Origin of the sequence: Chitinophaga nivalis (assembly GCF_025989125.1) — a bacterium.
Classification (GTDB): Bacteria; Bacteroidota; Bacteroidia; order Chitinophagales; family Chitinophagaceae; genus Chitinophaga; species Chitinophaga nivalis.
The window spans coordinates 7,237,634-7,295,304 of record NZ_JAPDNR010000001.1 but is presented as its reverse complement, the minus strand read 5'-3'; the positions used below and the strand labels follow the sequence as shown (position 1 = coordinate 7,295,304).

At 45.0% G+C, this 57,671-nt stretch carries 53 protein-coding genes (1 of these 53 cut by a window edge); 37 read left to right on the top strand and 16 right to left on the bottom strand.

From position 1 onward, the window contains the following. On the top strand, positions 1-42 hold the 3' end of the coding sequence (locus OL444_RS26715; protein ID WP_264728379.1) for a hypothetical protein. It extends 909 nt beyond the left edge of the window; the window shows 42 of its 951 coding nt (coding positions 910-951); its start codon lies off the left edge, out of view; its stop codon occupies positions 40-42. Between the two features lie 21 nt (positions 43-63). Here OL444_RS26715 and OL444_RS26710 read toward each other — a convergent pair whose 3' ends face one another. Next, complete coding sequence (locus OL444_RS26710; RefSeq protein ID WP_264728381.1) at positions 64-810, bottom strand: class I SAM-dependent methyltransferase; 747 nt, start codon at positions 808-810, stop codon at positions 64-66. Between the two features lie 266 nt (positions 811-1,076). Here OL444_RS26710 and OL444_RS26705 point away from each other — a divergent pair, with 266 nt between their 5' ends. Then, positions 1,077-1,430: a ubiquitin-like domain-containing protein gene (locus OL444_RS26705; RefSeq protein ID WP_264728383.1), complete on the top strand. Its 354-nt coding sequence runs from the start codon at positions 1,077-1,079 to the stop codon at positions 1,428-1,430. A gap of 96 nt (positions 1,431-1,526) precedes the next feature. Here OL444_RS26705 and OL444_RS26700 read toward each other — a convergent pair whose 3' ends face one another. The 3 genes from OL444_RS26700 to OL444_RS26690 form a co-directional block, all read right to left on the bottom strand. Then, complete coding sequence (locus tag OL444_RS26700; protein ID WP_264728385.1) at positions 1,527-2,450, bottom strand: EthD domain-containing protein; 924 nt, start codon at positions 2,448-2,450, stop codon at positions 1,527-1,529. A gap of 62 nt (positions 2,451-2,512) precedes the next feature. Continuing rightward, positions 2,513-3,436 (bottom strand): helix-turn-helix domain-containing protein, encoded by a 924-nt coding sequence (locus tag OL444_RS26695; protein ID WP_264728387.1) that lies wholly within the window; start codon positions 3,434-3,436, stop codon positions 2,513-2,515. Positions 3,437-3,536: 100 nt separating this feature from the next. After that, entirely contained in the window at positions 3,537-4,598 is a 1,062-nt protein-coding gene (locus OL444_RS26690) for an alpha/beta fold hydrolase (protein ID WP_264728389.1), read from the bottom strand. Between the two features lie 62 nt (positions 4,599-4,660). On the opposite strand from OL444_RS26690, the gene OL444_RS26685 reads away from it, so the two are divergent. Together OL444_RS26685 and OL444_RS26680 are read left to right on the top strand one after the other, a co-directional pair. Continuing rightward, complete coding sequence (locus OL444_RS26685; RefSeq protein WP_264728391.1) at positions 4,661-5,689, top strand: sensor histidine kinase; 1,029 nt, start codon at positions 4,661-4,663, stop codon at positions 5,687-5,689. After that, on the top strand, positions 5,686-6,393 hold the full coding sequence (locus tag OL444_RS26680) for a LytR/AlgR family response regulator transcription factor (protein ID WP_264728392.1): 708 nt from the start codon (positions 5,686-5,688) through the stop codon (positions 6,391-6,393). Before OL444_RS26685 ends, OL444_RS26680 begins: the two co-directional genes overlap by 4 nt. Positions 6,394-6,410: 17 nt before the next feature. Here OL444_RS26680 and OL444_RS26675 read toward each other — a convergent pair whose 3' ends face one another. Then, a complete protein-coding gene (locus OL444_RS26675; RefSeq protein ID WP_264728394.1) occupies positions 6,411-6,932 on the bottom strand; it encodes an RNA polymerase sigma-70 factor in 522 nt (173 codons plus the stop codon). A gap of 298 nt (positions 6,933-7,230) precedes the next feature. On the opposite strand from OL444_RS26675, the gene OL444_RS26670 reads away from it, so the two are divergent. From OL444_RS26670 to OL444_RS26640, 7 genes are all read left to right on the top strand, one after another. After that, positions 7,231-7,908 (top strand): hypothetical protein, encoded by a 678-nt coding sequence (locus OL444_RS26670; protein WP_264728396.1) that lies wholly within the window; start codon positions 7,231-7,233, stop codon positions 7,906-7,908. A gap of 52 nt (positions 7,909-7,960) precedes the next feature. Beyond that, entirely contained in the window at positions 7,961-10,372 is a 2,412-nt protein-coding gene (locus OL444_RS26665; protein WP_264728398.1) for a TonB-dependent receptor, read from the top strand. A 20-nt stretch (positions 10,373-10,392) separates the two neighbouring features. After that, on the top strand, positions 10,393-11,646 hold the full coding sequence (locus tag OL444_RS26660) for a DUF4374 domain-containing protein (RefSeq protein WP_264728400.1): 1,254 nt from the start codon (positions 10,393-10,395) through the stop codon (positions 11,644-11,646). A 164-nt stretch (positions 11,647-11,810) separates the two neighbouring features. Further along, positions 11,811-13,184 carry a serine hydrolase domain-containing protein gene (locus tag OL444_RS26655; protein ID WP_264728402.1) on the top strand — a complete coding sequence of 458 codons (1,374 nt, stop codon included), beginning with the start codon at positions 11,811-11,813 and terminating at the stop codon, positions 13,182-13,184. Positions 13,185-13,251: 67 nt separating this feature from the next. Then, the gene (locus tag OL444_RS26650; protein ID WP_264728404.1) at positions 13,252-13,602 is read left to right on the top strand and encodes a YciI family protein; all 351 of its coding nucleotides are present in this window, start codon (positions 13,252-13,254) and stop codon (positions 13,600-13,602) included. Beyond that, positions 13,602-14,849, top strand: a complete 1,248-nt coding sequence (locus OL444_RS26645; protein WP_264728406.1) for an RNA polymerase sigma factor — start codon at positions 13,602-13,604, stop codon at positions 14,847-14,849. Before OL444_RS26650 ends, OL444_RS26645 begins: the two co-directional genes overlap by 1 nt. A 159-nt stretch (positions 14,850-15,008) precedes the next feature. Then, complete coding sequence (locus OL444_RS26640; RefSeq protein ID WP_264728408.1) at positions 15,009-15,494, top strand: hypothetical protein; 486 nt, start codon at positions 15,009-15,011, stop codon at positions 15,492-15,494. Positions 15,495-15,499: 5 nt separating this feature from the next. Here the strand turns inward: OL444_RS26640 and OL444_RS26635 are convergent, their stop codons facing one another. Next, on the bottom strand, positions 15,500-16,702 hold the full coding sequence (locus OL444_RS26635) for an HNH endonuclease (RefSeq protein WP_264728410.1): 1,203 nt from the start codon (positions 16,700-16,702) through the stop codon (positions 15,500-15,502). Between the two features lie 137 nt (positions 16,703-16,839). Beyond that, positions 16,840-17,691, bottom strand: a complete 852-nt coding sequence (locus tag OL444_RS26630) for an ester cyclase (RefSeq protein ID WP_264728413.1) — start codon at positions 17,689-17,691, stop codon at positions 16,840-16,842. A gap of 214 nt (positions 17,692-17,905) precedes the next feature. Here OL444_RS26630 and OL444_RS26625 point away from each other — a divergent pair, with 214 nt between their 5' ends. The 3 genes from OL444_RS26625 (at position 17,906) to OL444_RS26615 (ending at position 21,054) form a co-directional block, all read left to right on the top strand. Further along, complete coding sequence (locus OL444_RS26625) at positions 17,906-18,517, top strand: beta-class carbonic anhydrase (RefSeq protein WP_264728415.1); 612 nt, start codon at positions 17,906-17,908, stop codon at positions 18,515-18,517. Between the two features lie 912 nt (positions 18,518-19,429). Next, positions 19,430-20,494 carry a ribosome small subunit-dependent GTPase A gene (gene rsgA / locus OL444_RS26620; protein ID WP_264728417.1) on the top strand — a complete coding sequence of 355 codons (1,065 nt, stop codon included), beginning with the start codon at positions 19,430-19,432 and terminating at the stop codon, positions 20,492-20,494. Positions 20,495-20,535: 41 nt separating this feature from the next. Next, entirely contained in the window at positions 20,536-21,054 is a 519-nt protein-coding gene (locus tag OL444_RS26615; protein WP_264728419.1) for a GNAT family N-acetyltransferase, read from the top strand. Positions 21,055-21,075: 21 nt separating this feature from the next. Here the strand turns inward: OL444_RS26615 and OL444_RS26610 are convergent, their stop codons facing one another. After that, positions 21,076-21,483: a winged helix-turn-helix transcriptional regulator gene (locus OL444_RS26610; protein WP_264728421.1), complete on the bottom strand. Its 408-nt coding sequence runs from the start codon at positions 21,481-21,483 to the stop codon at positions 21,076-21,078. Between the two features lie 96 nt (positions 21,484-21,579). Between OL444_RS26610 and OL444_RS26605 the strand changes: the two genes are divergently transcribed. Both OL444_RS26605 and OL444_RS26600 read left to right on the top strand, forming a co-directional pair. Next, entirely contained in the window at positions 21,580-22,047 is a 468-nt protein-coding gene (locus OL444_RS26605; protein ID WP_264728423.1) for a putative quinol monooxygenase, read from the top strand. 173 nt (positions 22,048-22,220) lie between these two features. Then, positions 22,221-22,388: a class I lanthipeptide gene (locus OL444_RS26600; RefSeq protein WP_264728424.1), complete on the top strand. Its 168-nt coding sequence runs from the start codon at positions 22,221-22,223 to the stop codon at positions 22,386-22,388. Between the two features lie 858 nt (positions 22,389-23,246). Here the strand turns inward: OL444_RS26600 and OL444_RS26595 are convergent. The 4 genes from OL444_RS26595 to OL444_RS32050 form a co-directional block, all read right to left on the bottom strand. Then, positions 23,247-23,759, bottom strand: coding sequence for a methylated-DNA--[protein]-cysteine S-methyltransferase (locus OL444_RS26595; RefSeq protein ID WP_264728426.1), 513 nt, complete (start codon positions 23,757-23,759; stop codon positions 23,247-23,249). Between the two features lie 110 nt (positions 23,760-23,869). Further along, positions 23,870-24,763 (bottom strand): alpha/beta hydrolase fold domain-containing protein, encoded by an 894-nt coding sequence (locus OL444_RS26590; RefSeq protein WP_264728428.1) that lies wholly within the window; start codon positions 24,761-24,763, stop codon positions 23,870-23,872. A 191-nt stretch (positions 24,764-24,954) separates the two neighbouring features. Then, positions 24,955-25,254 carry a putative quinol monooxygenase gene (locus tag OL444_RS26585; RefSeq protein ID WP_264728430.1) on the bottom strand — a complete coding sequence of 100 codons (300 nt, stop codon included), beginning with the start codon at positions 25,252-25,254 and terminating at the stop codon, positions 24,955-24,957. A 123-nt stretch (positions 25,255-25,377) separates the two neighbouring features. Continuing rightward, positions 25,378-25,629 carry an RHS repeat-associated core domain-containing protein gene (locus OL444_RS32050; RefSeq protein ID WP_371878101.1) on the bottom strand — a complete coding sequence of 84 codons (252 nt, stop codon included), beginning with the start codon at positions 25,627-25,629 and terminating at the stop codon, positions 25,378-25,380. Positions 25,630-25,847: 218 nt separating this feature from the next. Between OL444_RS32050 and OL444_RS26580 the strand changes: the two genes are divergently transcribed. Both OL444_RS26580 and OL444_RS26575 read left to right on the top strand, forming a co-directional pair. Further along, a complete protein-coding gene (locus tag OL444_RS26580; RefSeq protein ID WP_264728431.1) occupies positions 25,848-26,411 on the top strand; it encodes a hypothetical protein in 564 nt (187 codons plus the stop codon). Positions 26,412-26,450: 39 nt separating this feature from the next. Beyond that, positions 26,451-26,786, top strand: coding sequence for a DUF6984 family protein (locus OL444_RS26575; protein ID WP_264728433.1), 336 nt, complete (start codon positions 26,451-26,453; stop codon positions 26,784-26,786). A gap of 12 nt (positions 26,787-26,798) precedes the next feature. Here the strand turns inward: OL444_RS26575 and OL444_RS26570 are convergent, their stop codons facing one another. Together OL444_RS26570 and OL444_RS26565 are read right to left on the bottom strand one after the other, a co-directional pair. Then, complete coding sequence (locus OL444_RS26570; RefSeq protein WP_264728435.1) at positions 26,799-27,143, bottom strand: hypothetical protein; 345 nt, start codon at positions 27,141-27,143, stop codon at positions 26,799-26,801. 98 nt (positions 27,144-27,241) lie between these two features. Then, a complete protein-coding gene (locus tag OL444_RS26565) occupies positions 27,242-28,006 on the bottom strand; it encodes a hypothetical protein (protein WP_264728437.1) in 765 nt (254 codons plus the stop codon). A gap of 589 nt (positions 28,007-28,595) precedes the next feature. Here OL444_RS26565 and OL444_RS26560 point away from each other — a divergent pair. The 12 genes from OL444_RS26560 (at position 28,596) to OL444_RS26505 (ending at position 45,374) form a co-directional block, all read left to right on the top strand. Further along, a complete protein-coding gene (locus OL444_RS26560; RefSeq protein ID WP_264728439.1) occupies positions 28,596-29,960 on the top strand; it encodes an MBOAT family O-acyltransferase in 1,365 nt (454 codons plus the stop codon). Positions 29,961-29,963: 3 nt separating this feature from the next. Next, positions 29,964-30,908 (top strand): LB_356 family protein, encoded by a 945-nt coding sequence (locus OL444_RS26555; RefSeq protein ID WP_264728441.1) that lies wholly within the window; start codon positions 29,964-29,966, stop codon positions 30,906-30,908. 392 nt (positions 30,909-31,300) lie between these two features. Further along, on the top strand, positions 31,301-31,918 hold the full coding sequence (locus tag OL444_RS26550; protein ID WP_264728443.1) for an RNA polymerase sigma-70 factor: 618 nt from the start codon (positions 31,301-31,303) through the stop codon (positions 31,916-31,918). Then, on the top strand, positions 31,905-33,020 hold the full coding sequence (locus OL444_RS26545) for a FecR family protein (RefSeq protein WP_264728445.1): 1,116 nt from the start codon (positions 31,905-31,907) through the stop codon (positions 33,018-33,020). The genes OL444_RS26550 and OL444_RS26545 overlap by 14 nt, the downstream gene beginning before the upstream one ends. A 133-nt stretch (positions 33,021-33,153) precedes the next feature. Continuing rightward, complete coding sequence (locus tag OL444_RS26540) at positions 33,154-36,732, top strand: SusC/RagA family TonB-linked outer membrane protein (protein WP_264728447.1); 3,579 nt, start codon at positions 33,154-33,156, stop codon at positions 36,730-36,732. Positions 36,733-36,794: 62 nt separating this feature from the next. Next, positions 36,795-38,246 carry a RagB/SusD family nutrient uptake outer membrane protein gene (locus tag OL444_RS26535; protein ID WP_264728449.1) on the top strand — a complete coding sequence of 484 codons (1,452 nt, stop codon included), beginning with the start codon at positions 36,795-36,797 and terminating at the stop codon, positions 38,244-38,246. 30 nt (positions 38,247-38,276) lie between these two features. Continuing rightward, entirely contained in the window at positions 38,277-39,098 is an 822-nt protein-coding gene (locus OL444_RS26530; protein ID WP_264728452.1) for a hypothetical protein, read from the top strand. A 105-nt stretch (positions 39,099-39,203) separates the two neighbouring features. Continuing rightward, positions 39,204-41,342, top strand: a complete 2,139-nt coding sequence (locus OL444_RS26525; RefSeq protein WP_264728453.1) for a carboxy terminal-processing peptidase — start codon at positions 39,204-39,206, stop codon at positions 41,340-41,342. Between the two features lie 77 nt (positions 41,343-41,419). Beyond that, positions 41,420-42,574 carry an AhpC/TSA family protein gene (locus tag OL444_RS26520; protein ID WP_264728455.1) on the top strand — a complete coding sequence of 385 codons (1,155 nt, stop codon included), beginning with the start codon at positions 41,420-41,422 and terminating at the stop codon, positions 42,572-42,574. Positions 42,575-42,644: 70 nt separating this feature from the next. Further along, a complete protein-coding gene (locus tag OL444_RS26515; RefSeq protein WP_264728457.1) occupies positions 42,645-43,622 on the top strand; it encodes a TlpA disulfide reductase family protein in 978 nt (325 codons plus the stop codon). Positions 43,623-43,807: 185 nt separating this feature from the next. After that, complete coding sequence (locus OL444_RS26510) at positions 43,808-44,656, top strand: AraC family transcriptional regulator (RefSeq protein WP_264728459.1); 849 nt, start codon at positions 43,808-43,810, stop codon at positions 44,654-44,656. 103 nt (positions 44,657-44,759) lie between these two features. Then, positions 44,760-45,374: a class I SAM-dependent methyltransferase gene (locus OL444_RS26505; protein WP_264728461.1), complete on the top strand. Its 615-nt coding sequence runs from the start codon at positions 44,760-44,762 to the stop codon at positions 45,372-45,374. Positions 45,375-45,493: 119 nt separating this feature from the next. On the opposite strand, the gene OL444_RS26500 is transcribed toward OL444_RS26505, so the two are convergent. Then, positions 45,494-45,718 (bottom strand): class I lanthipeptide, encoded by a 225-nt coding sequence (locus OL444_RS26500; protein ID WP_264728463.1) that lies wholly within the window; start codon positions 45,716-45,718, stop codon positions 45,494-45,496. Positions 45,719-46,050: 332 nt separating this feature from the next. Between OL444_RS26500 and OL444_RS26495 the strand changes: the two genes are divergently transcribed. After that, positions 46,051-47,025, top strand: coding sequence for a gliding motility protein GldB-related protein (locus tag OL444_RS26495; protein ID WP_264728465.1), 975 nt, complete (start codon positions 46,051-46,053; stop codon positions 47,023-47,025). Positions 47,026-47,086: 61 nt separating this feature from the next. Here the strand turns inward: OL444_RS26495 and OL444_RS32045 are convergent, their stop codons facing one another. Next, positions 47,087-47,188: a DUF3892 domain-containing protein gene (locus OL444_RS32045; protein WP_371878102.1), complete on the bottom strand. Its 102-nt coding sequence runs from the start codon at positions 47,186-47,188 to the stop codon at positions 47,087-47,089. A 472-nt stretch (positions 47,189-47,660) separates the two neighbouring features. Between OL444_RS32045 and OL444_RS26490 the strand changes: the two genes are divergently transcribed. From OL444_RS26490 to OL444_RS26465, 6 genes are all read left to right on the top strand, one after another. After that, positions 47,661-49,076 carry an FAD-dependent oxidoreductase gene (locus OL444_RS26490; RefSeq protein WP_264728467.1) on the top strand — a complete coding sequence of 472 codons (1,416 nt, stop codon included), beginning with the start codon at positions 47,661-47,663 and terminating at the stop codon, positions 49,074-49,076. Between the two features lie 1,283 nt (positions 49,077-50,359). Beyond that, positions 50,360-50,881 carry a sigma-70 family RNA polymerase sigma factor gene (locus OL444_RS26485; protein ID WP_264728469.1) on the top strand — a complete coding sequence of 174 codons (522 nt, stop codon included), beginning with the start codon at positions 50,360-50,362 and terminating at the stop codon, positions 50,879-50,881. A 113-nt stretch (positions 50,882-50,994) separates the two neighbouring features. Beyond that, a complete protein-coding gene (locus OL444_RS26480; protein WP_264728471.1) occupies positions 50,995-51,975 on the top strand; it encodes a FecR family protein in 981 nt (326 codons plus the stop codon). 26 nt (positions 51,976-52,001) lie between these two features. Next, positions 52,002-54,701, top strand: coding sequence for a TonB-dependent receptor (locus OL444_RS26475; RefSeq protein WP_264728473.1), 2,700 nt, complete (start codon positions 52,002-52,004; stop codon positions 54,699-54,701). 27 nt (positions 54,702-54,728) lie between these two features. Then, positions 54,729-56,261, top strand: coding sequence for a hypothetical protein (locus OL444_RS26470; RefSeq protein WP_264728475.1), 1,533 nt, complete (start codon positions 54,729-54,731; stop codon positions 56,259-56,261). 63 nt (positions 56,262-56,324) lie between these two features. Beyond that, a complete protein-coding gene (locus OL444_RS26465) occupies positions 56,325-57,587 on the top strand; it encodes an HmuY family protein (RefSeq protein ID WP_264728477.1) in 1,263 nt (420 codons plus the stop codon). Positions 57,588-57,671 lie beyond the last annotated feature (84 nt).

Genomic DNA, 57,671 nt, shown 5'->3' with positions numbered 1-57,671 from the left:
GATCTTTTGCTGGAAATGAATAACATCACGACTGCACATTAATCTATCTCTGACATTTATGGGCTATACCAGCGGTTTGTGGCAGATAAACTGAATCACCCAGGGGGCGGCATAATAGGGCGCCCAGAAACCGGGTGGGTATTTGTTGATTTCTTCTTCCGGTATCAGATAGGGAACGATAGCACAGTTGGTAAATCCTGCGTCGCGAAAAACGGTCTGATAGGTTTGCCAGCTATACCACCAGGCCTTAAAGGTGATTTGTTGCCCGTCGTGCAGGAGGGTGCCATCCATGGGGAGGCCATCTGCCAATAGGTTGGAGGTAAGCCGGTAATGCAGTTTGTGTTCCGGGAGATCCAGCTCCGGCAGGGGCGGCGCCAGCGGATTGAGGTTGCTGGTGATAAACTGTTTGCCCGGTTTCAGGTTATCGTAGGCCGATTGTGCCATTTGTTGCAGTTCTGTAAGGCTGCTGGCGTAATGTAACAGATAGGAAGCGGTTACCACATCAAAGGTGCCGATAGGTTGCATGGTAGTTACATCAGCGTGGTTGTATTCGATGCCCATGGGATTGTGGGATTCTGTCAGCTGCGCCAGTTTAATCATCTCTTCAGAAACATCCACGCCGGTTACCTGCGCGGCGCCCCATGATTTTAGCCGCCGGCTGCTCATACCATCTCCGCAGCCTAAATCCAGGACGGAGCAACCGGTGAGATCGCCCAGTCTTACGTGCAGGGAATACCATTCAGGGCCGCGGTAGGGAATGGCTTCGGCAACTGCCCGATAGCCATATGCAAGAGGATCATATTGTGCCATAAGAGAAAGGATGAGGGAATTAAAAACAAAAATGTGAACAGTTACTAAGATAAATCAAAACAGCCTGTTTTTGATAGCTATCATTAAAAGTGGGTAGTACCTGCGAAATGGTAGCATCCTATCGATATGATGGTAAAATATAGCAGGCAGATAGGGTATTTGGTCACTGGTGAAAAATCTTTGAACAAAGCGCTGTACAGGGGTGTATATCACAGTAATCAAATGTTGATATTTTCATTTTTGTTCCACTCTTAAACCAATCTTTTATGAAAAAATCCACGATGATGTTGTCCGCGCTTTTTTGTGCCCTGTTTGCGGTGGGAGTAACTATTGGCACCAACGCTTCAGATCAGGCTTCCACTAACCTGTTGCAGGAGCCAGCCGGGAAATTTGAAGTAGCGGTAGGGTATCATGAAAACAAAGCCATACACTTTGTCAAGGTAGAAGTAAATGGTGATAATACAGCTGGTGAACTCAAAGAAAAGGTCATTGCACAAACCAGTATACCTTGCCGGAAGGGTAGTATTGTATACAAAAAGAAAAGACTGAAAGATGATGAAAAACTACAGCAGGCAGACGTACATGCGGGAGATAGCTTGTTTCTGGCCTGTTTAAAATAATAGTATTGCTTGAATACCGGATGAGCCGCCTTAAAAGAAATGATCCGCTTTTAAAGCGGATCATTTCTTTTAAGGCGGTTCCGTATGGAGTCGCTTTTAAGCATGATGATAACTACCAGTCAGTAATAAAGAGCGGACATCTTCCCTGATTTGATTTTCCGCCCCAATGGCTGTTATCAGTGCGGCGTTGGTAGCACCTCTTAATCCTATATTGGTGATTTGCCCGTTATAGGCCATGGTGTACCTGTCAGCACTTTCAAAAGGATGTATGTGGCTGAAATGTTGCGCTATACCTGGCAGCAGTTGTTGAAATGCCGGTGACGCATATACGCTTTTTAACTCCAGCAGATCGGCAGCTGCCAATTCTATCACATACCGGTGTTGGTGCTCCGATGCCAGGTAGTGCTGCACATTAGGTGCTGGTGGCTGAGGTGTGGTGTTGTCGTGCGGCGCCAGCATATGGTATCGTAAACGACTGATGGCAGGATGTTGCTGGAATGCCGGCAGAAAAGCATCCCGGAAGAAATGATCTGCTGCATCCAATGTTACGGTTGTTTTCGGATGGATAAAGAGATAAAAGAATTTTCTGCCATCATTGCCATTGGTGATCAGCGATTCCCGGATATCTTTATGTGTAGCGGAATTATTGTCGCCATAATAAGCAACGGTGGTATCAAATACGTTCTGTTCATCATCAAACAGGATGGCAGTAGTGGGCAACCATTGCTGCAGATCTGCATCGGAAAAGAAACCTATTTCCGCAAACCCATCCCAGGCATTTTCCGGCGACACCAGGTTGTCGACGCCCGCAATGACCGGAAATAAATCCGGATTGGAAGGGTGCATGTGATGCTGCACATATATGCCAAGATGTGGTAGCCGTGCACAGACCGGGCCGTGAATATCTTTCCAGTATTGCTGAAACTGTGTACGGGAGATGTTTTTTCTTTTTTTCAGTGGCGTAATGGACAAGGTTTTGATCCGGTTATCCAGGAACATGGTGGTAGTTGGCGTATGCATATTGAAAATATTTACGCAAAGCTAGACCGGTATAAGAAGATATCTTTGTACAGATGATTGTATTACTTGTACATAAAAGCAGCTCTATAGGCAGTCGGTGACTGCTGTTGTATTTTCCGGAACCAGTGCGAAAAATGAGCGGCATCATAAAAACAAAGCCGGTAGGCAATTTCGCTGATGGATAAAGTAGTGCCCGATAGTAGCAGCCTGGCTTCGGCGGCTACTTTTTCCTTGATGATGGCCCCCGCACTTTTGCCGGTAATGGCTTTACAAAGGGTATTCAGATAGTTATCATCCAGCTTTAATGCGTGGGCATAGGTTTTAACAGAGAAGAGATCCGCATGATCCATGTCGGAAATATGCGACAGTCTGGTGTCGATTAACAGCTGGAAATCCTTGATAGTTGCTTCACTGCGTGTTTGATAAGTATGTGCCTGATTGTCGTTCAGCTGATTGATGGCGGCAACCAGTAAACGAAGATAGTGCCGGGCGAATGCCGGTTGGTGACGATGACGATGCAGTTGTTGAAAGAGATCGGAAAGTAAATCCCGGGTATCGGGCGTTGTTTGATAATACCAGCAGCCAGTAGTTGTTTGTAACGCATTTGCTATCCGGTATAGGGGTAGTAGCCCCACATCATAAAAATCGGCAGCAAACAATACATAGAAGCCGGTTTGTACCGCATCGGTCAGCTCCCAACGCAGCGCTGCTGCGGGCTTGGTAACAACGATCATGCCTGGCGCTATATCAAAGTGATGATCTGCAGTATGAAAAGTACCACTTCCTGCGGCGATGTAGGATATTTTATAATATCCGCTTCTATGTAGCTCCGTTATTAACCGGCATTGGGTATGTTCTTCTTCTCTTTTGAAAACAGCTATTTGTTGTGTACGTTCTGTTGCAACACGAAAATCATTATCCGGATTAAGCTGATGCAGGTAATCCTCCATGGAGGTGTAGTGTCCTGGTTTGCGCTTGTTATGCATATTGCAAAGATAAATAAACCTGCTTGTTCCGGATGATAGCGCCAACCGGTATGCTATCGCTAAAGATCATACCCGTTGGCGTAATAGAGGGCATACGCTGTTACGGGCGCAGAAAACTATCTACCTGATGAAAGAACCACACCGGCTGGTCCAGCATGATAAAGTGTTTGGCCTGATCATTCATGGCAATAATGGTCTGAGGTGCCTGCTTATATTGGAGCTGATAATTTTCCAGTACGCTGGTACGGGTAGCGCCATAATCTTTATAACCAGCCCAATCGGCCAGTACCAGGATAGGGCATCGGATCAGGTGAATAAGATCGCGCAGATCAGTGGTATATAATTCATACATCACCGTGCCTTGTGTAGGACCATCAGCGGTAGCGGCCATATCGGCCACCTTTTTAATATTACGGGCATCGGTGATCATACTTGCCAGCATGCGCTGCTGGCCGGATTTTACGTGGGCCGGTGTTGGTGCCGACATTTGTTTTTTCATCTCCAGTGCCATCGCCCGGGTACTGTCGGGGGTAACATGGGCGCCCATAAAAAATGCCGGCAGAAAAGGCCCCGAACTTACACATATCAGTTTTCCTGGCAGGTCGGGATAGCGGATGCCCAGTTGCAGTGCCAGCCAGCCTCCCAGGCTATGGCCCACAATGACTGGCTTTTGCAGTTTGTTTTCCCGGATGAAATCAGCCAGTTCGTGTACAACGGTATTAAGCAGGCTATCAGACTGAATGGGCGGCTGTCCGCCAAAACCGGGCAGGGTAATCTGGTAACAGGTATAGTTTTTTTTGTAGTGCGCCACGGTTTCATCCCATACGGCGCCGGAACAATAGGCGCCAGGTAAAAAGATCAGTGGAGTACCCCGGCCTTCTTTTTTAACGGCAAAAGAATAGTGGTTGGCCGCTGCGGCATCCATATGCCGGATGCCAAAAAACAAACAAAGCAGTAATAGTAAGCGGGGCGATACCATAGCAAAAAACTGTTTCATAAAAGGTAGTTTAGTGATGAGGAATGTTACCTGCAAAGTGACCGTTTGCTGCCGGAGATGAAAAATCGTTTTGATAAGCCGCCGGGAATAACGGATGAAACCATAGTTACCGCTATATTTGTGGTGTTCCGCGTTGTATACGACTGCTATTTGGTATTTGATCAACCGGCAGGTATATTTCGTCCATTAAGATTGTTGCTTTACTACGGTAGACCTACCTTGTAGCTATGATGCACACCTTCTTTACCAAATACAAAGGGATTCATATCCTGTTCTGGACCATCGATCTGATGTTCTGGACCTACATGACGCATCTGAACTACGGTACACCATTGCCCGGTGCGGTTATATCTACTGCCATCTGGCTGTTTTTTCAGGCTATCCTCGTGTATACCATCATTTATTACCTGTTGCCGAAGTACTTCTATGTTAAAAAATACCTGCAGTTTATACTCGCATTTTGTGTATCACTGGTCGTATCGGCGTTGGTGATTGCCTGGCTGGAAATCTATTTCCTCCGTCATCAGCCGCCTGCATCTTTGGCAATGGTCCTGAATTTTTCCCTGTATACCGGGATGACGAATTTTTATACGTCCTTTCTTTTCTTTGCCGCAAAACTGGTGAAGGATAAATTAGCTGCAGACCGGCATCAGCGAACGATAGAAAAAGAACAGACAGAAAATGAATTACGTTTCCTCAAATCACAGATGAATCCGCACTTTCTGTTTAATGCCATCAATAGTATTTATGTACTCATCAGAAAAGATCAGGACCTGGCTGCCAATACACTGGCTACGTTTGCAGATATGCTGCGTTATCAGCTGTATGAATGTAATACCCCTGTAATACCTATCGAGCGGGAAGTGCTTTACCTGGACAATTACATACAACTGGAAACCCTGCGTAAAGGCCCTGCGTTGCAGCTGGATTACCAGGTAGGAGCGGAAGTCCGTAACTTTGCCATTGCGCCGTTATTGCTGATCCCTTTCGTGGAAAATGCCTTTAAATATGTATCGGCCTATACGAATCAGGCCAACCATATCCGGCTGCAGCTGGGCTATAAAAAGGATACCTTTATGCTGGAGGTAGAAAACACTGTGGAAACGGTGGCTATGCCGGTAGCAAACAAAACCGGCGGGATCGGACTGGAAAACGTAAAGCGCCGGCTGGAACTTATTTATAAAGGAAATTATCATTTACAGATCACACCTGGTCCTGCAAACTACCGGGTGCTGCTCACTATCAGGATCATATGAACATAACATGCATGATTGTAGATGATGAACCGCTGGCCCGTGAAGGCCTGCAGCTGCTGATACAGGATGCCGGTATACTCAGACTGGCTGCTGTGTGCAGTAATGTGATGGAAGCCAGTCAGGTACTCGGACAGCAGAAAATAGACCTGATGTTCCTGGATATTGAAATGCCGAAAATACGTGGTATCGACTTTCTGCGGGGACTGACCATCAAACCGCTGGTAGTGATCACAACAGCCTATCCCAACTTTGCCCTGGAAGGCTTTGAATTGAATGTACTGGATTACCTGGTGAAGCCTATTACGCCGGAACGCTTTCTGCGGGCGGTAAATCGCGCCCGGGAATGGCTGCAGTCAAAAGAAGAAACACAGCCAGCCGCCACAGAATTTTTCTTTATTAAGTGTAGTCATGGTTATGAGAAGATCACCTATCAGGACATTTTATTTATTGAAGGCAGTCAGAATTATGTGACTATCTATACGCGGCATCAGAAATTTCTGACGCTGACTACCATGAAATCGATCGAAGAACAGTTGCCGGCAGGGAAATTCCTGCGTATACAGAAATCTTTTATTGTAGCTGTTGATAAAATACAATCCTTCTCCGGCAATGAAATTACCATTGATACCCATAAAATTCCGGTAAGCAGAAATTATAAAGATGAGCTGATGCTGTTGATTGATAAACATCTCATCAAACGATGAATGGGGCTGGTGATGGGCTATTCCCGGAAACGTTTCAGCCTTTTTTTTATATAACTGAGCGCGCGGGTAATATTGCCTTCCACTGCTTTTTCTGTAATGACCAGGGCCGCTGCAATAGATTTATTATCCATTCCTTTTTCGCGGCTTAGCCGGTATACCTGCTGGCATCTGTCGGGCAAACTGGCAATAGCCAATCCCAGTGCCTGTTGCAGGTCTTTATATAATACGGCTTCTTCTGTGAGATGTTTCCCTTCCGGAAAGGGCGTTTGCTGCAGGTAGTTATTCCGGACGCTTTGTTTGCGGTAGTATTCAAATATTTTCAACTTTAATGCACTAAACAGGTATTGTTTAAGTGAAGTCTGAATCTCAATAACGGCTCTTCTTTCCCAGATGCTGATAAACAAGTCCTGTACAATTTCCTGCGCGGCTTCCGTATCGTTCACATATTTGCAGCAGGTCATATAAAGTGCTTTCCAGCATGCTTCATAAGCCTTTACAAACGTTTCCTCGTCTATCCGTATAGTGTTTTTATCACGCATGATTCAGGTGGCCATACTACCAGATTTACCAGGCATGGCCGATCGTATATTTTTTATAATAACACAGTGCAGGTTACAGCCCTAAAGCATGCAGCAGTACTAAAGTTGAACATGGGGCGCAAATTTAGGGATTGGGGTGAATAAGTATTTACGCGATTGGGAATTTTATTTTAGTATTCGGTAAAATGTAGTGTTATCCGGTGTTTTACGGTGATATAGCCATTTATGTAAGAATTTTTTTTTGCTGATGTAGGGTTTTGCGATCGGGAAGCAACTTTATAGGTAGGAAACGAATGACATGAAAATTTCTCCGGCATTATTACAACAATATCATGTGGGTACCTGTTCCCCGGCGGAACGGGCTGCCGTGGAGCAGTGGTTGCTGGATACCGAAGAAGAGATGCCGTTGCAGGAATGGACAGATGTGGCTACTGTAGCTGTTAAAGAGCAGATGTGGCAGGTAATAGACAACACCAGAACAGTCGCCAGGAACCGGCAGCGCAAAGCCCGTATCCGGCGACTGGTATACTATCCGGTAGCCGCCTGCTTATTAATGGTATTGGGAATGGTATTCAAAAACAGTCCCTGGCTGACCCGATCGCTGATCATCGATAACCGGGCCTACACAACGGCCAGGACGATCACTGTCGGCAACCTGGAATTCAAAATAGAAGCCAACAGCGTTTGTAAAATAGATATTCAGTTAACCGGCGACGCCGGCAATATAGCTTTCTGCGGAGCGGTATCTGTAGTGAATAAGGCTGCAGGCAGCCGGGATATTCAGTTCAATACCGGATTGTCCGGTTGTGGAGAAATGCCTTGCAACGATCAGGTACACCTGCATCAGGGCCAGACCTACATGGCCATGACAGATGATGATTATCATCTTATCTCTGCTACAAAAGATGAAATCGCGGATGGTCTCCCGCGTTCATTCAGTACCCGGTTAATACAACGTTTTAATCTGGCTATATAGTTTTAAAATCAGGCGGATAGTACTTCGGTACCCGCTATCATCTATTCAGACTATGCGATCAGGAAATATTTTCCTGATGGTGCTTGCCATGCTTTTTTTTACCGGTGTATATGCACAACAGCCGGGTAAGGAAACCATCAGCGGTATCATCACCAACACCAATGCCAGCCCGGTTAAGGGCGCTACTGTTCAGCTGAAGGGTGGCACTTTCAGTGCAGTAGCCGCCGATAACGGCACTTTTTATATTCATCGTATTGCACCAGGCACCTACATTTTATTGGTCACTGCTGTCGGTTATGAAGCACAGGAGAAAAGCGTCACCGTGCAGCCAGGACATATATCACAGGTATCCGTGCAGCTGCAACCGGCCGTTAGCCAGATCAATGCTGTGGAAGTCCGGGAACAGTCGGCTACTGCCGCCTTGCCCAATAAAGCTTTTACGGCCACTGTGGTGGATGTGAAAAAAATACGGGACAGAGATGTGGATATGAACCGCTTACTGGACGCCGTCAGCGGCGTAAGGGTGCGGGAAACAGGTGGCCTCGGCTCTGAGTTTAACTATAGCATCAATGGCTTATCCGGCAAAGCCGTAAAGTTTTTTATAGACGGCATACCGATGGATAATTTTGGTACGGCTTTCAGTATTAATAATCTGCCGGTAAATATGGTAGACCGCGTAGAGGTATACAAAGGTGTTACACCGATTGAACTGGGTGGCGATGCCTTGGGGGGAGCCGTCAACATCATCACGCGAAAGGATAAACGTAGCTACCTGGATGCATCGTATACCATGGGTTCCTTTCAGACCCATAAACTGGCGGTATCCGGTAAGTGGCAGCAACCCAAAGGTTTTGTAATATCCACCCAGGCTTTTTACAATTATTCCAAAAACAATTATCAGGTATGGGGGCGAACCATTGAGCTGGTTGATGAATATAGCCGGCCATTGCCGGGCGAGCCCAGACTGAGACGTTTCAATGATGATTATACGGCATTGAATATTACCACAGAAGCCGGCGTAACCAACAAGCGCTGGGCAGACCAGCTGTTGCTGGGCATAACGCTGGCGGATCTGCGAAAAGGTATCCAAACCGGTCGTACCATGGCTTTTGTATACGGTGATGTCCGATATAATGAAAAGTTATGGATGCCCCACCTGAAGTTTTCCAAAAAAGATTTATTCACCAAAGGTTTGCAGGCAGACATCTTTGCTTCTTACAGCCAGCTGGAAGGCACCACTGTCGATACAGGTACCCGGAAATATAACTGGGCCGGAGCCGTAATATCAGATAAGGTAAAAGGAGAGCTGGGGGGAATCAAAGCACGGCAATCTATTTATACTTTCAACGATCATAACCTGTTGGCAAGAGGTAATATGACCTACCGGCTGTCAGAGCAGCATATCTTTCGTTTCAACTATGTATTGAATCACCTTCGGCGTACGGGTACGGATAAAATAGGCGTGGCAGCGTGGACGATTCCATTCCGGGAACCGCAGCAACTGCAAAAGCAGGTAGCCGGACTTTCCTATGAAATATTGTGTTTTGATCAACGATGGTCCAACACTTTTTTTGCCAAACATTTTTCCTATCAGGCGGGCGCCAACACATATGGCTACAACGATCATAATGAACAGGTAGTGACCCACCTGCAAATGAATGACCAGGCCTGGGGGGGCGGCTATGCTTCCCGATTGCAGCTGAAACGTAACCTGTTATTGAAGCTGTCGATGGAATATGCTACCAGACTGCCGGAAGCGGTAGAATTATTGGGGGATGGTAATACTATCCTGAATGCCCCTACGCTGAAACCGGAACGGAGTATGAATATCAATGCCGGTGTGCAGCAACAGTGGGAAGGTAAAAAATATCGTATAGGCGTTAACACGGGTGTATTTTACCGGAATACCAATAACCTGATATGGTTGGGAGAAGGGGATCATTTTGGTACGGCCCGATATGAAAATATTAGCAAGATCGCGAGCCGCGGAGTAGAAGCAGAGTTCAGCTACAGCAATAAAAAATGGCTGGAAGCCACGGCCAACGTTACCTGGCAGGACATCCGGAATAAAGAGGCATTTACGAATACCGGCGCTCCCAATATTGTATACAACGACAGGCTGCGTAATATGCCCTGGCTGATGGCGAATGGAGAAGTACGGTTTAATAAGGAAAAGCTCTTTGGGCTACCACATCATCTTTCCTGTTATGTCAGTACACATTATGTACAGGAGTATTTCCTGGGCTGGCCCAGCATGGGAGAACGTCCCGGTAAAAAAATCATACCCGGACAATTTGTGCAGGACGCAGGCGTTACGCTTCGTTTGAAAGATAACCGTTACAGTATCAGCCTGGAATGCAGAAATATTTTTGATCAGCAGGTATATGATAATTATCTCTTACAAAAACCCGGCAGATACAACAGTATTAAGCTGAGATATTTTTTAAGCAACTCATCACATTAACATAAATAATCGAAGGAAACATGAACAAATTTTCCCAACGCACCTCATTATTTGCCACAGCAGCTTTGGGGCTCTTTATGATGGCGTGCACGACGGCCTGTAAGAAAAACGATGACAACAGTACGCCGCCTGTTACAACACCAGGGCAGCAGCATTTTACCATTGCCAGCTGGACACAGGATCAGCAATATGTAGCAGCGGTACCTTCCCTGAGCAGCGGCGCCCTGTCGTTCAAGGGAAAAGGGCTGGAAGCCAACGGCTCCCGGTACATCTGGCATAAACAATATGTTTACCTGATGAACCTGCCGGAGAAAAAATTTATCCGGTATGAAATGAAATCGGATGGTACACTCAAACAGGTAGATTATCTGTTAACAGACGGCGTAGTACCGAATTATTTCCAGTCTATTAATGTGATTGATGATAACAATATCCTGGTATTAGGTGCATTGGATGCCGGTAACAATGGTGTGATTGGCTGGGCGCGTATCGCTATTCCTGAGTTCAAGGTAGTGGCCAAAGGAAATTTACAGGTGCCTTTTGATGCGGCGAATCCGGATGTAGAATATTTTGTCGGAAAAGGTTTTGTCGACAATGGTAAGTTTATTGTAGGCGGCTATTTTTATGACAACAAAAAGAAAACCTATGTAGTGGATGGGGTACGGGCACTGGTATACGATTATCCGGCCATGAACAATATGAAGGTGATTCAAACCAATGTGACAGCAGGTGGCATCGGATACGATTATTTGTCAACTGTAGACAAGGATGAAGAAGGGAACCATTATTTTGTGGTAAGTGCCGGTAAATATTGGACCGGATTAGGTGGTCGCTCCGGTGTTGTGCGGATTAAAAAAGGAACGGCTGATTTTGATAAAGACTATTTCTTTGATGTAACCAGCCAGGTAGGCCAGCAAGGCTGTCTGATGGGCATGACCTATGTTAGCAATGGTATTGCATTTGGTGCCGTACAATTCGAAGACCTGATGACCTCCCTGCGTGATCGGTATAAAAATATCGCCCAGGTAGTAAAGCTGGATCTTAAAAATAAAAAGGCCACTTTAATGAATACGCCTTTAAGTCCGGTAGGCATGGTACGTTCTCCGTTGGTATTCAAAGAGAAGTATTATACGGGCATTGCACCGGTAGGACAGGAAGCAGCTATCTATGAATTTGATCCGAAAGGCGATGCCAATGCCTTTAAGAAAGGTATCAGTCTCGATGGCGGCGGATCCGTACAGGTGCAGTTAATTGCGCCTCACCCAGTGAACTAAGTTGCTTTTGCATAGTTATAATTTAATGGTGTGAAGCCGGAGAACATGGTTCTCCGGCTTTTTTTTGTTTAGCTGGGATATAAAGGCGCTTTCGAAGCCGGTAATTATTGTGTATTTTCGGTTTATTCACATCATGTCATCATCTCCGGATAATCCTTGTCAACATGTTACGAACTTTGTTATGTAGCCTGTATTGCTTTATCGTTACGGGTGTTCTTTATGGCCAGGAAAAGCCGGATACTTCTCTGGCCGGCCGCCTTGATCAGTTAATCGCCGCCAGGCTGGAACAGGTAGCGCCTGGCGCCGTAGTGCTGGTGGCCCAACAGGGTAAAGTCAGTTATCGGAAAGCATTTGGCTGGGCAAACAAAAAACAGCAGCTGCCCATGCAGCCGGAAATGATTTTCCGGATAGGTTCTGTGACCAAACCATTTACAGCCACTGCTATATTACAACTGGTAGAACAGGGGAAGCTCTCCCTGCAGGATAGTATACAACGATACGTTCCGGAGTATCCTTCCAAAGGAGCGGTTATTACGATCCAACACCTGCTGACCCATACATCGGGCATAAAGAATTATGCGGCTATATATAATCCCGCAAAGGCACGGAAAACATATACCCTCGCGCAGGGGATAGACTATATCCGGGAGGAACCACTGGAGTTCACACCCGGTAGCAATTATGCCTACAGTAATTCCAACTATTATCTTTTGGGGTATATCCTGGAAAAGATCACGGGTTTGTCTTATGAAAGCTACCTGCAGCAGCATATTTTTGATAAAGCCGGTTTACTGCATACCCGTTACAGCAACCCTGGAAATACGGATGGAGGGCTTGTTACCGGCTATATGCGGTCCAAAGGCGTTTTTAAACAGGTGCCATTGGAGGAAATAACTACCATGTATGCTGCAGGGGGCCTGGAAGCCAATGTAGATGACCTGTTGCATTTTCAGCAAGCATTGTACAAAGGCGTGTTGCTAAACAATACCTCGCTGTTGGCGGCTACTACACCCTACCGCTTCCCGGATGGCACGGCCTCGCAGTATGGCTATGGTTGGTTTATACAGGATATAGGGGGCAGCAAAGCCATCACACATAGTGGTAGCACCGACGGGTTTCAAAGTGATATCATCTATTTGCCGGAGCAGGATGTATTTGTGGCCGCTTTATTTAACGGCTATGAAGCGGATATGGATTGGACGGTGCTGACAACAGATATCGCCCGGCTGGCAATCGGGAAACCGTTGGAAGATAGCATCCTGTCGCCGACGGTGTTGGAATCGTATGTAGGGGTATACCAATATACCACGGAACACCAGCTGATCATTACCCGAGAGGCCGATAAGCTGTTCGTGAAAGCATCCAATCCTGCAGCCCGGCTGCCATTGGTACAGTTGCATGCTGCTGCAAAGGACAGTTTTTATATAAAAGAGGCGCCGTTGCGGTTTGTATTTGTGCGGGAAGCACCGGATAAACCGCTTAAGCTGGTGACGTATAATACCCGGGGGAAGGATGCCGAATGGGTGAAAATAAAATAAATTAACTTAGTTGTCCCCCTTCGGTGTTTTCAATCGTTATTCATCAGGAAACATAAAATGCGAGACCATGCAGGAGTTTGTATTAATTTTCAGGAACAGCGTGAATCCTCACGCCAATCCGTCGCCGGAAGAATTGCAGGAAAGGATGCAGTGGCTGGAACAAATCGTGGCCAGACAGCAGCTGGTGGATAAGGGTAATGCCTTGTCGGTAGGCACCGCCAAAACTGTGAAGCCGGGTAATGTTGTGACCGATGGTCCCTTTACAGAAATCAGGGAATTCATCAGTGGCTATGTAATCATAAAGGCAGCTACCATAGATGAGGCAGTGGAGTGGGCCCAGGCCAATCCCAGTCTGAAAGCCGGAGGTACCATTGAAGTACGGGCCCTGTTAAAACCGGAAGATAAAAGTACGTATTGATGGCAGCGGAAAACAGGTTTCAGCAGGAGCTTTTGCCGCAGCTGTTCAGAGGAGAGTATGCGAAAATGACGGCAGTATTATGCCGCCATTTCGGGCTGGCACATATGGCTATTGCAGAAGATATTGTCAGCGAAACCTTTTTGAAGGCAACGGAAACGTGGCGTGTCCGGGGAATTCCGGAAAACCCGACCGCCTGGTTATATACCGTCGCTAAAAATAAAACCAAAGATTACCTGAAGCGGATCGATCTTTTTGAAAACCGGATCAAAGACGCGATTAAACCCGACGCCGCGGATCCTGCCCCGGAAATTGAATTTACCCCACAAATCATTACTGACAGCCAGCTGGCGATGATATTTGCAGTATGCAATCCCGCGAATGCCGCGACAGCCCAGATATGCCTGGCATTACAAATACTTTGTGGTTTCAGTGTAGAAGAGATTGCGGATGCTTTTCTGACGAATACCGCCACTATCAAAAAGCGACTTTTCCGGGCCAGGGCTATGCTGCGGGAAGATCATTTCCAGCTGCAGCAGCCGGATGAATCGGCCATTCAGTCGCGGTTGGACGTAGTGCTGAAAACGGTTTACCTTTTGTTTAATGAAGGCTATTATTCTAAATCCAATAACCATATTATCCGGAAAGACCTTTGTTCAGAAGCCTTGCGACTGGGATTGCTGCTAACAGAAAATCCACTGACCAATACTACCCAGGCGAACGCTTTGCTGGCCCTGATGTGTTTTCAAAGTTCCCGGTTGGAAGCCCGGGAAGATGCTGCCGGCGAAACGATTCTGTTTGAACAGCAGGATAAAAGCCGCTGGAGCCGGGAGCTGATTGAAAAAGGGAACTACTACCTGGTGAATGCCTGCTCCGGTAACGAGGTGTCCAGGTATCACCTGGAAGCAGGTATTGCTTATTGGCATACAACCCCTACAGATACTGATAAGTGGAAACATATCTTACAACTGTATAATCAGCTGATCCTGCTGGCCTATTCTCCGATGACGGCATTAAACAGAACCTTTGCTTTTGCGAAGGTATATGGAGCGGAGGAGGGGATAAAAGAGGCCCTGCAGCTGAATCTGGCGGAGATGAGCGAGTATCATTCGCTGTTAGGATATTTATATACAGCGATAGATACAGAGAAGGCCATCGCGTATTACCATACCGCGATTCAGCTCACCAGATCTGCAGCCGTCAGGAAAACCCTGCAAAAGGAAGCAGATCGCCTGCGCACCCTGCGATGATATCCCCGTTTTTATAAATTGATCAGGATTTTTTTTTCTGCCGGATAGATGGTCTGGTGGCGAATTTGCTGTGGTAACCGGAAGGCCGGTGAAGATTTTTATTCAAAATGTTGTAACGTTTTTGATTAGCTGCCTACTAATTCAATAAATCAACAACATATGAAAACATATCAGGTAAAATCCACCAAACAAAACTGTCAGTTATCAGAAAACAACAACCCATTAGGACACATCAGTTATCCCAAATGGTATTCTTACCAGGCTGTCATGGAAACGGGAGAAGAAACACTGCAAATCAGGCCAATGGGTATCTGGGGCAATAAAATCCTGTTGGAGCAATCGGATACAGTTGTTGGCGAGTCAAAAATTAACTGGAATCTGAGTATCGCGATGACGATCAACAAAAAGGAATATTTGTTGAAAGTGAAACACCTGCTGAACCTGGAGTTTGTGTTACTGGATGCAGCGCGGGAAGTGGTAATGTCTATTGATGCAACTATGGACTGGTGTAATTGCCGGGTAGATTATGAGATGAACACCGGCGAAACGTTTAATGCAAAGGAGATATTATTCATTGTCCACAACTGCAACTATATGATGGCCATGAATGGTACTGGTATGGAAGCGGTGGGAGCATCTGCCTGATAGATTCAGGAGGATGTTTTAGGGGCGAAGAGGTGCCAGCGGGCAGTGAGGGCAGCAGGATCGGGATTTTGTTGGTCTCGTCGGATGGCTAATTGTTTTTTTGCTAAGCTGGCATAAGCCGTATTTTTGAGAACATCTTTAATATGTATTTCCAAGGTCTGCGGATGAATGCCAATGAGATGGACGTCCCATAGGTCATGTATATCAGAACGTAGTAACAATGCATTTTGAGAATTATTCAATCCTTTCACAGCATGTGGTTCAATGTGACAAGCATTCAATACTTCTTTCACATCACATCCCGTGATACAACACTTTCCATCATATTGTTGGAGTAAAAAATTCCTGAGTTTATTTTGTCCTCTGCGCAACCGTTTTAAAGTGGTGACCAAGGTTACGGTTTGATCATCCTGGGCTTCTACAGTAAGCATCGTCGTATTGCTAGGATCGTTATTGTCTACTTTGTCGATAACAGGCCGGAGTGCGTCATCCCAATCCAAGGTAGGTATTAGCCATACAATGGCCGCTTCGATAGCTTCTTGTCGATTATTATTGTTTTTACGCCGCTTGCCAGTATTCGTTTGTATGGTGGTTATGACCTGTTGGAAATCTTTATAAGTAATAGGAATGGGAGATGAGTGCCTAGAAAGTGTAGCTGCATTTACAATCTGCACTTGGGTAGCGGTGACATTTACGACACGGTAGGTGGCTGTTTGTTGTGCAGTTGTAAAAGTGTGCTGGTCTAATAGTGCTTTTTGAGCATTCGCTAAAAATAATGCCCAGCTCTTTTCTGTATCTATGAAGGAAGTAGCCGATGTCTGTTGTGCAGCAGCGATGATGCGCCAGGTAATCTTTACAGGTCGGGTATCTTCATAGGCGATACTTTGTCCTATGCCATGATAGATGAAGGGCGCTCGATCGGCCTCTCTTGTGAAAATGTAAACAGGTGTGGTGTTGTTAATCATTTCCTGCATAAGCTGTTGCCCAATATGCGAAGCTGTTTTGGCATACCATACCAAATGAGGGCCTTCCCAGGTATTATTGTAATCGTGACCTGTTCTACCAGGAATACCAATATTGGCAAACAGATAAATACCATTATTGTATTTGACATACCCGGTATTCCATGGTCCTCTTTGTTTTTCTGTAGGAACTTGTAAGATGGAATACAATGTTTCTTTGGAATAGCTTTCGCCAACAACTAGCATTACAACGGATTTAATGCTAATGTACTATTTATATTGAGATAGATAGTATCAGATTGATGATGAATGATACACGCACTCTTGTTATCCAAAATGCCGAAAACGGCTGTAGATGAATACTACAGCCGTCAAATAATCCCTTAATTTTCCATTACCTGGTATACGCCCCTGTCGGCCACAATATGCAGTTGTTCCAACATGGCTGCGAGGTCAAATCCCTGTTTCCGGTATTCTGCCTGTACGGCTTCTTTTGCCTGGGTCAGACTGGTGATATTATCCCAGCTGGCGACGGTAATACACGTGAAGTTTCCTTGTTCATCTGTATAGGAATAGGCGGCATCTTCAATAAAGCCGGGCAATGTTTTGATGAAGTGGCGGTTGAAATGAAGTCGTTGTAAAAAGGCCGTTTTGCCAGCGGCGGGAACAAAGAACTTATCGATGAATTTTACGCCTGTCTGTTGTAGTGGGTGTTTACGGAGTGTGGTGAGATCTGCCGGTAATGCTTCCAGTTGCTGCAAAAAGCCGAGCCGGTCTGTGAGTAAGTCGAGGTGGATGATTTTACCGGCTTTCAGCTGATAGTGGATGGTGCCAGTGGCAGTTACCTTTTTGCCGGTGGGCGGTATGTGTTGGAAGGCCCCCAGGTGGGTACCTGTCCATATCCATTGTACAGCTACCTGGTCGCCGTCTGCCAGCAGTGATTTTACCTGCCATTGAATATCCGGAAAGGAGCGGAACAGATCGGACATGGCGGCACCAAATCCGGCTGCACCTTTGATGCCATTCGCACCGGTATATTCGTCGGATATAATAGCTGGTAATCCGGTGAGATCGTGTTTGTTCAGGGTGTTGCTATACAGTTCACGGATGATGCTTTTGTTATCTGGTGTGGTATGCATGATGGTATTTTTTTTAGTGTGATGAGATTGTGAGGCGGCTATGCCTGGTACGAGTAAAGCAGCTATGCTGGCTATGATGATATGTTTAGATGGCATCGTGTGTATTGATTTTTAGCAAAGGTAGCTGTGTGGACAGGCGTGGAATTGTAAAAAATCATTGATTTTAGTAAAGGAAGAAAGGAGCTTGTTGGATGACCATTAAACTGTTATTTGCAACGGAGTTGCACTAATATTTGTCCATTTTAAATTTGGGTTGCTGTTTTTTAAATATATTTACTCTATAGGTTTAATATACTAAACAATTCACTTTATGAGTCACTCAACCATTCTGCAGCAGGAAAACAGCCAGGTGCACCAGGAGGTGCTGGCTGCAAACGATGCATATGCCAAGGGATTCGGAGAAAAAAGCGAACTACCGTTGCCCCCCGGAAGAAAGTTTGCGATTCTCACCTGTATGGACGCCCGGCTGGACCCTGCTAAATATGCCGGGTTAAGCGAAGGAGACGCCCATGTAATCCGCAATGCGGGTGGGAGGGCCAGTGATGATGCCATCCGCTCCCTGATTATTTCACATAAACTACTAGGTACCCGGGAGTGGTTTGTGATTCATCACACCGACTGCGGGATGCAGCTTTTTACGGACGATGTGATCCGTGACCTGCTGGCCACCAGCCTGAAAACAGCTACCGTAGATGAAAAAGGATGGCGCAATATAGAAACCGCTGGCGGCTCGGATGAAGCCCGGTTCATTTCTTTTCTGACCTTTAAAGATCTTGCCGGCAGCGTGATCGATGATGTGAAAAGGATCCGTAATCACCCACTCGTACCTGGCGATATTCCGGTGTATGGTTATATCTACGATGTAAAGAGTGGCCGGTTGGTGGAAGTACCGGAAGCTACTATTGCAGGAAGAGCCGCCTAGAAAAATTATCTGACACGTCAGACTACCCTGAAAAATAATACCATAGCGCTCACAGCAACCTACCCGAAACATAGGGTAGCAGCTTTTGTAGGAGCGCACTTTGTTGAAAACCAGAAAACCTGAAAGCAGTATGTCATTTAACCCATTGACGACTGCCCCAGCATCCAACCAGCAAAACAACTGACCCCGCGGCTGACACATAGCTGCTCCCGCGTGAAAACAGCTGTTGTAAATAACTGTCACTTTAATATCACCGTTTATACATCAGGTAACTGTATGGGCTATACGTAATCAGTATAGCCGATAACAATTCCTGAGCAGGAAGTGTGATCAAGAGGCCGGATAAATGCACCGGCCTCTTATCCTTATTTAGTAATCGTCGCGGCTATTTATCAGGCGATATCATACCGGCTTCTTTATGGTCTTTGGCGTCTCCAGATCGTACCTTTATTAATAGCGACTTTCCTTTCCTTTAGCAACAGACCCGTTATAGCATTAGGACATCATTGATGATCAGATTGGCCGGAAACGGTATATTTATTTTCGTTAGGCCACTGTTATCATTCATCAGTCAGATCGGTGTGGCCATCTATAGCAGACAGGACTTTATTGTGCTGTGTAGTGCCGCTATCGGTATGGCTGATACGGCATCCTGGTGTCAAGGCATGCAGGGGTGCTTTGGCAGATAGCGAAGAAATGTTTACCTTTGCGCCTCATGACATTACATCTTTCTACATATCGCCCATTTGCTGCGGATATAATTGTAGCGTAACGCAGTCGCTCATTTAAAGTTTTTATTTGCTTTAAGTGAATAACTGTGTGCATTCCCCAACTTTTCGTTTTATTTATTTTGTGAATAACTGTTGCTAAAGACGCGTGTCTTTTGCACACAGTGCTATAATTATATCAATAATGTCATTATTGCATCAATATGGATGGAATTCCCATCTTGAAAATCATTTATCTTCCCGTTCAGATAAAACACTGACACCCGCAAGAGTAACCGCTCTTCAGGGACAACAATATGAACTGATTACTACCACCGGTATCAAAGACGCGATGCTGGCAGGTGCGCTGTTATACAACAATGCGCCGCATGAACTACCTAAGGTGGGCGATTGGGTATTGGTAACCCTGTACGAAGAACAGGCCATCATACTGGAGGTATTGCCCCGGCAGCATGTATTAAGCCGGAAGCAACCCGGAAAAAGTAACGATATACAGGTGATCGCCACCCACGTGGATGTGGCCTTGATTGTACAGGCGCTTGATCACGATTTTAACCTGATGCGCCTGCAGCGTTATTTGCAACAGGTAAAGGAATGTATGATACAGCCAGTCGTGTTGCTGAATAAACAAGACCTGGTAGCGCATCCGGAAGATTATCGGCAACAGGTGACAGCATTAGGCTATGAATGCCCGGTACTGTTGATCAGTGCAGCGGATAAAAATACCTTAACCGTGTTAACAGAACAATACCTCACAGCCGGGAAAACCTACGCATTGCTAGGGTCTTCCGGTGTGGGAAAAAGTACCCTGATGAATACTTTACTGGGCCAAACCCGGCAACAGGCAGGAGGCATCAGTGAAATAACCGGTAAAGGAAAACATACCACCACCACACGGAACTTGTTGCTATTACCCAATGGCAGCCTGTTGATTGATTCACCAGGTATGCGTGAACTGGGACTCACCATCGCTGATGGAGATATGATCACCTCCCATCATCCGCAAATCAATGAACTGGCGGCTTATTGCCGGTTCAGCGATTGCACCCATCATCATGAGCCGGGGTGCGGAGTAATAGCAGGCGTAGAAAGTGGAGAGATACCAATGCTGGTATACCAAAGCTATTTGAAATTATACCGGGAACAGGCGAAATTTCAGCAAAGTATATTCGAAAAAAGAACCGCTGCACGTCGCTTTGGTAAAATGAGCAGAGAAGCGAATCATCTGCGTAAAAAAAATAAATATTAATACCACAGTTTGTTGTAACAACAAGCATAAAATAAAGGATTATGAATAGTAACCACCTCATCATAAGAGCCGCAACACCGCAGGACTACGAAGCGGTATTTAATGTCAATAAACAGGCCTTCCAACGGGAAGACGAAGCATTGCTGGTTAATGAGCTGAGAAGCAGCCAGTCGTTTATTCCGGCCCTGTCACTCGTAGCAGTAACCAATGGTATCATTACCGGTTATATTTTATTTACAGCGATGACAATAGCACAGACAACACATCAGGTAGTAGGTCTGGCGCCGGTAGCGGTATTGCCAGCTTATCAGGGACTGGGAATTGGCGGTGCCTTAATTCGCAAGGGGTTGGAAATAGCATCTACACTAGGATATGAAGCAGCTATCGTATTGGGGCATGAACACTATTATCCTAAGTTTGGATTTGCGCCTGCCATCCAATGGGGTATTTTACCGCCAGTGGAGCTGCCCGCTAATAACTTTATGGCGGTGGCCCTGCAGCCTGGCGCGTTGGAACATATTTCAGGAGTGGCGCAATATGCACCTGAATTTAAACTATAGTAAAATAAGACCGGGCTACTATTATAGTAGTCCGGTTTGTTTTTGATATCGCAAACCTTTTTTATTCCGGTGTCTGATTTTATTCCGGTGTTCTTGTCCCCATGCAGCCAGCTGTTTTATAATAGGTCTTAGCGCTTGCCCGCTGTCAGTCAATTCATATTCTACCCGTAAAGGTACGGTGGGATATACTGTGCGTGTGACCAGTTTATCCGCCTCCATTTTACGTAACTGCAACGTCAGCATACGTTCTGTAATATTGGGAATAAGTTCCTTTAATTCTCCGAAGCGTAGCTTCCCGTTGGCCAGGTGACAACAAATGGCTAACGTCCATTGGCCTCCGATGAGGCTAGCCGCATAGATCTCGGCGCATACTGTCCCGAGTATTTGTTTATTGGCAAAGTTGGTGGAGCTTTCTTTTATTTTACTCATACTTACATTTCTGTGCGTACCATACAATTAGTCGCTAATATACAAAATTGCAGATTGCGTCTTTACATTTGTGCCGTATCTAAAATAAATTGAAAAATGTACAAATTAATAGTAGCACTGCTGGTTTGTCTGACAAGCGTAGGAAGTATAGCAGCTAAATCTGTCATCGTTCCGTCCTCCTTTTTCTGTAAAATTCCGGTAGCTACAGGTCCGGAAATGATGCAGATAAATGCCGAAAAAAAGATAGACACTATTGCAGGTAAAATCGTGAGCATCTATGGTTTTCTGCGGCCTAAAAAAGAACAGGCTGCAGCCCTGCGTGAGGCCTTGTTATTATTAGTGAATCCAACGCGCGAAGAGCCCGGTAATCTGGTATATAATATTCATGAAGAAAAAGATGGTTCCTTCTTTTTGTATGAAGTGTGGCGATCTCAGGAAGATCTGGACCTGCATTTTCAAAAGCCCTATCTGCAAGCATTTATGGGTAAGATAAACGATTGGCTGGCGGGTAATATTGAAGCTCATTCCGGCAAACTCATTGCGCCGTGGCCGCAAATAAAATAGCCTGCAATATTGTATAAAAAAAGAGACCGTGATGGTCTCTTTTTTTATGCATACCAGGAAAGATAATATGGATGTCTGGACATTGCAGCCATCCTGGGTTAAATTTATACTTCCTGTAATAGGATTTTTAACGCGATAGTATTGATTGTATCATATAACCCAAACAACCAGTTATGAAGAAAAAAAATGTAACCAAATTAAAACTGGGCAGAATTGCCATCAGTGTATTGAATGACCGGCAAACCATGAAGGTACGTGGTGGTAATGCCGTAGTACCGATCGATAACCGTCGGTACCACATTACCCAGGCTCCTTGTTTACCCACTCGTTTGGAGTGTTAAGATGAGGATGTAGTATTATTCCCTGGGAAGCCCCCTTCCAGGGAATTTCAGTCAGCGTACGTAGACCGGAACGCTTTTTTGTAGCCCACCGCCACGTTTTGAGCAGGAAGACCTGCATCCGCAATTATCTTAAAATAGTCATGTGAAAGGTAAAGAAAGAAGGAGTTGATAAGATTCCTGTTTTTACTTCATTAGCTGCCCCCAACAATCATCCCGATGCCGCGATATTGCAGTTGGTATGAATTAATTTTATAGGAACGTGGAGCGCCCGCACCACTATTTTAAACCTGTATTATACTGATCTCTTATACCCAAAAAAAATCCTGTTATGAAGAAAAAAAATGCGACCAGATTAAGACTTGGCAGAATTACCATCAGCGTATTAAATGAGCAGCAGACGATGCTGGCGCAAGGGGGAAATGTGGAAACGGGTTTGACATGTCGTGCCACCTGCTTTCGTTCCTGTAACCTGAGCGATTGTACCTTCTGCGTGCCAAGTAAGGCGCCGTGTATCCCTACTCAATTGGAATGTTAATGTAATAGCTTGCCTCGTGTCTGTAGCTGCAGACAAGGCAGGGCTGCTTTTAATCGGTAGCAGATAGATCTCTTTACCTGAAAACGTTTGTTATGAAGAAAAAAAATGCACCAAAATTAAAGCTGGGCAGAATTGCCATCAGTGTATTGAACAACCAGCAGGCCATGCAGGCGCAGGGCGGAATAGAGGAAACGGTTTTTACTTGCCGTTTTACCTGTTTTCGTACGTGTTATCTGAGTGATTGTGGCCAGTGTCCGCCTAACACCATACCTTGCCCACCCACTGATTTTAATTGTTGAAGTAATGGCTGACAGGCAGATCTCTTACCAGGGGATTTCGATCTGATTAGTGGAGCTGCCAATACCTTCCAGCGAGAGCAGTTGTGCTTTAGCTGCTAGTCCGCCTGCAAAACCGGTAAGTGATCCGGAGGAGCCGATAACTCGGTGGCAGGGCACAATAATGGAAATCGGATTTTTGCCATTGGCAGCGCCAACGGCGCGTACAGCTTTGGGATTACCCAACTGCAGGGCTATCTGCATATAGGTGCGGGTTTCTCCAAAAGGAATGGTCTGCAGCGCTTTCCAGACGGCTTGCTGGAAGGTAGTACCTATCGGATCCAACGCAATCGTAAAGGAGCTGCGGCTGCCTGCAAAATATTCATTTAACTGTTGTTCGGTTTCCACCAGCACGGGATGGGTATCCTGTTGCTCATCAGCGGTTGCATGTACCCGGTCCGGTTTGTCATTCTCCCAAAGAATGGCCGCGAGTCCTTTGTCGCTGGCAATCAGCGTCAGCTGGCCAACGGGAGAGGACATATATTTATAAGCGAATGCCATGATGCTCAATTTTATAAATGAACAGCAAGTTAATTTACTTTGACCGGTTACAGAAAGATATTCCGGTGAGAGGTATTTAAAAATGATCCGATAACTACTTCAAACGGTCACTATTTTTCCTGCAATACGGCAAAGATTTGTTTGGCTGCCTGTTTCGCTTCCGGCACCTTCAACGACAAAAATACATGCACCATTTCCGGGTATTCCACATACCGGAGCGGAATGCCAGCAGCGGTTGCCAATATCCTGAATTTCCGGGCATCTGCTACCAGGATGTCGTAGGTGCCAATAAACAGGCTGATAGGCGCTAATCCGGCGAGCGGACCATTGATGGGGCTTACCAGGTAATGTTGGGTGCCTTTCTGCCCGGCATAAGCCTTTCCTGCCAGTTGCAGTCCGGCTACACTGAGGTAAGGGTCTAATGGATCAATGTCGCGGATAGCAGGATTTTCCAGGGCAACATCTAACCAGGGCGATAATAAAACCAGCTGGTCGGGTTGTGGTAGTTGAGCGTTGAGTGCATATTGGGCAAGTGCGAGCGAGAAGCCGCCACCGGCTGAATCCCCCAGGAGTGTTACACGCGTGATGTTGCTGTTTTGGCGTAGCTTTTTATAGATAGGTACTACCATGTCGAAGGCATCCTGATAGGTATGATCCGGTGCCAAAGGATAGTCAGGTACGATGATGGTGGTATAGGGGGTATGCAGCAGCAGCTGGTCGAGGAACTGCCAGTGTTGCTTCACCAGGTTATGTATATAGGCGCCACCGTGCAGGTATAAAATAGCGCGTTGGGGTTGGGTGTCTCTTTTTTGAATGCTCCAGACTTTTCGTCCGTTCGGCGCTATATCCTGCTGTATGTCGTATCTGGAGAACATATCACCCGGTGGTGCTGCCGCATTTGCCCGTTTGCTGAAATCATTTTTTTTAAACTCCTTTACCACAAAACTTTTTACACCCATTATCCGCAATAAAAAATGATACACCTTACTTTGTATGCTTGCCATATCAGTATACTTAATGATGGGTATTGCTGTGATGCGAAAGGTACTACTGGTGGATAAGATCAGATAATTTTTTGTTATGATAAAGATACTGTGATCAGGCAGCCGCTTTTACATAGCGCCGGGTGAGATATAAAAGCTGTGACAGTTTACAGGAAAAAAGAAAGGAGCTGATCTGCTTATCCGCACATGGGTTAAGGTTGTTTAGCCACCAGTATATCCACTTTTTCAACGCTGGGCGGTACTGCCAGTAAATCAGGGATTTTAGCGATCAATACCTGCGCCAATGCCCCTGTGATATGTGCCTGTCTGCCCTGATCATCCGGGAAGGAATCGAAAATACCGAATGTTGAAGGTCCAAACTGAAGGGCATACCAGCTGATGGTAGCTGGTTCTTCCAGCACAAATGCCAGTCCTTCTTTTAGAAAATTATCCAGTTCTGCTTCTTTGCCTGGCTTGGCTTCCAGCCTGAGGAGTAATCCCTTTTGTACCATGAGATAATTGTTTTAGCAATGAAAAATAGGTATAGATAAATTACTGCAATTTTTCCAGTTGGCAAAAGTAAAGCTGGCGCACACCAGCTTTACTTGCGATGCTATCAGCATATTATGTTATCATCAGTGCCCGGTAGGATCCGTGTGGTTAATGGGATCGCCCTGGCAATAACTATATGCGTTGAGTCCTCCTGTATCAAACGGACTCCATGAATCGGGAGAATGGAATCGTAGCAATGCAGGTGAATATATCCTATGAGCGCCACTTTTTAACAGTATATGAGAGCGGTCTTGTTGTGGAGAGGGGGATAATGTAAATCTACTCCAGGTATCCTGGGAGCGTTTGTTCGTTTCCGTTTTTTTTGGGATAGTCATGGTTAATCGTTTTTGAGGTGAATAGTTGTAAGTGGGTTAATGAAGTAGTCATGCAAAGTTAGGGTAATTCAACGGCATAGGATCTGTAGGCGAAAAAGCGTGGTTGCGGCGTAAATGATATCACTGAAATGAGTACAGTGCCTGTTTATTCTGTAGCAAATAAATAACTTTGTAGCTGGGTGCTGCGGTAGCCCTGCATCTTATTTATAGCAAAATATATGGATAGTCCGATTACTTTTTTATATACGATACGCGCTACTTTTAATAAAGAAGGTAAAGCCTGGGATAACTATATCAGATGGAGTAAGCTACATCACCTGACGGAACTTGTTTCTTTGGATACGTCATTAAATGAGGTGTTGGTTGAACCAGACAGGGATGATGATAACGACTGGAAACACATCGTAATAGATAACTACCGCGAAACAGGATTTTTTACCACATTGGATTATGTGCTGACGCGAACTGTTATGCCGGCGTTATTTAATTTGCTGATAGTAGCCATTGAGCCGGAGCAGGATTGTAAATCCATCAAGCTGGATGGTTATGATTTTATTGGGTATGAATTACTGGATCAATATTATGATACCAGTGCTCTGACAAACTGTGGTGGATTTGATAACACTTTTTTACCAACAGACCTGAATCGTTTTGGGCTTATTGATGACTACGAAAAAGCGTACGATATAAAAAAACGACTGTGGCAGAATAACCAGGAAGAAGAGCATGCGGATACCAATGTTATTGCAGTGTGGCGGCATAGGGTTGTTGAAATATTGTGAGGTATTAAGTTAGGAAATGAGCTAATAAAGGAGTATTATATGCCATTAACCAGAAAACCCACCCCGCAGGAAGCTAGCCTGCTTACACGCTTGATTCATACATCCGCCCTATCTCTCCCGGAGAACTGGCGGGAAACATTGTCGGTGGCTCCGATGAATGACAGCGGAATGGGCAGCCTTTACCTATTCCCCCAAGGTAAAGTAATAGTCAATAGGCAATTTGGCGAACAGGTAAGTGAATCCCAATTTACCGATCGGGATGGCATTGCAGTAATCGTTTCTTTACACACAGATGAACAGGGCGAACTGTTCGAGCTGGATGTCTGGAAGACTGATTTTAATCCGTTAATTAGTTTTCCGGAAATGGAATGGTAAGCAGGATAAGGCTTACCGCTTTTTCTTATTAGCCTGTAATTCCCGTTCCAGATCTTCTTTGAGTTTAGTGAAAAAGAAACTGAAAAGAAATATCTTTTCAAAATTGTCCGCTTCCAGGGATACGAGGAAAGAAGTATCGGTTTCATTAATAATTAACCTGCCTTCATCGAAGTTGGAGAATTTGCCTATCTGCTGGCTTCCATTGGCCGCGCATCCTGAAAACGTTACTGTGTTGTCGCGAATGTGTGCTTCTCCAGCTCCGCCGAACAGAATTTCCCGTTGGTATAGCGATAATAATTGTGCCTGTGTAGTGCCAGGGATCTGGCCTTTAATAAAAGAGGTACTGGCGATCGGCATAGGATTTCACATTGATAGGGGCAAAAGTACAAAAGGGTTTCAGTAAAAAGCGGAAATATTTCAGGCGGTAATGTTATATTATGGTACATAGACAGGAATTACCTATCCTTATACTGATAAGTCGCCAGTTGATAGGTTTTATCTTCCACGGTGGTATACAGGCGTTTGATGCGTCCTTTCTTATCGTAGATATACGAATAGTATTGGTCGTCACTGCCGGGACCTCCCGTATATACTGTTTTTTCCCGGAGTATAGGATCTCTTTCAATTTTCCGGCGTATTAGCTGTTGATGCGTATCGTATTCAAACCAGGTAGTTGTTTTATCCCCATTGGGTCGGATACTTTCTTTTTTTACCAATAAGCCCTGCCGGTATGTCAGGATATGGGTCTCGGCCGTGGCGGGTATATCCTGTTGCCGTGCCCAGTCTGAGTAGGAGATATAATGATAGGTGAAAACGGAGTCCTGATGGGAGATCAGGTTATACTGATCTCCCCGGTTATTATGGTAAATACATTGTTCTTGTGAAATGTGGTTCTCCAGGTAAGTATATATATACGTGGTGGTGTCCCTTTTTCTATAGGGGTTCTTCTCAGAGATAGCGATGGTAGTCGTGATATCATTTTTATCATTGTAGGTATACAGATAATTTACGACCAACTCTTTTTTACGGTAGATTTTTTCATCCATTACTCTTCCCAGGGTATCCAATAGTTTGAAAGACCAGAATCCTTTTCCGGTGCCATTAAAAGAGCGGCTTTTTATACTGGTGGTAGTAGGGTACAAGTCAGCAGTATGGAAAAGCTGTGCTTTTGCGATGCTGGCAGATAGGCAGATGGCAAAGAAGGCGATGATCTTTTTCATATGGCAGTCAGGATTTTAGGACGATTAAACTGGGGGACGATTTTCCCCAAGCTACCTAAAAATAAGACATAAAGAGATATTATCAATATGAGATAGTAAGGTGGATGCTTATTAGATAATGCGATTAGTTAACAGGTATCAGACTTTATTGAAGGGGGATCAATTCAATCGCAACCATAAAATATAGATGGGGTAATTTTAGGTGGTGATAAACTCACTGATTTTGTTTGTTAACGATTTATTTATACCTTTACTTGATTATATATAATTATATTGGCCTTTAAAAAAAAACGCAACCATCTTATCATGTTTGGCTAGAACTAATAATAAATTATAGGCGCCAGCCTTTTTAGGTATGTACTATACCTGGCTAGTTTTACGCGTTCAGTTTTATTTCCAAATTACTTTTGAACTGTTTGAAGTGAGGAGTTACCTGGCTTTTTTTTTCTGTAACAGAGATCAGTTATTTACCTTATTTACATAGATATTATCATTTCTTTATCTTATGTTATTTAACTCTTTGGGATTTGCCATATTTCTGCCTATAGTATTTTTACTATACTGGTTCGTGACCCAGAAAAGTCTGAAATTGCAAAATTTATTGTTATTAGCGGCAAGTTATTTTTTTTATGCCTGTTGGGATTGGCGTTTTCTATTTCTACTCATTTTTTCAACCTTATTGGATTTTGGAACAGGGCTTAAAATGGAAGGCGCAAGCAGTTTGAACGTGAAACGTTTTTGGTTCTGGTTAAGCATCTGCGTGAATTTAGGTTTTTTAGGGGTGTTTAAGTATTATAATTTTTTTGCTACTTCTTTTGCTGATTTACTTGCAGGTTTTGGACTTCATGTACATCCTCGCACATTGCAGGTGATTTTACCTGTAGGTATTTCATTTTATACATTTCATGGGTTATCGTATGTGATTGATATTTATTATAACCGTATAAAAGCGGAAAAGAACTATATAGATTACGCTGTTTTTGTGAGCTTTTTTCCATTGTTAGTGGCAGGACCTATAGAAAGAGCGACGCATTTATTACCGCAAATAAAAGAAAAAAGAACATTTGATTATGCCCGAGCTGCAGATGGTATGCGGCAAATAATATGGGGGCTATTCAAAAAAGTAGTCATTGCGGATAATTGTGCCAGGTACGCCAATCTTATTTTTGATCATTCCGGGGATTATTCGGGTAGCACATTGGTGATGGGAGTGCTGTTTTTTACCATTCAGATATATGGCGACTTTTCGGGTTACTCCGATATTGCTTTAGGAACAGCCCGACTCTTTGGTATAGAGTTACTCAGGAATTTTGCGTTCCCCTATTTTTCACGCGATATTGCGGAGTTTTGGAGACGTTGGCATATTTCTTTAACAACATGGTTTCGGGATTATCTGTATTTCCCGCTGGGAGGAAGTCGTGGCGGTTTATGGCGCACCATAAGAAATACCTTTATTATATTTTTGGTAAGTGGGTTTTGGCATGGCGCGAATTGGACTTTTATTGTATGGGGGGCATTAAATGCCTGCTATTTTTTACCCTTGTTATTATTAAAGCGTAACCGGCAAAATCTGGATATTATAGCACAGGGACGGATTTATCCTACCTTAAGGGAGCTTGGGGGCATGCTCACCACTTTTAGTCTGACTGCTTTCGCCTGGATTTTTTTCAGGGCAGAAAGCATGCATCATGCAATGCGTATTGTTTCTACTATTTTCTCTTCCTCTTTATTTACAATGCCGCGTTTCCCAGAAATAAAATCTGCCTATTTTACTTGCTTGCTAGTCGCGTTTTTTATGATAATAGAATGGTTTGGTAGAGAAGAAAAGTATGCTATCGCCAAATTTGGAAGTGAACGTTCTATTACACTGAGATGGTCGTTTTATTTACTGCTTTGCTTCATGATCTTTTCACTCCAGGGACAAGAGCAACAATTTATTTATTTTCAATTTTAAATAATGAAATATTTTTTAAAAAAGACAGTCGGCATTTCATTATTGTTTTTTCTTTCCATCATCATATTATTAGCAAGTACTAATACAATTTTGAAGAAAAAAGAGCTTTTTAAGATTGACCCGCAAGACTCGCTGGTTGTTTTTGGACATTCTCATGCGGAATGCTCATTTAATGACTCCGTGATCTCGCATTTTAAAAACCTGGGTGCTTCCGGAGAGTCCTATTTTTACACTTTCTCAAAGGTTAAAAATGTCCTTAAAGGGAATCCACAAATAAAAGTTGTATTTGTAGAGTTTACGAATAATCAGGTCATGAAGGAAATGGATGACTGGATATGGGGAAATGAAAAAATGCTGTATCGATATTCTGCATATGCACCTTTCCTGTCTTTTTCAGATAATGCACTTTTGTTGCAACATAATCTTTCCGGTTATATACAGTGTTTAAGCAACACTTTAAAAACACATACCTCCAGTATTGTTAAAAATAATAATTCTTTTTCGGGTATGTTGGGAGGATATCTGCCTTTACACAAGCATAAGGCGGACTCTTTTTTGGCTGTTCAACAAGCAACTTCACACGGGAAAGTAACAGCAGATACCGCAATATCCTATGAGAATATCAGGTATCTGAAACAGATTGTTGACTTTTGCCATGAAAATAATAAGCAGGTATACTTTGTTCGAAGCCCCCAGCATAAGGCATACTTTCTTACTAAAAATGAGAACATCTTTCAACAGGTAAGAAATGAATACTTTGCTGCGATACCATTTCTTGATTTCAATGCTTTTCCGCTTGTGAATGCAGAATATGCAGATCTGGAGCATCTTAATTATGAAGGAGCGTATAAATTCTCCATGTACTTTAATAATTTGCTTAAAGAAGGATTACTTGCTCAGAAGGACCTGCCACGTTTCTTGAATGAAAAGGCGGCGACGTATCACTAAAATAGCAGCGAAACGTTTAATAGGTTGTTAACCTCTTTGACCCTGCATTATTGCAATACACGCTCATGGTAGTAGGATAGCTGCTTAACTATTCATGACCGTCTATAATACAAAAATTACCTGTTAGGCTATTGGGAGCATGGCTACAATGGGCATCCTTGTCCATTTACTTTACATATCTCGCTCCTTATTTACCCCCTTTTTTCCTGGTATTGCAGTTTTTTTTAAAAAAAATTGCCACCGCCTTCACCCTTTTTTCCCCCTCCGTTGCCTTAATAAGGGAAAGACATAGGAAAATATTCACAGGCGGGAAGATAAAGCCGGTATCTCCGTATTTATCAGATTCAACAGACAGCAGGTGTATTATGTAGATAAGCAGCTAACAGCAGATGATGGAAATAAATCCGGAAATTTTTCTACTTTGTACGGGTAACAATGAATGTGCAAAGCGGGTTATGCATCAACCAAGGTCAAATGAAGTTGTCTCGTTCGAGGAGCAATTTAAGCTTCACTATGTGTTTTTATGTACGGTTGCTTATTATGTAGTAGCAGATGAAGATGCTGCCAGGGATATCGTGCAGGATTTTTTCCTCTATTGCTGGAATAAGCGTGATTTGATCCGGATTACACATGATTTTAAAAGTTATGCGGTGCGCGCGATACGGAATGCTTCCCTGAATTATCTTAAAAAATCAGGTAAAACAAAGCTGGAAGAAATCCATGTAATAGAAGCGTTGACCAGCCATTTTCCTCCGGAAGAAGAAGGAAATGAGGAACAGCGTAACCGGGCGCTATGGGAGGCCGTAGCGCGATTGCCGGAACAACGCCGGAAGATATTTCTGATGAGTAATCGCGATGGATTAAAATATAAAGATGTTGCTACGGTGCTCGGTATTTCTGTTAATACAGTCAAAACACAGATAAAACTGGCCCTGCAGTTTTTACGGAAGGAATGTGGATGGATGACCCAATTGATAGCCCTAATTACGTTAATATATGACCGATCATAAATCTGATAATGATATAGACTGGGATAAGCTGCTGGAACTGCTGGATGGCAAAGAGGCAGAGGCTTCGCTGAATGAAGCGGAGATAGCGGCCCTGGCAGCGGCACGTGAAATGCGTGCCAGGATGGGGGCCGGGAAGTTCTCTGCAGCGGAAGGCTGGCAGCTTTTTGTACAGGAGCGCGACAAACGAAAAGGCCGGATGATGCGGCTGGTAAAAATCACGATAGCTGCTTTGCTGATATTGGCGGTGGGCGCGGGGTTATGGATCATGCAGCCTGCCCATCAACCGGTGGAGGTGGCAGATGAAATACCCGCTGGTAAAGTGCGGTTGAAACTCGCGGATGGCCGCGCCATCACGATTGGTAAGGATACGCAGGTCATTAAAAACAATGCAGGTGCACAGATACAGGCGGCGCCTGCCTCTTTGATATATACTGCCGGTGGCGCCGGTGAAAAGATAACGGCTATGGATACACTGGAAGTACCCCGGGGTATCCGGTTTTCCCTCAAACTGGCGGATGGTACCCTCGTATGGCTTAATGCCGCCTCCCGGCTTATTTATCCCGCTACCTTTAATAGCACTGCCCGGGAGGTTTATATAGAGGGGGAAGCCTTCTTTGAAGTGGCGTCCAATGCACGCCAGCCATTTATTGTGCATGCGGGTAAAACAGCCATGAAAGTACTGGGAACGGCCTTTAATGTAAATACCTATGGCCCGCTGATCACCGCCACATTGAGCAGTGGCCGGTTACTGGTGACAGCCGGTCAGTCGCAAACCATACTCCTGCCGGATGAACAGGCACTATACAATGAGCAGGATGCCACGCTACGGAAAAGAACGGTGGAAAGCAGAATTTTCACCGCCTGGAAAGAAGGCGACCTGTTTTTTGAAGATGCTACGCTGCTGGATATAACCACTATCCTGGGCCGTAATTATGATTATCATTTTGTATTTGAAGATAAAAACCTGGAACAATTAAGCTTTACACTCGATATGCGCCGGCCCGATGCCTTGCAGGACGCATTGAACCTGATCAGCAAAAGTATGCCGCAGCTGCATTTCAGGGTAACAGGTAAAACCATATATATAACAAAACGTCTGTGAATAATAGCTAGTAAGATGACCGCCAACAATCTGTTGCGCTTTTAAACCATAATATCAAACCAACATGAGAAAAACACCGGATTGGTCCTTCCCCGGGAAGGATAGGCTGTGCCATGTCCTGCAGCTTCCTGTTATGTTAATGTTTATACTGCTGCTGATGGGCTATGGTACGCTGGCGCAGGAGCCGGGAAAATCGCCGCTGCTCTCCAGTAAAGTATCTTATCAGGCCAATAAATTGCCGCTGAGCAAGGTATTGAAAGACCTCCGCACGCAAATGCATATACGCTTTACCTACAACAGTGAACTGATCCGGCAACAACCGCCGGTAACAGTGAAAATGCAGGCGGTCACGCTGGAAGCGCTCCTGAAGCAGATTCTGGAGAATACCGGTTTGCATTTTACTGAAGAGATGGGGGGAATCATTATCTATGAAACCGGAAAGACGGAGGCTGTTACAGCTGAAGTATCCGTGGTGCTGCGGGGACGGGTAACCGACCCGCAGGGCACACCACTGGGAGGCGTAAGTGTGAAAGCGCTTACTTCCAAGGAAATGACCATCACACAGCCGGATGGTTTTTTTATGCTGCTGGCGAAAGAGAAGGAGCAAGTCAGTCTTTCCCTGATAGGGATGAAAACGATGTTGTATACAGCGATACCTACGAAGGAACCTTTGTTGTTTTTTAAAATGGATACCATCGTGCGGGCTATCCAGGAAGTAGTGGTGAATGGCTATCAGAAAATTGATCCCCGTTTATCTACCGGCTCCGTATTAAAGTTGAGTGCTGCAGAAGTATTGCAGCCCGGGCAACCTACGATCGACAAAATGCTGCAGGGAAAAATACCCGGGCTGATGGTGGTGAATAATTCCGGTGGCGTGAATGCCAAACCAACCCTCCGCATCAGGGGAACAGCTACTTTAATCGGTAATGCATCTCCTCTTTGGGTGATAGACGGGATGATACGCCCCGACCCCGTAGATGTTTCTTCTTCGCTGCTGAATAATTTGTTGTCCAATCCGGCCCAGTCCAACTATGAATTAATGGGCAATGCTATCAGTGGCGTGAACCCTTATGATATTGAAAGCCTGACTTTTTTAAGAGATGCGGCGGCTACTTCCATTTATGGTACCCGTGCAGCCAACGGCGTTATTGTGGTGACGACCAAACGAGGTAAGGCCGGGCCGATACAGCTGAGTTATAATACCAATATCTCTTTTCAGTCGCGCCCTTCCTACGGGCGGATGAAGCTCATGAACTCAAAAGAACGTGTCGCTTTTTCGAGACAGCTGCAGGAAGACCATATCATCTTTAATGAACTGGCCAGTGGTTTTGACGAAGAATTATCCTATGAAGGCCTATTGAAATCCTTGTATGCCAGGCGTATTACAGAAGCTCAGTTCTATGAAAAGGTAGGTACGCTGGAGACGCGCAATACCGACTGGTTTAAATTATTGTTTCGTAACCAGATGAGCATGCAGCACTCCCTGAGTATGAGTGGGGGAGCGGGTAAAACCACGTACTATGCGTCGCTCAGTTATGCGGCCAACAACGGTGCGGCCAAACAGGATGGCAATAAAATGTATGCAGCCAACATGAACGTACGATCTCAGGTTGGTAAAAACATTAACCTGGACATCACCCTGCAAAGCAGCTATCGCAAGGCGAAAGGATATTATAGTACGGTGAATCCCTTATCCTATGCGCTACAGACAAGCCGTATCTACGATCCCTATGAATTTTATCCCTTATCCATACCACCGGAGTTAAAGAGTAACTGGAGTGACATGGAGCCCCGCAATGCGCCGGTGACCTATAACCTGCTGAATGAAATTGAACATTCGGAAAACAGTAGCGGCAACCGTTCTACCAGTTTAAACTTTTCCCTGGATTATAAGATGGGGAGAGGATGGTATTTCCGGAATTCGTCTAACATCATTATGGATGCAGCCGATGGTTTCTCCGCGGCAGATGAGCAAACGTATGACATTGCATTAAAACGGGGATGGGACTATCGTACTATCCCGAGTCGCGCCAAGGTACAAAACTCTCCCTTGCCTGCCGGCGGGATGGCCTATATCATGCATCAAAACAGTATGGCATTGGGGATGAGAAACAGTATTGATTATAGTACCGGACTTTTTAAAGACCGCGATCAGTTTAACTTTACGCTGGGTAATGAAATCAGGAGCGAATCCTCATCAGGTTATATTTCTGAGGAACCAGGATATTTCCCGGAGAGGGGAAAATCATTTTATTCAACGGAAAGAAGCCGTTTCCAGTTAGGTAAGCACTATCTTACCAATACCCTGAATAATGCAGTTTCCTATTATGGAACCATTGCCTATAGCCTCATGAACCGCTATATCGTTAGTGGTACCATCAGAACGGATGGTTCCAACAGGTTCGGACAATATTCCAACTCCCGTTTTTTACCTAACTACAGTATCTCCGCCCGCTGGAATGCGGCGATGGAGGGCTGGTTCCCGACCAGGTCGCTGATTACAGACTGGCAGGTGCGCACTTCTTACGGTACACAGGGGAATGTGGTAGCTGCCGTAGGACCTGGGTTGATTGCTACCTATGCGCCCAATGGCAGTGCCAATGATCCGGTTACCGGGATACCCTATTTGCGTATCAAATCATTGCCTTACCCGGATCTGCGCTGGGAAAAAACCTATCAATGGAATATCGGAACCAATTTCGCCATGTTTGATAACCGGTTAAAAGTAAATGTGGAATACTACGCCAAAAAAACCGTGGATGTATTGGACAGAATAAAAATTCCCTTTGAATATGGGATGGATGTGATGTACAGAAATGGCAATATTTTGCTGAACAGCGGATGGGAAACAATGATTAATGTAGATATCATTCGTAAAAAGAATACCGGTTTCTCGCTCTCTTTATTCACCAGCAGAAATAAAAACAGTATTGCTGATTTATATGCCACGGATGATTATGCCTCCTTTTTCACTGGCACCGGCCGGTTGCCTGGTAAGGCTGTCAGCGGATTTTATTCCTATATCTACAAAGGCTTGAATGCTAACTCGGGATTACCCATGTTTGACAAAATGGATGGGAAAGAAAAAACAACGAATCCGGATGATTTTCTCGTATACTCCGGGCAGATGTTTCCCAAGTTTACCGGCTCTATTCAACCGGTATTCAGGTACAGGTCATTTTCTATATCAGCGATGTTTTTTGTTAGTCTGGGAAGCAGCAAACGCCTGAATACCCCTTTCGTACGAACAGCTGAGCGGAATGGCGTACCAGCACCTTTTGCCAATGTGAGCACGGATTACCTGAACCGCTGGCGCAAACCAGGAGATGAACAGTATACAGATATTCCGGGTATTACGGATTATGCGCCCCTGGATCAATACCTGATCGTGCCTTATCGTTCCGGTAAAGTCACCAATGGAAGTGATTTCACGATAAAGGTAGATCCCTATACTGCTTATAACCAATCGGATCTCCGAACCATCAGCAATAACTATATCCGGTGTAACGCCATCAATATGAGTTATACTATTCCGCCTATGAGACTGGCAGGTACCGGGATTAAAAACCTGGGAGTAGGCTTTGCGGTGAACAACGTATTTACCATTGCTAACCGTAAACTGGAAGGGCAGGATCCGGAGATAGACGGGGCTGGCAGTACAGCATTGCCCATCACACGGCAATATGCCTTTAGCCTGAATGCGACCTTTTAAGTAAACGTTTTCAATTATTGCACATGAAGAAATGGCTATTAATTATAACAGGAATGCTTTGCATGATGTCTTGCAAGAAGTTTTTGGCAGAGTATTCCCAGACAGATGTAACCCCTAAATCAACAGGAGATTTTGCGGAAATCCTGTATTCCGACGGCTATCCGGATTCCAGAACCTTGTTACAGCCCTGGATGGTATTCCTGGATGATGATGCAGAAAGTTATAATGGTCCCATCATCGATAACACAAAGTTTATGCCCGGTGGTGGCGCCATCTTCCAATGGCAACCGGATTACATTGTCAGAACTGCGGCAGCCGGTAATACTACCAGCCTGAATTCCTGGGGTACCTATTACCATTTACTGTTGGGCACTAATGTGGTATTACAATACCTGGATAATGCCATCGGTACCCAGGAAGAAAAAGACCTGTATAAAGGAGAAGCCTATACGTTAAGGGCGTTCTATCATTTTATGCTGGTCAATATCTATGCAAAGCCTTACAATGATTCTACCACCACGCCGGATAAAAGTCCAGGTGTTCCTATCCGGGTGAGTGCCAATCTCTCCGATAACTTCCTGTCCAGAAATACCGTGCAGGAAGTGTATGAGCAGATTACCAAAGACCTGGACAACGCTATAGCGTTGCTGGATAAGCAGAAAAAGAACCGGGAAGTTTACCGGATCTCTCATACGGCGGCGCATTTGCTGGCCAGCCGCGTATACCTGTATATGGAAAAATGGGACAAAGCGATTGAACATGCGGATAAGGTATTGTTGTATCATCCGCAGCTGATGGACCTGAATACCTGGGGCGGCGTGCCAAATCCGGAAGAGAAGCCACTGGTGGGACAATATAACCTGGAAACGATCTGGTGCTATGGTAGGCCGGAAGAACAATCCGATCTGCCTTATGCCATTGCCTATGAGATTTCACATGATCTCGTCAAGACGTTTGCCGATAATGACCTGCGTAAGCAAATAGGTATTTATGAGACCCCGGAGTTTATGAAAGAGTTTTTAGCGGCAGACTTTGGGCAGGCGAAATATGTGGGAGAGAATAGTTCGGCCAAAATGCGGCTGCCCAATTCCTGGCGTAGTGCAGAAGCCTACCTGAATCGCGCGGAAGCATACATACAACAATATAGAACCAAAGGAAATGCAGGTGCAGCCGCACAAGCCCTGAACAGTTTAAATACCTTACGGGCCAGCAGAACAGACCGGGCTTCCTTTACGCCCTGGGAACTGAAACCGGCGGATCAGCTGTTGCAAATGTGCCGGGATGAACGCCGCCGGGAATTATTCCGGGAAGAAGCGCATCGTTGGTTTGACTTGCGGCGTTATGGCATGCCTGCCATCCGGCATGTGTACCGGCCCGACCGGAATTCGGTGCAAATATTCCGGCTGCCGGCGCGCGACCCGCAATATGTAATGCCGATTCCCGATGAAGTGCTGACCCGCAATCCGGTTTTGGTACAAAATCCTTTGTTCTCCGGAACACGACTACCTGAATAATCGCTAATCATCATTGTAAACAAAATATTTATGAGAGTATATTATTTACTGGCGCTTATAATACTGCTGATGGCCTGCAAACGGGAAGCAGCACTGACGCCCAGTCCGGCAACGCCGATGTATACACTGCCGCAGGGGAATCATGGTTATGATGATACCATCATGACGTGCTATAAAAAATACGGCGCCTATATTTTATACAGATTTACCCAGGATGATTATTCGTACAATTATTCCGACCGTAAATCAGATAGTGCTTTTGTGGCTAATCCGGTTTATATCAGTGCTGCGCTACAGTTTTTTAAAACACAGTTGCTGGATGTTTACCCGGAAAGTTTCATTCAACAGACCATCCCCTATAAAATTTTACTGGCTTCCTATATCGGCAGCGGTGCTACCCGTTCTGCGAAAGGGTTTGCGAGCACCAACAGTGCGCTGGCAATTGGATGGGCGGATAGTACGCTGGTACAAAAGTTACAATCGCCGGCGGCGGTGAAACAGGTACGCAGCTGGTTACACCGCTATTACATAGAACGCGCCTATCGGGCAAAAATCATTCAGGTGCCGGAGGCTTTTGCAGCGCTGGCTCCCAGCCTGTATGGCGCGATATCGCCGGAAACGCAATATGAAAAAGGCGTATTGGGTACACCCGGATCAGACCTGAATCTGGTGGTGGATTTTCTGGCATATGTAGAAGCTATTACCGGTAATTCCCAGGCGCAGCTGGAAGCGGGTTTGTTCAGCCGGAAGGTAGATAAAAAAGGATTGATCCGGCAAAAGTATAATACCGTCATCAACTATTTCAATGTTACCTACGGCGTGAATCTGCAGGCAATCGGAGATATGCCATGAGTGGATGTATAGTATTGTTGCAGCTGCCTTCACCCTTTTTTATCATTGGATTGCCTTCTATGAGAGAAGCACCTTTTATTCATCTGCCTTAATCATTTTAAAAATATGAAAGCATTCATACCAGGTTCCCGGCTATTACTAACCTGTTGTGCAGTCGCCACGGGAATGGCTGCTATGGCGCAGGCGCCTGCTGATCCTAATAAAATACCCGCCTATCACAGTGCTGTCATTACCCATACCATTGATAAGATAAAGAAGAAACATTTCAATCCTAAACCCATTGATGATACTTATTCAGCGGCGGTATGGAACCGGTTTATCTATACACTGGATCCCAACAGCTATTTTTTTCTGCAGGGAGATATCGCACAGCTCGCAGGATATAAACATCAAATAGATGATGAGCTGAATACGGGCAGCACTGCTTTTTTTGATGCTACGTATAAGCTGTACAGTGAGCGGGTAAAGGAAGCCAGTCAGTTATGTACGGAGATCCTCGCCACTCCATTCGATTTCAGTAAAAAAGAATCAGTGATGGGATGGCGAAAAGAATTACCCTTTCCTGCCAATAAAACGGAAAGGGCGGAATTGTGGCGGAAGTTGTTGAAATATTATACCCTCCGGCATTATATGGAGATGAAGGTTGCTGCCGGAGATTCCGCTGTTACCCTTGCAGGTGTTGATACTGCCATCGAAGCGAAGGCCCGGGAAAAAGTGAGGAAGTTTTATGAAAGCTTCTTCCGGCAGGCTATGGGCAACAAATCGGCAGAAGAAAAATTTACGCAGTATGTAACGGTTGTAACCATGGAAATAGATCCGCATACTGTGTATGCAGGCCCGAAAGACCAGTCGTTTAATGAAGCGCTCAATAAACGTTATTTCGGTCTGGGTATGGAACTGGGTACAAAAGAAGCAGATTATTATGTAAAAAGATTACTGCCGGGTGGTACTGCTTACCGGAGCGGCGAGGTAAAGGAAAATGATAACATCATTGCTGTAGCCGACAGTAAGGGCGATATGTTACCCGTAACCGGACTGGCAGCAAACGAGGTAACGGGGATGATACGCGGGGAAAAAGGAACGGCCGTAAAAATGACCTTGCAGCAACCCGGTGAAAAAGCCAGGGTGGTTACCGTCCGGAGAGATGAAGTCATTGATATGGAGAACCGGGCGAAAAGTGCTGTGGTGGAAAAAGACGGAAAACGTTTTGGCTATATCTACCTGCCTATGTTTTATACCGATGTTACCGGCAATAAAACCAATGGTGCTTTCAATGATGTGGCCCGGGAAGTAGAGAAACTGAAAGAGGAAGAAGTAGCGGGTATTATCATGGATCTCCGTGGAAACGGCGGCGGTGCATTGGATGAAGTGGTGAGAATGGGTGCCTGCTTTGTGCCGGGTGGACCTATGAGCTGGCTGCGTGCCAAGACAGTCATCAACCGGTATAACTCTCCGGAGATGCCTCCGTTGTATGATGGTCCGTTGACGGTATTGGTAGATGAAAACAGTGCATCCGCCTCTGAAATATTTGCAGCAGCAATGCAGGATCTGGGACGTGGTCTCATCATCGGTACCTCGTCTACTTTTGGAAAAGGAACTGCCCAGATGAATGTGAATATCGGTAAACTGGGCGATCCGCAGCAAGGTACAACGGATGTGAGCTATGGTAGCATGCGCCTGACAGTGGAGAAGTTTTACCGTATTAACGGCACCTCTACGCAGCTGAAAGGCGTCATCCCGGATATTATACTGCAGGATAAAATGAACCTGCTCTCTTTCGTGGAAAAAGATTTTACGTCGGCGCTGGCGTTTGATACCGTTGGGGTAATGCCTTTCAAACGGGTGCCGCTGACCTTTGATTATAATACTGTGGTGGAAAAGGCACGTACGCGTATAGCACGCAACACTGCATATATGGCGGTGGCAGCAAATACACAGCGACTGAAAGCACTGACCGCGCAACCCGCTGCACTGGATCTGGCCACATTCAGGGCGCAATACCTGCAATCTGCCGGCTATGAAAAAGCAATCCGGGACGCCAAAGTGCTGCAGGACAGCCAGCGGCTGATTGTCTCCTTATCCGCCAACAGAAGTATTAATCCGTTACTACGGAAAGATGAAGCGGAGAAAACGACCAACAAAGATTGGTTGCAGCGCATCAGTACCGACGTTTATATCGCCGAAACGATACAGGTAATGGAAGATATGCTTACCCATCCCATGGCAGCTACCAATACCCATTAACCACCCACTTATACAAGTTTTTATCAGCCAGTTTTAGGCAACCGGATTGCCTGATTCATCAAAAAAAATACACTATCATGAAAAAATTCTTTGCCTGGTTTTTATGTATGGGCAGCCTGGCCACATATGCGCAACAGCAGGAGGTGATCATCTCTGCAAAACTGGATAAATCTCATAATGATACCGTGGTACACTTGTATGAACCGTATTCCGGTGAGGTAGATTCCGCCCGCATCAAAGATCATAAGTTCAGTTTTAAGATGCCGATAACGAAAGGAGGCAGCGTATACATCATGCAGATAGGTAACAGGCCTGAATTAGGTGGAACGCTGGTATACCTGGAGCCGGGAAAAATGAATATTACCGGGAAGGGCGCTTATTTTAATGATGCTGCTTTTACCGGTGATGCCTGGGTAAAGGAATGGCAGGAGGTGATGGATATCACGGCACCCGACAAGGGCGATGGAAAAAGACTGACAGAGCTGGAAAGTAAATACCATGCTGCCGTACAGATCGGGGATGAAGACGCGGCAACAAAATATGTAACGGAAGCGAATGTGCTGGAGAAAAAACGCAACGACATGCTCCTCAAATGGTTGAAGGGGCATCCTAACTCCGGTGTTGCCGGCTATGTACTGACGGTTTATTTTAATCGTAATAAACAGACCATGGATTCGTTGTATCAGCAATTGGGTGAACATGCCAAGGCCTCCCGGATTTTAATGCGGTACAAGTTCCCGGGCAAAGTAGACGCCCCGCCAATGACCATAAAAGCAGATACGGGTGCGGTGGCAAGTGGCCCGCTGGCCAGCCTGAAAGTAGGCGATATGGCGCCTGCATTTTCTATCCCCGATGTGGATGGTAAAATGGTGTCGCTGTCTGATTTCAAAGGGAAGTATGTATTCCTGGATTTCTGGGCCAGCTGGTGTGGTCCCTGTAAAGCGCAGGTACCCTTCTTGAAGGCCGCCAATGATAAGTTTAAGGATAAGAATTTTGTGATGATAGGCATCTCCCTGGATTCAAAGAAAGAAGGATGGGTAAAAGGTATTGCAAAGCATGAGCTGAGCTGGTTAAACCTTTCCAGCCTGAAAGGCTGGGGTGAAAGTGCAGCAGCTGCTTATGGTATTGGTTATTTGCCATCCAATGTATTGATTGGTCCCGATGGTAAAGTAGTAGCCAGAGATCTCTACGACGGAAAGATCGAAGAGAAACTGGATGCCACTATCCGGTAATCAGCTACGCTGCAGCGTAGTACCATCAGCGTAGAAACGTATAACATCACCCTTGCAAAAATACAGACACATGAAATACGCTGTCAGGATGATCGTATTGCTGTTACTGCCTTTGCTGAGCAAAGCAGACCAGGGATTTGTGATCAAAGGAAAGGTAACCGGTATTATCAGTGGTTACGTAGTGATCAGGGAACATCAGCATAATGATAAAGCGCCGCATGAACCGATACCTGAAAAGGTACGCATCGTAAACGGGGAGTTTACCTATGCCGGAAAACTCAGCCGGCCGGAATTGCTGGAGTTGAAAGTGAGCACCAAAGTAGTCAATATCTTTTTGGAGAATACCACCTATACGGTGGAATGTAGTTTCGATTCCCTGAGTGGTGACCGTTTTAAAGGCGGTACGCTCAACGATCAGTGGTGGCGTTTAATGCAGAGTAAACAGGCGCCACTGACCTATCTGGAAGAAAACCCGAAGCTGGAGATCTCCGCCTGGATTGCGTACAGATATGCCCTTAAATACGATAAAGCCGTAAAGGCATATGATCAGCTGATACCAGCGGCGAAAAATTCTTTTGAAGGCAAAGCTTTGCTGGAAAGAATTGAAGTGTATAAACATACCAGTGCGGGGGCCCCGTTACCGGTTTTCAATATGACAGATCCTGCCGGTAAACCATTTGATATAAAGACATTGACCGGTAAAGTGGTAGTACTGGACTTCTGGGCATCCTGGTGTGCGCCCTGCCGGGTATATATACCTACCTTACGGGAACACTATAATAAATTTAAAGACAAGGAGGTGGTGTTCATCAGTGTGTCGGTAGATGAAGATCCAACAAAATGGCAGACTGCCATGAAGGAACTGAATATGGAATGGCCGCAGGTATTGGCCGCAGGCGGTTTTCAAGAAGAAACCGGTGTCAGGAAATTATTTAATATCACCGGTATACCACATGTGGTAGTAGTAGATAAAGCAGGAAAGATCGCCGGATCCCTGGATTATTCCGAAAAGGGAAGACTGGAAGAAGTCGTGCAAAAATCATTGTGATGCTCCCGGTAAGGGATGATAGCCCTGGCAAGTCTGCATAAGGCTTGTCAGGGCTTTTTCGTGGCCAATCAGCAAGCCGGGAACATGACAATGAATAATCCGTACATTAGCGGCTACAAAACGAACCGTTATTTGAACGATTAACCAACAGGTAATCGCTGTTGGTTAACTGCAAGGATGTTATCATGGAAAATATTCCCATCAGGTATATCAATACTGCGCCTCAACAATCAGGCTTTGCTGAAAGCTTTCAGATACGGGATCTGCGCGACATGCTCGCCGGAAAAGATATGATACAGGACCTGCACCGGCATGATTTTTTTTATGTGCTGGCTTTACAGCAAGGTGCAGGGAACCATGCCATCGATTTTACAGCTTATGACGTAAAAGACCATGTTATTTTTTTTATACGCCCTGGTCAGGTACATGCACTCACGCTGAAAGCGGGGAGTACCGGTTACATGATGGCTTTTAAAGCAGATGGGAATGATCAGGCTTTCCATCAGTTATTGCGCAAGGTGGGCCATACCAACTATTATCCGGGAGATGCTGCCCGGTTTGATAAATTACATGCGATGCTGGCAGCTATTTTCCAGGAACAAGCCGATCAGGAGGAAGGATACCAGCCGGCTATCAAAGCATACCTGGATATTTTTTTTATTGCCCTGGCCCGGCAGCAACAGCATAATGCATTACACCCGGTACATACCTATGCCGAATCGCAACTGGAAGCATTTAACGCACTCCTGGATACACACATCGCTACCCATAAACAGGTAGCGGCCTATGCAGCGCTATTGCACCTTTCTGCCTATCAGCTCAATGCCATTACAAAGGCAACACGGGGCAAGACATGCTCCGCGCTGATTAATGAACACATCATATTGGAAGCGAAAAGATACCTGCTGGCAACGCCCGATCAGGTCAACCAGATCGCCTGGCATCTCGGATATGAAGATGTGTCGTACTTTATCAGATTCTTCAAAAAACATACAGGCCATACACCGGAAGCATTCCGGCATAATTTCAGATAAATCCTGTCAAACTTCATTTTTGTCCTATACGCTCCCTGCTGAGGTGAGCTACTTTTGAAGTACCTCACGGAGGAAAACCCAATTGTTGAAAAATCATACCCTTATGGAGCAAAAATGGAATGAAAGATATAAAGACCAGGAATTTGTCTATGGTAAAGCACCTAATCTTTTTTTTGAAACATGGCTACCGGAATTTAAGCCTGGCAGGATCTTAATGCCCGCCGATGGAGAAGGCCGCAATGGTGTATTTGCGGCCCGGTTGGGATGGCAGGTTACTTCCGCCGACCTGAGTGTGGAAGGAAAGTCAAAGGCGTTGCAACTGGCAGCCGAACAACAGGTAACCCTTAACTATCTGGTGGGTGATATGGCGCAGCTCCACTTTGAGCCCGCGTCCTTTGATGCGATTGGATTGATATATGCCCATTTTTCGGCGGATAAAAAGTCTATCCTGCACCGGCAGTTAAATACCTGGCTCAAACCCGGTGGCATCATTATTTTTGAGGCTTTCAGTAAAAAGCACCTGCCCTTTAGAAAAGAAAATCCACGGGTAGGAGGACCGGAAGATATAGATATGTTATTCTCACTGACAGAAATAGTCGCTGATTTTGATAACTATGAGATACTGGTGTTGGAAGAAGCAGAAATTTTATTGGAAGAGGGAAAGTATCATATCGGAAAAGGGTCGGTGATCAGGTTTGTAGGAAGGAAGTTGAGGTAGTCAGCTGTCCTGATAAAAATGAGCTGTTGATGTTGTCTTGTACAGTGATAATAAATACAAAGGAACGGATGGTATATCCGTTCCTTTCAAATAATTTTCTCTTTAGCGGCAGAAGGAGATTAACAACCACTTCCGTTGGCACATGAAAAGCAATTGGCCACTTTTGCACCCGGCGTAGTGGTGGTGCAGGCAAAACCGTAGGTTCCTTCGCAAGGGCAGGAACGCCAGTCAGTCAGGGTTGGAACATCGCCTCCTCCTTTAATATCCTGCAGATAATTCTGCTGTAAAGAAGTAATCGTCTTTTTTTGCAGCGACAGTTTTATGGCCAGATTTTTCTTTTTCATAGAGATGCATTTTCAAATAAAGTTATCGTACCCTGTTTGAATAAAAAATACCTGTTTTCCTGTATTTTTCAGCTACCCGAAATGATTATTGTTTTGAAAGGATAACTTGTTTGGATATACGTAGTTACAAGAAAAGTATTTTATTTTTTTATGAACCGGATATATATAATGGTATTGAGATAGCGGAGTAACCGGCTGTATATTTTTTTTATAATGGAACGGAGAAATATACTACCAATAGATAAGTTTATTTATTTTACAGCGCTGTTTTCTATGCCCGAAGAATCAGTAGCAACCAAAGTTAGCGGATAATAAAACAATAGCGTTATTAAATGAGAAAGAACACCGGATTACTGCACAAGGCCATGCCTGCCTGTTTAATGGCATTTATCTTTTTTCTTACCCCCGGTTTTACAGCGAAAGGGCAACAAGCCTCCCATGTTTTTACATCGGATATTGATAATTTCTGGCGGGCTTTTGACAGCGTTCAAACCACAAAGGAAAAAGACCAGCAAATAGCATTCATGAAATCGTTGTATACGGATCAGGCAACGGAAGGCTTAAAGTATTTTATGGAACTGCGGAAATTTGATGCGGCCAAATTGGTGGAAAGTGTCAATAAGTACCCTAAGTTCTGGCAATCAATAAGGGGAAATACCCTGCGGATAAAACCACAGATACCTGCTATTGAAAAGTATATTCAGCAATTCAGGCAATTGTATCCGGATTTTCGCCCGGCAAAGATCTTTTTCACCATTACCGCTATTCGTGCGGCAGGTACCACACAGGATTCGCTGGTGTTAATCGGATCTGAAATCACCATGGGTAATAAATATACCGATATATCAGAATTTTCCGACAAAAGACTGGAACACTTCTTTGCCTCTAAAACCTCCGACAATATCGTTCCTGTTGTTATTCACGAGTACGTACATACCCAACAAAAAAGAGAAGGTGTAATACTGTTGGGACAAGCCATTAGTGAAGGAGCCTGTGATTTTATTACGGAATTGGTGTTGAAGGAGCCACTAACACATCTCTATCTGGAGTATGGCCGGAAAAATGAAGACACATTAAAACAACAATTCAAAAAGGAAATGTTGGGCGTGGATATTTCCAATTGGTTGTATAATGGGGCTACTTCAAAGACAATGGGCGACCTGGGATATTTTATGGGTTATACTATTTGTAAATCCTATTATCAGCATGCCAAAGATAAACGCCAGGCAGTAAAAGATATCATCAGCCTGGATTATGCAGACCAGGCAGCTATCCTGCAATTCCTGGAGCAGTCAAAATATTATTAATAGGGTTTCCAAAGGAAGCGAACAAACTACGCCCTCACACATAGTGTGAAGGCGTAGTGTTTTAAGGACCTTCCGGAAGGTATAACAGATTATTGGGACTATACCCGTCGGTTACTGTTTTGAGGTATTTACGTTCGTTATGTAACGCAATAATAATAGCCACAGTTTAGCAATTAACAGCTGCTGTATATGGTGAACCTGGGTGTGAAGCAATCAAAGATCATCTATCTGAAAAATAAAATATATTTTAATCGCCCGGTATAACAACCCACTGGTAATCTTTCCTATTTTCCGGAATTCAATTATATTAGCTTTTACTATTAAAAAACAGGTGGCTCCCGGAAAGGGGAAATAGGTGCAGGGGTATTGGAGTATTCATATGCTGAATGCGGATAACAGTAAGCGCAGGTATATTTAGGAAGGCGTGTTTAATGCTGTTAGCCCTGTTTGATGGGTGCACAGCGTAAAACACGTTTACAGTGGCATACCGTTTTTTAGGCTATATACAACCATGTCCGTTAGTGTAACAGGCAGTAAAAATCAGCAAGATGAAAACAATATAATTATTGCTTATAGTAGTATTATTAAATGTAACGACAGACCTCAAAGTAATCCCCCTTAAAAGATAATCATTTATGGATCAGCAATCTTCCCGGCATCACGCCATCGTCATAGGCGGAAGTATCACCGGATTACTGGCAGCCCGCGTATTGGCAGACCATTTTGAAAAAGTAACCGTCCTTGAAAAAGATACCCTGACGGATACGCCTGTTCCGCATAAAACAGTGCCGCAAGGATATCACCAGCATATTGTTTTGGGAAAAGGCATCGACTTGCTGGACAACTGGTTCCCGGGTATTATAGCAGAAATAATTGCAGAAGGAGGCGGTCGGGTAGATGCGGGCGCAGATTTAGCCTGGTTTTTCCATGGCGCCTGGCGGCCACGTTTTACGAGTGGCCTTTATACATTGATCTCCGCACGCCCATATACGGAGTTTCATGTCAAACGCCGGTTACTGGCCGGATATACGAACGTTGTGATACAGGATGATAGGCATGTGGCAGGGTTGCTGGTAAACGACGATAAAACCCGTATCAACGGCATACAGTTGCGGGAGCCGAATGGCAATGTAACATCCCTGACTGCTGATCTGGTAGTCGATGCAGGCGGCCGTGGCTCCCAGACGCCGGAGTGGCTGGAAAATATAGGTTATACAAAGCCCCCGGAAGAAGAGGTCGAAATAAACGTCGGTTATACGACCAATCTGTATCCTTTCCCGGAGAATTTTAAAGAAGACTGGAAGGTCCTGGCCATTTATCCCGAATATCCACATTCCTGGCGGGGCGGTTTCCTGTCGAAAGTACAAGGAAACCAGTTGATGGTTACCCTGACCGGGTATTTTGACGATTATGCCCCGACAGACGAGGCCGGATATGTAGCGTTTGCCGCTTCACTACCCAAGCCGGATATTTATAACCAGATTGTTCATCAGCAGCCAATTGGTCCGGCCAAGCTATACAAAGTAGTAAAGACCCGGCGAAGGTACTATGAACAACTGGCATCGTTGCCTGATGGATTAGTCGTTGTAGGAGATGCGGTATGTGTATTTAATCCGGTTTTCGGACAAGGCATCACCGTGGCGGCCTGTCACGTAGCGGAATTACAGCAATATCTGGCCAATGCTGCGGACAATGCCAAAGGCTTTACATTGGCATTTCAGCGCCAGCTAATCAATCACCTGGATCTGCCCTGGATGCTGACAAGTGTTATTGATCTCAGTTATCCGCAAACAAAAGGGAAACGTGCGCGAGGTGCATCTGTGATGTCCTGGGGGTTGAAAAAAATGTTGGGAGCCTGTTCGAAAGATGCACACGTACAGCAGGTATTTCTGCGGGTATTTCACATGTATGAGGGAGCTGCAGCCATGGCTAGCCCCGGTTTTATATTCCGGGTAATATGGTTTATGATAAAATCAGCTTTTCTTCCAAAAAGCAGCATCATGAATACGAAAACGATACCATCCCATTCAGGTAAGGATTTGAGCCGGTAAAATATACGCCTGTTTCTACGGCAACAAGCGAGGGGAACATTTATGCCTTCAGCTGCTACGCAGGATTGGTAGTAGCGTTTTAGTGTTATTTTTTATCTGAATCGATCAACAATGACAGGCCTATTAAAGGCGTCGCATGGAAAATTGTAAAAAGCTGCTGCTTATTTTTCTTTATGGTATACTACCCATGGTAGGTTATCAGGACGGAATCCCTTTTCTGATGGTGGAGCGTACCTTTACTTATTATTAAACGTAGTCACCACAAGATCAGTTTAACCCCAATAAACCTGGCCGGTGTACAATGGGATCAGAGGGGCCCCACCTATTGGGTGGGACCACGTGAAAACAGGTTTGCAAAATGCCATTAGATGGCATCGCCATCAAATCAGTCAATTAACAAAAGCAACGGGTCTCAATGCGCGAGATGAAGGGACAGCTGTTGTCTTCAACGGAAGTTACGCATATGCGTTCTTTCCCGATTGTTGCTGTTGCCTGGGTAAGTGTAGCAACTTTTACTTTACCAAGACGGAGTTTTTTTTCATGGACTTTTTTCATAACAGTTTATTTAAAGTGAGAGAGAAACTTGTTGGCGTTAGTATTACAGGTTCGCAGGATTAACATACTGAATGTAGGAAATAATAATGAGTTGACAAAGCCTGATTACTACATAGATAACGGAGAAAGGCATAACCGTTTTAAAATCAGGCTATTTGCCCCAATCCCCGCATATATCGGTTGCCCGATAATCTACACGTGCTGTCTGTGTGTTGGTTGTTGTGGAAAACGGCTACTGGCAAGACCATTTTACGTACTTATAAGAACGGATATTTTATCTGTAACAGGTAATGTCAACTACAACTGAACGAAAATCTCCGGTAATGGCTGTCAGGATACCTGAACAAGTAATCGTCTTTATATAGATAATTGAATAAGCGCCGTATGGAATAAGAAAAATTCCTTTTTAAATAAATCAAATTCCCGTTTTGCAAACAAATCATATTTGGAATGTACCAACTTTATCCCGCTGAAAGTAGCATACCGAGGCTATACCTGTCTGTTTTATAAGGCAGGTTGTGGTAGAGCGCCGTTCAAAAGGCAATCGGGCCATCTGCTGCCGGAAAACCTTAAAATACATTCTTTCTGATTAAACCATTACAGCTGCTTGTTGATGGGTTTCGTTAAATTTTACACATGCCGAAAGTGATGCCTGATATGTTTTCTATACTCAATAATCCGCAGGCAGCCAGTATACCGGCATTATGTAACCTATTCTGTCCTAACGTTTGAGAACATACGAAGATATATATAGTCATGAAGAGTTCACCCTTATCTTTAAGAGATATTGGGCAATGGTATATGCCATATGCTTCCGGTATACGCAGGATGCGGATACGGCGAAAGATATGGTGCAGAATATTTTTGTTACCCTATGGGAAAGAAAAATGGCTTTACGGGATGCCGTGAGCCTGGAAAAATACCTCTCAAAGGCAGCCAAATACCAGGTGTTTAAGCATGCACGGGACCGTAAAGACGCCATGTCTGAACAATTGGGCATTACCGCTGCTGATATATCTGATGAAGCCTATAATACCCCCCATGATCATTATGTGTACCATGAAATGCGTGATCAGCTGGAAAAGAAAATAGCATTCCTGAAAGAACCAGCCCGCAGCATTTTTGTGATGAGCCGCTACGAATCGCTGACCCATAAAGAAATTGCCTTGCGCATGGGCATTGCAGTAAAGACCGTTGAATACCATCTCACCAAAGCACTTAAATACATCCGGAAGCATCCGGGTATGTAATTTTCCGAAAGATCTCCTATGCGAATCGGAAATTTTTATGTGCCCATTTACGCAATCGGGAAATGTTATTTTTTTCACAAGGGTATCCCGCCTTTTCTGGTATATGTAGTTGTATGCAACATATAAATCCGGAATTGATCAGACGTTACCATGCTGGAGCATGTAGCCTGGAGGAAAAGAAAATCATTACTGCATGGCTGGAACAGGAGGACAATTTCTTTACGGAAGGCAATGATATCGTACCGGTTGCTGATCCGGCACTGGAGCAGGAAATCTGGCAAAAACTGATGCAACATCCGGGTATCGGGAAACGCCGTACACGTATATATAAGATGTGGGTAGCTGCTGCCGCAGCAGCATGTATGATAGGGCTGCTGGTTACCGGTGGTTTATTCTTCCGGTCTCATGTGACAACTGTTACCACACAACAGGTGGCGGCACAATTAAAAACCTATACCGCTCCCAAAGGTAGCCGCTCGCGCATATTACTGGCCGACAGTAGTGTGGTACATCTCATGAGCGGAAGTACCATACAGTTTCCGGAAAATTTTGATGGTAATACCAGAGACATTCATCTCACAGAAGGCGAGATATTTTTAGAGGTAGCCCGTCGCCCGGAACAGCCTTTTATGGTGCATAGTTCCGGCACTACCATTCGGGTATTGGGTACTACGTTCAATGTACGTAATACGGCCAGTGATCCGTTCATCAGTGTTATGCTGACTACGGGCTGCATACAGTTTGCCGCTGCCAATAATACTACCCGTCAGTTAAAACCAGGACAGGAATTGCTGTATAATAAGTCCCGGGGACTGGTCACCAGCGTCGGGGATTTCCCGGCCGGTGCCCAGGTAACCGGATGGACAAAAGGTATCCTGCGTTTTGATAACCTGCCACTGAGCCAGGTATTGAAACGACTGGGAGCATATTATGGTGTACAGTTTATACCAAAAGGAAATATTGATTGGAATATGCCGCTCACGGCTACTGTAGATAATCTGTCGCTGGAAAAGGTTTTATCCATGCTGGAATTCAGTACTGCACTAAAATTTACACATAAAGATGACATCGTCGGTGTGCGCATCCCTGAATAAATAAGTAATTAACGAGGAATAAAAAAATGAGTGTAGTAATCAAAGGTATCAGACTATATATGGCCTGCTGCATGTGCTTGTGCTGCTATGTATTACAGGCGCAACAACCAGCCGTTAACATCATCCCCCGGCGGCTTACCGTGAAAGCGGTACTACAGCAGCTGCAGGAAAAAGCCGGCATCCATTTTATTTATAGTGGTTTGGATAAGGAATTATCACAGTCGGTATCCCTATCAGCCACCTCCGGTACTGTGGGAGATATTTTAACACAACTGGGTACACAAACGGGATTGTCTTTTCAGCAATCAGGACATACCGTGGCTATAAAACCTGCCAGGGCCGGAAAGGGCTCGCTGCAGGGAACCATTACAGATGCCGGAAAATTGCCGGTGGCAGGTGTTACTGTTTCGTTGGCTGGTGGCCGTTATAAAACAACTACAGATAAGCAGGGCCATTTTTTAATTCAACAGATCGAGGCCGGAAAGTATGTACTGGAGTTGTCGCATGTGAGTTATGAAGGCAACCGTCAGGCCGTAGTTATTACCGCAAATCAAACGGTTACGCTGCAGCTAACCCTTCGGAATGCCGGTGAGCGTAATAATATGCTCAACCCCGTAGTAGTGACGGGACAATATAAGCCGCAGGCATTAAATAAATCAATCTACCGGGTAGAAGTCATCGATAAAAAACAAATACAAAACATGGCTGTGAGTACAGTAGCGGAGTTACTGAAACAACAGTTGAACATTGAAATCGAGAATCAATCCGGTACCGGCAGATCGAAGATCAGGGTACTGGGCCTCAATAGCCAGTATATGAAAATACTGATGGATAATATTCCTATTGCCGGTGATGAAAACATGGGTAGTGATGTAGATCTGTCTACCATCAGCCTGGATGACGTAGAGCGGGTGGAAATTGTGAAAGGTGCAATGGGGGTGGAATATGGCGCCAATAGTATTTCCGGTGTGATTAATATCATCACAAAAAAAAATGCAAAAAACAAAACGGATCTGACATTGGAAATACAAGAAGAAACAGTCAGAAACGAATACAATACTGACTTTGGTACCAGTGCTAAAGGCCGGCATATACAAAAGCTGAATGTAAGCCATCAATTAATGAGCAACCTGTCTGTCGGCGGCTCAGTCTCCCGTGACCGGTTTAATGGCTACTGGGGCCAGTATGAAGGCGCCGGCATCGTGACGAAGACGATTGATCCCTATGATGCACCGAAACGCGGATATGAGTGGTCGCCCAAGGAGTCCTGGAATGGGAATGTCTATATATCCCGTACAGGTAAGGGGCTCAATCTCTTTTATAAGTTCAATTATTTTAGTTCCAACCTCACCAATTTCGATCACCGGGCGATGGGGTTTTTGCTGAAAGATGAGCAGTTAATGATCAACGCTTCTGTCAATAATGATTATCGTACCCACCGATATAATCATCACCTGAGTGTACGGGGCGACTTTTGGAAAGATGCTTATTATTCATTGGATGTTTCCTTCCAGAAAAACGGATTGGAACACCGCCGCCAGGCAATTAACCTGTTCGATAATTCGGTAATCGATAAGGCCAATGGTATTCCCGGCAGTGAAAAAATAAAAGCAACAGATTGGGAGAAGCATTATCAGTCGCAGGGTTTTTATGCGAAGGGCACCTTGCTGAAACCTATTGTAACAGATAAGCTGGATTATAACGTAGGCTTTGAAATGGATAATACCACCGGTAATCAGGGATATACCAACTGGTTTGGAGATGTGTCGCTCAGCAATCCCATCGAACAAACGCTGTTTACCGGATCGGCCTATACCTCAGCAGAATGGCATGTATCCAAGTCGTTGATGATCCGGCCCGGCTTTCGGGTCAACTACAGCAATAAGCTAAAAATGCGCACGAATCAGTCTGTCACGACCCGTTATATCATCAACGAGCACCACGATCTGCGACTGATCATCGGTACTTCTACGCGGTTTCCCAATTACGAAGAGTTGTATTCCTGGTATGTCAACAGTATACACGATTACCGGGGCAATCCGGATCTGCGGCCCGAATACGGCAGATCAGCAGAGCTGCAATGGACATACAAAAAAGCGCTGGGCGCCCACCTTAACCTGGAAACCAACCTCAGCTCGATGTTCCAGTACATCACAGACCGGATCATCACCATTACCTACCGCACACCGGACGATAACTCCGTGACCGGAAGAAATACCTATACCAATGAAAATAAATACAATGGCCTGTTGAACCAGGTAAACGTGAACCTGGTGTCTGATAAATTCAATTTACAATTGGCGGGTTCCTTGCTCGGGTATCGGGGCGACGACAACAAATCCGTTGATGACTATAATAAACTGTTGCTGAATACGCAGGCTACTGCCCAGTTTACCTACGTATTGCCACTGGATATCAGGGCGGCGGCATTTTACCGCTACGTAGGCAAACAACCGCTGTATGTTTTTGTGGAATCCCCCGACGGTTTCATTAAAATACTGAATCAGACGGATCCCTATCATAACCTGGATATCAATATTGCGAAAGCCATCTTCCGGAAAAAACTGGATATACGTGTGGGTGTCAGAAACCTGTTTGATGTAACGGATATCCAATACAAGCCGGTGAATAAGCCGGATAACATGCACCTGAATCCGCAAAGAACCATGCGCCTGTACTATGGCCGCAGTTATTTTTTAAAACTCTCTTACAGCATATTTAATTAACAGGAATTTCAAAATGAAAGATTGATCATGAAGATGAATAAAATATACTTATTACCCTTGCTTTTACTGATGCTGCTTTTTGCCTGCAAAAAAAACAACCAGGAAAGTATTGACTACAACGTCCTCACCGAACAAAGAATCAATGAAGTAGCGGAGCAACCGGTGATTAAAGAAGATGATATCGCTTCACTCGGAAGGCTTTTGGAAAAGGTCACGGATAACGGCACGAAAACCCGGCTGACCGTGTTGCTGGAAGGGGTGAAGCAGATAAAGGATATCATCCCGGCGATCGGCGCCTTGCGTACCAATCCGGAATTAAACTTCCAGGAAGCATATAAACAGCTGGAAAATAAACTGAAGCTCGTTAGTGATCAATTGCCCCGGAAGGCAAAACTGCAGCGGGAACTGGAAGATGCAAAGGCCAGCTACAATGCCGAAGAAGTAGAATTTGATACGACGCCTGTACCCGGACAACAAAGTTTTATAGAAACGCTCACCAGATTTTTAGCGGCGAATTATAACATTAAACCGATTACCGGCAAACCGAATCGTTTTTCCCGGGCAGATATTGAACGGGTAGACAGCCTGGTGGCATGGCCTACCACGTTGGTAAACATCCGGAAATTCAAAGGGGTTAAAAAGCTGGAAGCCACCATTGTGGATGAGATAGCAGACCTCAACAGCCTGACAGGCCTGGAGTCCTTAAAAATCGGCTATAAAAATGAATTGAAAATAGAGCAGCTCCGGCAGCTGAAACACCTGGTGATTACAGCGGGTAAATGGGGAGAAGTACTCGATTTCACCGGCAGGTATGATTTATTGGAAACATTGGTGATACCCAGGTCGATCGCAGAAAATCTCACGACGGTATTACTACCCAATAAACAACACCTGACAAAGGTCGTGTTTACCGGCAGGTATGGAGGAATAGGAGATGCCGCACTTCCGGGCGCAAAGCGGGTGGTGATTGAAGCAAAAGAAGTAAATGCTTTCTTCTTAACGATTGGTAGCGAAACGAACCGGGAAGTAGACGAAGTAAAGTTGTCTGGTTTTGGTGGTGCTACCATCCCTGAAGGACTGAATGAACCATACAGCCAGTTTGCTATTAACGGTGCCATATTACCGGATCGCTCTCTCATAAAACTGAAAAAACTTGAACTCTCTAACATTACACCGGGTAAGTTCAGCCTCGCAAATATTGATCTGCCCAATGCAATAGATCTGGCTACCCTGGCGCCGCTCCGCTATCTGAGCTATGGTGCTTTCTCCATTAACGCCAGAAGAGCCACCTTCAGCGATTTACTGCATATCGCGCAACATAAGGAAACGCTGGAAGCAATCGGCATCAATGAGATTGACTTTCCCGGCGCTACCCTGGACCTGAGCGATTACAAAAAACTGACACAGGTTAGTTTAAGCACCCAGGAAAAACATATTACGCAACCGTTGCGCAAACTCATTATCAGCAAGAAAACACAGGACGCCCAGGGCACATGCAATGATTGTTTTGTAGAGGCATGGTCATCGGTAGGTGAGGTGGAAATAACGGTAGCGAATTAAGCAAAAAATCACAAGGAAATCCATATATGAAAATTCATTTTTAAACAATCGTAATTCAAGATCATGAACCTTAGATATCTTACCTTTTTTGGACTGGTAGCACTGGTCGCGGGCACCGCATGTAATAAACAAAATGACCTGGACTCCGCTAAACTGAGCCTTAACAACCGCACGGCTGCCTATACGCCGGTAACAGAACCTATTACTACCCGTACTATCGGCCCTGCCAACCTATCCAATATCGTTCCGGGTGCAACCCCTGACCTGGATAACTCTCAGGCCTGGTTTGATTTCACCTCATCCGCCAATGCCAAAGCCTCTAAGAAAGATGCCTGGACCCTCGGTTTTTGGGACGGCACAGGTCTTAGCCGGGTTATCCTCAATTACTCCGTAAAAACACAGGCCGTTCACCTGGCCGGCAGAACTACCATTACTGGCAGTGTAGGTAGCACGGCACAGCTGACAGCTGCTTACGATTCTATCAACGGCGGATTCGCTAATATGGGCGCTATCTCTACGTTTGATTTGCACCGCGATGGACAATTTGTAATCGGCACACCGACGACGACGAATAAAGTGTATTTAATGAAGGTGCCGCCTGTGCAGGTACATCCGGATACCAGTGCAGCTCCTGTAACCGTGGAGTATTTCCTGGTAGAAGTGAATGCAACGGCTACCGGCTATGGTGTGCGTTACCGTCCTATCACACCACCCAGCAGTGGTGGTTGGGTTTTCCCCGGCAGCGCCATCTCTGCTGTAGGTGTAACCAAAAACAATACACACCAGTATCAGTTTGTTAAGTTAGGCGCTGGTCTCGTACCGGTTGTACAACCGGCTATAGCCGATTGGAACCTGGGTTTAAGTTCTGTTACCCTCAGACGTTACATCAGTGGTGGTACAGATTCCTATGCATTCCCGCTGAAAGGAGTGGTATTGAACAATAACACCGGTGTACAGGTATATCGCGTACAAACAACTGCGAGCACTGCTGGTTCTCCTGGTCCTTTTGATCCGAACTTCTCCGGTTCAGGCAGCAGTGACCCTGCATTGAACGTGGCTAATTCCATCGAGAGTCAGTTCCTGTCATTTAATGCAGCCAATATTGATGATGCTAAATTTAGTCTGGCCAGCCAGGAGGAAATCGGTCAATACTGGAGAAACCTCGACATGGGTAACTACCGGATTTTTGTGGACAGATTTTATGTAATTAAACTGGCTAACGGTAACGTGTACAAACTGAAATTCGATAACCTGACTACCAGCAGCACCAGCAACCCTGTTAACAACGGTATCAAATACAGATATACAAGGATTGCCAGTCTCTGAGCATTGAAACCTTCCTTGTGATATAAATCCAGGCCATTTACGAATGGTCTGGATTTCTCACAATAACCAGGGGAGGAGGTAATT

Coding starts and splice junctions, on each gene's coding strand:
- OL444_RS26525 (WP_264728453.1), top strand. CDS start 39,204: ATGAAAGCATTCATACCAGGTTCCCGGCTATTACTAACCTGTTGTGCA.
- OL444_RS26590 (WP_264728428.1), bottom strand. CDS start 24,763: ATGGCAAGCATACAAAGTAAGGTGTATCATTTTTTATTGCGGATAATG.
- OL444_RS26605 (WP_264728423.1), top strand. CDS start 21,580: ATGTACAAATTAATAGTAGCACTGCTGGTTTGTCTGACAAGCGTAGGA.
- OL444_RS26660 (WP_264728400.1), top strand. CDS start 10,393: ATGAACAAATTTTCCCAACGCACCTCATTATTTGCCACAGCAGCTTTG.
- OL444_RS26585 (WP_264728430.1), bottom strand. CDS start 25,254: ATGGTACAAAAGGGATTACTCCTCAGGCTGGAAGCCAAGCCAGGCAAA.
- OL444_RS26700 (WP_264728385.1), bottom strand. CDS start 2,450: ATGCATACGCCAACTACCACCATGTTCCTGGATAACCGGATCAAAACC.
- OL444_RS32050 (WP_371878101.1), bottom strand. CDS start 25,629: ATGACTATCCCAAAAAAAACGGAAACGAACAAACGCTCCCAGGATACC.
- OL444_RS26680 (WP_264728392.1), top strand. CDS start 5,686: ATGAACATAACATGCATGATTGTAGATGATGAACCGCTGGCCCGTGAA.
- OL444_RS26645 (WP_264728406.1), top strand. CDS start 13,602: ATGGCAGCGGAAAACAGGTTTCAGCAGGAGCTTTTGCCGCAGCTGTTC.
- OL444_RS26685 (WP_264728391.1), top strand. CDS start 4,661: ATGATGCACACCTTCTTTACCAAATACAAAGGGATTCATATCCTGTTC.
- OL444_RS26695 (WP_264728387.1), bottom strand. CDS start 3,436: ATGCATAACAAGCGCAAACCAGGACACTACACCTCCATGGAGGATTAC.
- OL444_RS26510 (WP_264728459.1), top strand. CDS start 43,808: ATGGAAAATATTCCCATCAGGTATATCAATACTGCGCCTCAACAATCA.
- OL444_RS26515 (WP_264728457.1), top strand. CDS start 42,645: ATGAAATACGCTGTCAGGATGATCGTATTGCTGTTACTGCCTTTGCTG.
- OL444_RS26600 (WP_264728424.1), top strand. CDS start 22,221: ATGAAGAAAAAAAATGTAACCAAATTAAAACTGGGCAGAATTGCCATC.
- OL444_RS26480 (WP_264728471.1), top strand. CDS start 50,995: ATGCAACATATAAATCCGGAATTGATCAGACGTTACCATGCTGGAGCA.
- OL444_RS26545 (WP_264728445.1), top strand. CDS start 31,905: ATGACCGATCATAAATCTGATAATGATATAGACTGGGATAAGCTGCTG.
- OL444_RS26505 (WP_264728461.1), top strand. CDS start 44,760: ATGGAGCAAAAATGGAATGAAAGATATAAAGACCAGGAATTTGTCTAT.
- OL444_RS26635 (WP_264728410.1), bottom strand. CDS start 16,702: ATGCTAGTTGTTGGCGAAAGCTATTCCAAAGAAACATTGTATTCCATC.
- OL444_RS26490 (WP_264728467.1), top strand. CDS start 47,661: ATGGATCAGCAATCTTCCCGGCATCACGCCATCGTCATAGGCGGAAGT.
- OL444_RS26530 (WP_264728452.1), top strand. CDS start 38,277: ATGAGAGTATATTATTTACTGGCGCTTATAATACTGCTGATGGCCTGC.
- OL444_RS26565 (WP_264728437.1), bottom strand. CDS start 28,006: ATGAAAAAGATCATCGCCTTCTTTGCCATCTGCCTATCTGCCAGCATC.
- OL444_RS26705 (WP_264728383.1), top strand. CDS start 1,077: ATGAAAAAATCCACGATGATGTTGTCCGCGCTTTTTTGTGCCCTGTTT.
- OL444_RS26675 (WP_264728394.1), bottom strand. CDS start 6,932: ATGCGTGATAAAAACACTATACGGATAGACGAGGAAACGTTTGTAAAG.
- OL444_RS26580 (WP_264728431.1), top strand. CDS start 25,848: ATGGATAGTCCGATTACTTTTTTATATACGATACGCGCTACTTTTAAT.
- OL444_RS26500 (WP_264728463.1), bottom strand. CDS start 45,718: ATGAAAAAGAAAAATCTGGCCATAAAACTGTCGCTGCAAAAAAAGACG.
- OL444_RS26575 (WP_264728433.1), top strand. CDS start 26,451: ATGCCATTAACCAGAAAACCCACCCCGCAGGAAGCTAGCCTGCTTACA.
- OL444_RS26610 (WP_264728421.1), bottom strand. CDS start 21,483: ATGAGTAAAATAAAAGAAAGCTCCACCAACTTTGCCAATAAACAAATA.
- OL444_RS26520 (WP_264728455.1), top strand. CDS start 41,420: ATGAAAAAATTCTTTGCCTGGTTTTTATGTATGGGCAGCCTGGCCACA.
- OL444_RS26710 (WP_264728381.1), bottom strand. CDS start 810: ATGGCACAATATGATCCTCTTGCATATGGCTATCGGGCAGTTGCCGAA.
- OL444_RS26640 (WP_264728408.1), top strand. CDS start 15,009: ATGAAAACATATCAGGTAAAATCCACCAAACAAAACTGTCAGTTATCA.
- OL444_RS26655 (WP_264728402.1), top strand. CDS start 11,811: ATGTTACGAACTTTGTTATGTAGCCTGTATTGCTTTATCGTTACGGGT.
- OL444_RS26570 (WP_264728435.1), bottom strand. CDS start 27,143: ATGCCGATCGCCAGTACCTCTTTTATTAAAGGCCAGATCCCTGGCACT.
- OL444_RS26470 (WP_264728475.1), top strand. CDS start 54,729: ATGAAGATGAATAAAATATACTTATTACCCTTGCTTTTACTGATGCTG.
- OL444_RS26550 (WP_264728443.1), top strand. CDS start 31,301: ATGGAAATAAATCCGGAAATTTTTCTACTTTGTACGGGTAACAATGAA.
- OL444_RS26615 (WP_264728419.1), top strand. CDS start 20,536: ATGAATAGTAACCACCTCATCATAAGAGCCGCAACACCGCAGGACTAC.
- OL444_RS26540 (WP_264728447.1), top strand. CDS start 33,154: ATGTTAATGTTTATACTGCTGCTGATGGGCTATGGTACGCTGGCGCAG.
- OL444_RS26670 (WP_264728396.1), top strand. CDS start 7,231: ATGAAAATTTCTCCGGCATTATTACAACAATATCATGTGGGTACCTGT.
- rsgA (WP_264728417.1), top strand. CDS start 19,430: ATGTCATTATTGCATCAATATGGATGGAATTCCCATCTTGAAAATCAT.
- OL444_RS26665 (WP_264728398.1), top strand. CDS start 7,961: ATGCGATCAGGAAATATTTTCCTGATGGTGCTTGCCATGCTTTTTTTT.
- OL444_RS26595 (WP_264728426.1), bottom strand. CDS start 23,759: ATGGCATTCGCTTATAAATATATGTCCTCTCCCGTTGGCCAGCTGACG.
- OL444_RS26465 (WP_264728477.1), top strand. CDS start 56,325: ATGAACCTTAGATATCTTACCTTTTTTGGACTGGTAGCACTGGTCGCG.
- OL444_RS26650 (WP_264728404.1), top strand. CDS start 13,252: ATGCAGGAGTTTGTATTAATTTTCAGGAACAGCGTGAATCCTCACGCC.
- OL444_RS26495 (WP_264728465.1), top strand. CDS start 46,051: ATGAGAAAGAACACCGGATTACTGCACAAGGCCATGCCTGCCTGTTTA.
- OL444_RS26555 (WP_264728441.1), top strand. CDS start 29,964: ATGAAATATTTTTTAAAAAAGACAGTCGGCATTTCATTATTGTTTTTT.
- OL444_RS26535 (WP_264728449.1), top strand. CDS start 36,795: ATGATGTCTTGCAAGAAGTTTTTGGCAGAGTATTCCCAGACAGATGTA.
- OL444_RS26475 (WP_264728473.1), top strand. CDS start 52,002: ATGAGTGTAGTAATCAAAGGTATCAGACTATATATGGCCTGCTGCATG.
- OL444_RS26630 (WP_264728413.1), bottom strand. CDS start 17,691: ATGCCATCTAAACATATCATCATAGCCAGCATAGCTGCTTTACTCGTA.
- OL444_RS26625 (WP_264728415.1), top strand. CDS start 17,906: ATGAGTCACTCAACCATTCTGCAGCAGGAAAACAGCCAGGTGCACCAG.